Annotated in this window: 51 protein-coding genes, 3 tRNA genes and 3 pseudogenes (2 of these 57 only partly in view); 37 read left to right on the forward strand and 20 right to left on the reverse strand. The window is 67.5% G+C overall.

Annotation, left to right across the window (positions count from 1 at the left end; all coding sequences use genetic code 11):
• Both QF036_RS03690 and QF036_RS03695 read right to left on the reverse strand, forming a co-directional pair.
• Positions 1-593: the 5' portion of a YihY/virulence factor BrkB family protein gene (locus QF036_RS03690; RefSeq protein ID WP_307099347.1), read on the reverse strand. It extends 586 nt beyond the left edge of the window; the window shows 593 of its 1,179 coding nt (coding positions 1-593); it begins with the start codon at positions 591-593; its stop codon lies beyond the left edge, outside the window.
• Positions 594-728: 135 nt separating this feature from the next.
• Complete coding sequence (locus QF036_RS03695) at positions 729-944, reverse strand: hypothetical protein (RefSeq protein ID WP_307099349.1); 216 nt, start codon at positions 942-944, stop codon at positions 729-731.
• 204 nt (positions 945-1,148) lie between these two features.
• On the opposite strand from QF036_RS03695, the gene QF036_RS03700 reads away from it, so the two are divergent.
• Positions 1,149-1,709 carry a hypothetical protein gene (locus tag QF036_RS03700; RefSeq protein WP_307099351.1) on the forward strand — a complete coding sequence of 187 codons (561 nt, stop codon included), beginning with the start codon at positions 1,149-1,151 and terminating at the stop codon, positions 1,707-1,709.
• 44 nt (positions 1,710-1,753) lie between these two features.
• Here the strand turns inward: QF036_RS03700 and QF036_RS03705 are convergent, their stop codons facing one another.
• On the reverse strand, positions 1,754-2,818 hold the full coding sequence (locus QF036_RS03705; protein ID WP_307099353.1) for an NAD-dependent epimerase/dehydratase family protein: 1,065 nt from the start codon (positions 2,816-2,818) through the stop codon (positions 1,754-1,756).
• Between the two features lie 182 nt (positions 2,819-3,000).
• On the opposite strand from QF036_RS03705, the gene QF036_RS03710 reads away from it, so the two are divergent.
• Positions 3,001-3,945 carry a sigma-70 family RNA polymerase sigma factor gene (locus QF036_RS03710; RefSeq protein WP_307099355.1) on the forward strand — a complete coding sequence of 315 codons (945 nt, stop codon included), beginning with the start codon at positions 3,001-3,003 and terminating at the stop codon, positions 3,943-3,945.
• Here QF036_RS03710 and QF036_RS03715 read toward each other — a convergent pair.
• A complete protein-coding gene (locus QF036_RS03715) occupies positions 3,840-4,784 on the reverse strand; it encodes a glycosyltransferase family 9 protein (RefSeq protein WP_307099357.1) in 945 nt (314 codons plus the stop codon). The genes QF036_RS03710 and QF036_RS03715 overlap by 106 nt on opposite strands.
• A gap of 114 nt (positions 4,785-4,898) precedes the next feature.
• On the opposite strand from QF036_RS03715, the gene QF036_RS03720 reads away from it, so the two are divergent.
• From QF036_RS03720 to QF036_RS03750, 7 genes and pseudogenes are all read left to right on the forward strand, one after another.
• Positions 4,899-5,450, forward strand: coding sequence for a D-glycero-alpha-D-manno-heptose-1,7-bisphosphate 7-phosphatase (locus QF036_RS03720; protein WP_307099359.1), 552 nt, complete (start codon positions 4,899-4,901; stop codon positions 5,448-5,450).
• Positions 5,447-6,523, forward strand: a complete 1,077-nt coding sequence (locus tag QF036_RS03725) for a glycosyltransferase family 9 protein (protein ID WP_307099361.1) — start codon at positions 5,447-5,449, stop codon at positions 6,521-6,523. The genes QF036_RS03720 and QF036_RS03725 overlap by 4 nt, the downstream gene beginning before the upstream one ends.
• Complete coding sequence (locus QF036_RS03730) at positions 6,520-7,599, forward strand: glycosyltransferase family 4 protein (protein ID WP_307099363.1); 1,080 nt, start codon at positions 6,520-6,522, stop codon at positions 7,597-7,599. Before QF036_RS03725 ends, QF036_RS03730 begins: the two co-directional genes overlap by 4 nt.
• A complete protein-coding gene (locus tag QF036_RS03735; protein ID WP_307099364.1) occupies positions 7,596-8,849 on the forward strand; it encodes a glycosyltransferase in 1,254 nt (417 codons plus the stop codon). Before QF036_RS03730 ends, QF036_RS03735 begins: the two co-directional genes overlap by 4 nt.
• Positions 8,846-9,574, forward strand: a complete 729-nt coding sequence (locus tag QF036_RS03740) for a D-sedoheptulose-7-phosphate isomerase (protein WP_373460072.1) — start codon at positions 8,846-8,848, stop codon at positions 9,572-9,574. Before QF036_RS03735 ends, QF036_RS03740 begins: the two co-directional genes overlap by 4 nt.
• Positions 9,571-10,935 (forward strand): PfkB family carbohydrate kinase, encoded by a 1,365-nt coding sequence (locus QF036_RS03745; RefSeq protein WP_307099366.1) that lies wholly within the window; start codon positions 9,571-9,573, stop codon positions 10,933-10,935. Before QF036_RS03740 ends, QF036_RS03745 begins: the two co-directional genes overlap by 4 nt.
• A gap of 43 nt (positions 10,936-10,978) precedes the next feature.
• Positions 10,979-11,682, forward strand: a pseudogene (locus tag QF036_RS03750) (SDR family oxidoreductase).
• Here QF036_RS03750 and QF036_RS03755 read toward each other — a convergent pair.
• Complete coding sequence (locus QF036_RS03755; RefSeq protein ID WP_307099368.1) at positions 11,648-12,904, reverse strand: glycosyltransferase family 9 protein; 1,257 nt, start codon at positions 12,902-12,904, stop codon at positions 11,648-11,650. The pseudogene QF036_RS03750 and the gene QF036_RS03755 overlap by 35 nt on opposite strands.
• A gap of 277 nt (positions 12,905-13,181) precedes the next feature.
• Here QF036_RS03755 and QF036_RS03760 point away from each other — a divergent pair, with 277 nt between their 5' ends.
• The 3 genes from QF036_RS03760 (at position 13,182) to QF036_RS03770 (ending at position 17,301) form a co-directional block, all read left to right on the forward strand.
• Positions 13,182-14,600: an aldehyde dehydrogenase family protein gene (locus QF036_RS03760; RefSeq protein WP_307099370.1), complete on the forward strand. Its 1,419-nt coding sequence runs from the start codon at positions 13,182-13,184 to the stop codon at positions 14,598-14,600.
• Between the two features lie 80 nt (positions 14,601-14,680).
• Entirely contained in the window at positions 14,681-16,198 is a 1,518-nt protein-coding gene (rfaE2, locus tag QF036_RS03765; protein ID WP_307105751.1) for a D-glycero-beta-D-manno-heptose 1-phosphate adenylyltransferase, read from the forward strand.
• A 122-nt stretch (positions 16,199-16,320) separates the two neighbouring features.
• Positions 16,321-17,301 (forward strand): spermidine synthase, encoded by a 981-nt coding sequence (locus QF036_RS03770; RefSeq protein ID WP_373460073.1) that lies wholly within the window; start codon positions 16,321-16,323, stop codon positions 17,299-17,301.
• Here QF036_RS03770 and QF036_RS03775 read toward each other — a convergent pair.
• Entirely contained in the window at positions 17,280-18,224 is a 945-nt protein-coding gene (locus QF036_RS03775; protein WP_307105756.1) for a LysR family transcriptional regulator, read from the reverse strand. The two genes, QF036_RS03770 and QF036_RS03775, sit on opposite strands and share 22 nt — an antisense overlap.
• Before the next feature lie 152 nt (positions 18,225-18,376).
• Here QF036_RS03775 and QF036_RS03780 point away from each other — a divergent pair, with 152 nt between their 5' ends.
• Positions 18,377-19,126 carry a 3-hydroxybutyrate dehydrogenase gene (locus QF036_RS03780; RefSeq protein WP_307105758.1) on the forward strand — a complete coding sequence of 250 codons (750 nt, stop codon included), beginning with the start codon at positions 18,377-18,379 and terminating at the stop codon, positions 19,124-19,126.
• A gap of 58 nt (positions 19,127-19,184) precedes the next feature.
• Here the strand turns inward: QF036_RS03780 and QF036_RS03785 are convergent, their stop codons facing one another.
• The 4 genes and pseudogenes from QF036_RS03785 to QF036_RS03800 form a co-directional block, all read right to left on the reverse strand.
• A complete protein-coding gene (locus QF036_RS03785) occupies positions 19,185-19,820 on the reverse strand; it encodes a LysE family translocator (protein WP_307099372.1) in 636 nt (211 codons plus the stop codon).
• Positions 19,821-19,917: 97 nt separating this feature from the next.
• Positions 19,918-20,136 (reverse strand): helix-turn-helix domain-containing protein, encoded by a 219-nt coding sequence (locus tag QF036_RS03790; protein WP_307099374.1) that lies wholly within the window; start codon positions 20,134-20,136, stop codon positions 19,918-19,920.
• A 45-nt stretch (positions 20,137-20,181) separates the two neighbouring features.
• The gene (locus QF036_RS03795; protein WP_307099376.1) at positions 20,182-20,436 is read right to left on the reverse strand and encodes a hypothetical protein; all 255 of its coding nucleotides are present in this window, start codon (positions 20,434-20,436) and stop codon (positions 20,182-20,184) included.
• A gap of 257 nt (positions 20,437-20,693) precedes the next feature.
• Positions 20,694-22,203 (reverse strand): annotated as a pseudogene (locus QF036_RS03800) (amino acid permease).
• A gap of 198 nt (positions 22,204-22,401) precedes the next feature.
• On the opposite strand from QF036_RS03800, the gene QF036_RS03805 reads away from it, so the two are divergent.
• Positions 22,402-23,916: an HNH endonuclease signature motif containing protein gene (locus QF036_RS03805; RefSeq protein ID WP_307099378.1), complete on the forward strand. Its 1,515-nt coding sequence runs from the start codon at positions 22,402-22,404 to the stop codon at positions 23,914-23,916.
• 126 nt (positions 23,917-24,042) lie between these two features.
• On the opposite strand, the gene QF036_RS03810 is transcribed toward QF036_RS03805, so the two are convergent.
• Positions 24,043-24,960, reverse strand: a complete 918-nt coding sequence (locus QF036_RS03810; RefSeq protein ID WP_307099380.1) for an SDR family oxidoreductase — start codon at positions 24,958-24,960, stop codon at positions 24,043-24,045.
• A gap of 190 nt (positions 24,961-25,150) precedes the next feature.
• Between QF036_RS03810 and QF036_RS03815 the strand changes: the two genes are divergently transcribed.
• The 4 genes from QF036_RS03815 (at position 25,151) to QF036_RS03830 (ending at position 29,897) form a co-directional block, all read left to right on the forward strand.
• Positions 25,151-25,975, forward strand: coding sequence for an IclR family transcriptional regulator (locus QF036_RS03815; RefSeq protein WP_307099382.1), 825 nt, complete (start codon positions 25,151-25,153; stop codon positions 25,973-25,975).
• Between the two features lie 221 nt (positions 25,976-26,196).
• A complete protein-coding gene (locus tag QF036_RS03820) occupies positions 26,197-27,897 on the forward strand; it encodes a urocanate hydratase (protein ID WP_307099384.1) in 1,701 nt (566 codons plus the stop codon).
• 5 nt (positions 27,898-27,902) lie between these two features.
• Positions 27,903-29,495: a histidine ammonia-lyase gene (hutH, locus tag QF036_RS03825; protein ID WP_307099386.1), complete on the forward strand. Its 1,593-nt coding sequence runs from the start codon at positions 27,903-27,905 to the stop codon at positions 29,493-29,495.
• Between the two features lie 165 nt (positions 29,496-29,660).
• The gene (locus QF036_RS03830) at positions 29,661-29,897 is read left to right on the forward strand and encodes a hypothetical protein (RefSeq protein WP_307099389.1); all 237 of its coding nucleotides are present in this window, start codon (positions 29,661-29,663) and stop codon (positions 29,895-29,897) included.
• 111 nt (positions 29,898-30,008) lie between these two features.
• On the opposite strand, the gene QF036_RS03835 is transcribed toward QF036_RS03830, so the two are convergent.
• A complete protein-coding gene (locus tag QF036_RS03835) occupies positions 30,009-30,269 on the reverse strand; it encodes a hypothetical protein (protein ID WP_307099392.1) in 261 nt (86 codons plus the stop codon).
• A 222-nt stretch (positions 30,270-30,491) separates the two neighbouring features.
• Between QF036_RS03835 and QF036_RS03840 the strand changes: the two genes are divergently transcribed.
• Both QF036_RS03840 and QF036_RS03845 read left to right on the forward strand, forming a co-directional pair.
• Positions 30,492-31,796 carry a cation:proton antiporter gene (locus QF036_RS03840; RefSeq protein ID WP_307099394.1) on the forward strand — a complete coding sequence of 435 codons (1,305 nt, stop codon included), beginning with the start codon at positions 30,492-30,494 and terminating at the stop codon, positions 31,794-31,796.
• 64 nt (positions 31,797-31,860) lie between these two features.
• Positions 31,861-34,080, forward strand: coding sequence for a transglycosylase domain-containing protein (locus QF036_RS03845; protein WP_307099396.1), 2,220 nt, complete (start codon positions 31,861-31,863; stop codon positions 34,078-34,080).
• A gap of 31 nt (positions 34,081-34,111) precedes the next feature.
• Here QF036_RS03845 and hutG read toward each other — a convergent pair whose 3' ends face one another.
• Together hutG and QF036_RS03855 are read right to left on the reverse strand one after the other, a co-directional pair.
• Positions 34,112-35,068 carry a formimidoylglutamase gene (gene hutG / locus QF036_RS03850; RefSeq protein WP_307099398.1) on the reverse strand — a complete coding sequence of 319 codons (957 nt, stop codon included), beginning with the start codon at positions 35,066-35,068 and terminating at the stop codon, positions 34,112-34,114.
• 96 nt (positions 35,069-35,164) lie between these two features.
• Complete coding sequence (locus tag QF036_RS03855) at positions 35,165-36,604, reverse strand: NCS2 family permease (protein ID WP_307099400.1); 1,440 nt, start codon at positions 36,602-36,604, stop codon at positions 35,165-35,167.
• A 112-nt stretch (positions 36,605-36,716) separates the two neighbouring features.
• Between QF036_RS03855 and QF036_RS03860 the strand changes: the two genes are divergently transcribed.
• Positions 36,717-37,313, forward strand: coding sequence for a copper resistance CopC family protein (locus QF036_RS03860; protein ID WP_307099402.1), 597 nt, complete (start codon positions 36,717-36,719; stop codon positions 37,311-37,313).
• Between the two features lie 8 nt (positions 37,314-37,321).
• Here QF036_RS03860 and QF036_RS03865 read toward each other — a convergent pair whose 3' ends face one another.
• Entirely contained in the window at positions 37,322-37,951 is a 630-nt protein-coding gene (locus tag QF036_RS03865; RefSeq protein WP_307105760.1) for an FAD-dependent monooxygenase, read from the reverse strand.
• A gap of 432 nt (positions 37,952-38,383) precedes the next feature.
• Between QF036_RS03865 and QF036_RS03870 the strand changes: the two genes are divergently transcribed.
• Entirely contained in the window at positions 38,384-39,421 is a 1,038-nt protein-coding gene (locus QF036_RS03870) for a universal stress protein (protein ID WP_003799148.1), read from the forward strand.
• A gap of 3 nt (positions 39,422-39,424) precedes the next feature.
• A complete protein-coding gene (locus tag QF036_RS03875; protein WP_307099404.1) occupies positions 39,425-42,232 on the forward strand; it encodes a PEP/pyruvate-binding domain-containing protein in 2,808 nt (935 codons plus the stop codon).
• 58 nt (positions 42,233-42,290) lie between these two features.
• On the opposite strand, the gene QF036_RS03880 is transcribed toward QF036_RS03875, so the two are convergent.
• Positions 42,291-42,950 carry a DedA family protein gene (locus tag QF036_RS03880; RefSeq protein ID WP_307099406.1) on the reverse strand — a complete coding sequence of 220 codons (660 nt, stop codon included), beginning with the start codon at positions 42,948-42,950 and terminating at the stop codon, positions 42,291-42,293.
• Positions 42,951-43,103: 153 nt separating this feature from the next.
• Here QF036_RS03880 and QF036_RS03885 point away from each other — a divergent pair, with 153 nt between their 5' ends.
• The 3 genes and pseudogenes from QF036_RS03885 to QF036_RS03895 all read left to right on the forward strand — a co-directional run bounded on the left by QF036_RS03885 (position 43,104) and on the right by QF036_RS03895 (position 46,278).
• Entirely contained in the window at positions 43,104-44,291 is a 1,188-nt protein-coding gene (locus QF036_RS03885; RefSeq protein ID WP_307099408.1) for a LolA family protein, read from the forward strand.
• Positions 44,292-44,428: 137 nt separating this feature from the next.
• Complete coding sequence (locus tag QF036_RS03890; RefSeq protein ID WP_307099410.1) at positions 44,429-45,385, forward strand: ABC transporter ATP-binding protein; 957 nt, start codon at positions 44,429-44,431, stop codon at positions 45,383-45,385.
• A 25-nt stretch (positions 45,386-45,410) separates the two neighbouring features.
• A pseudogene (locus QF036_RS03895) lies at positions 45,411-46,278 on the forward strand (ABC transporter permease).
• A 51-nt stretch (positions 46,279-46,329) separates the two neighbouring features.
• On the opposite strand, the gene QF036_RS03900 reads toward QF036_RS03895, so the two are convergent.
• The 3 genes from QF036_RS03900 to QF036_RS03910 all read right to left on the reverse strand — a co-directional run bounded on the left by QF036_RS03900 (position 46,330) and on the right by QF036_RS03910 (position 49,466).
• Entirely contained in the window at positions 46,330-47,862 is a 1,533-nt protein-coding gene (locus QF036_RS03900; protein WP_307099412.1) for a C40 family peptidase, read from the reverse strand.
• Positions 47,863-48,059: 197 nt separating this feature from the next.
• Complete coding sequence (locus tag QF036_RS03905) at positions 48,060-48,488, reverse strand: metallopeptidase family protein (RefSeq protein ID WP_307099414.1); 429 nt, start codon at positions 48,486-48,488, stop codon at positions 48,060-48,062.
• Positions 48,489-48,497: 9 nt separating this feature from the next.
• The gene (locus tag QF036_RS03910; protein WP_307099416.1) at positions 48,498-49,466 is read right to left on the reverse strand and encodes a DMT family transporter; all 969 of its coding nucleotides are present in this window, start codon (positions 49,464-49,466) and stop codon (positions 48,498-48,500) included.
• Positions 49,467-49,707: 241 nt separating this feature from the next.
• Between QF036_RS03910 and QF036_RS03915 the strand changes: the two genes are divergently transcribed.
• The 11 genes from QF036_RS03915 (at position 49,708) to QF036_RS03965 (ending at position 55,525) form a co-directional block, all read left to right on the forward strand.
• A tRNA-Glu gene (locus QF036_RS03915) sits at positions 49,708-49,780 on the forward strand.
• Positions 49,781-49,873: 93 nt separating this feature from the next.
• A tRNA-Asp gene (locus QF036_RS03920) sits at positions 49,874-49,947 on the forward strand.
• 48 nt (positions 49,948-49,995) lie between these two features.
• Positions 49,996-50,071 (forward strand) — tRNA-Phe (locus tag QF036_RS03925).
• A 310-nt stretch (positions 50,072-50,381) separates the two neighbouring features.
• Positions 50,382-50,534, forward strand: coding sequence for a hypothetical protein (locus QF036_RS03930; protein ID WP_307099418.1), 153 nt, complete (start codon positions 50,382-50,384; stop codon positions 50,532-50,534).
• 266 nt (positions 50,535-50,800) lie between these two features.
• Entirely contained in the window at positions 50,801-52,396 is a 1,596-nt protein-coding gene (locus QF036_RS03935; RefSeq protein ID WP_307099420.1) for a glycoside hydrolase family 68 protein, read from the forward strand.
• A 231-nt stretch (positions 52,397-52,627) separates the two neighbouring features.
• Positions 52,628-53,095 (forward strand): hypothetical protein, encoded by a 468-nt coding sequence (locus QF036_RS03940; RefSeq protein WP_307099422.1) that lies wholly within the window; start codon positions 52,628-52,630, stop codon positions 53,093-53,095.
• Between the two features lie 115 nt (positions 53,096-53,210).
• A complete protein-coding gene (locus tag QF036_RS03945; protein WP_307099424.1) occupies positions 53,211-53,666 on the forward strand; it encodes an Asp23/Gls24 family envelope stress response protein in 456 nt (151 codons plus the stop codon).
• The gene (locus tag QF036_RS03950; RefSeq protein ID WP_003799126.1) at positions 53,663-53,854 is read left to right on the forward strand and encodes a DUF2273 domain-containing protein; all 192 of its coding nucleotides are present in this window, start codon (positions 53,663-53,665) and stop codon (positions 53,852-53,854) included. Before QF036_RS03945 ends, QF036_RS03950 begins: the two co-directional genes overlap by 4 nt.
• A gap of 14 nt (positions 53,855-53,868) precedes the next feature.
• Positions 53,869-54,270: a hypothetical protein gene (locus QF036_RS03955; protein WP_307105762.1), complete on the forward strand. Its 402-nt coding sequence runs from the start codon at positions 53,869-53,871 to the stop codon at positions 54,268-54,270.
• A complete protein-coding gene (locus QF036_RS03960) occupies positions 54,267-54,917 on the forward strand; it encodes a hypothetical protein (protein ID WP_373460074.1) in 651 nt (216 codons plus the stop codon). The genes QF036_RS03955 and QF036_RS03960 overlap by 4 nt, the downstream gene beginning before the upstream one ends.
• A complete protein-coding gene (locus QF036_RS03965; protein ID WP_307099426.1) occupies positions 54,914-55,525 on the forward strand; it encodes a hypothetical protein in 612 nt (203 codons plus the stop codon). Before QF036_RS03960 ends, QF036_RS03965 begins: the two co-directional genes overlap by 4 nt.
• A gap of 58 nt (positions 55,526-55,583) precedes the next feature.
• Here the strand turns inward: QF036_RS03965 and QF036_RS03970 are convergent, their stop codons facing one another.
• Positions 55,584-56,225, reverse strand: the end of a protein-coding gene (locus QF036_RS03970) for a glycoside hydrolase family 13 protein (protein WP_307099427.1). Its footprint extends 1,236 nt past the window's final position; only the last 642 of its 1,878 coding nucleotides appear in the window; its start codon lies off the right edge, out of view — the gene reads right to left on this strand; its stop codon occupies positions 55,584-55,586.

The following is a 56,225-nucleotide window of genomic DNA, read 5'->3' on the forward strand; positions in this document are numbered from 1 at the left end:
AGGACGTTGCCAATGGCTTCGGCCACGGGGCCGCTGATGACAAGCATTGCTGCGAGCAGCGCAACGATGATGAGCGAGACCACCGTGACGCCTAGCATGGTGCCGCGGAGCTTTATGAAGCCGCGGCCCTCATCAATTTCGTAAATCCGGTTCATCGCGCGGCCAAAGGCAGTCACATACCCGGATGCGGACCAGATCGCCGTCACGAGGCCAATGACAAGGGTGAAGCCGGCAGCAGGTGAGGTGGTCAGTTCCTGGATTGGGTCGCGGATCATTTCCACAGCCTGACCCGGTGCCACGCCCTGGACGATTTCCAGGAGTGCCGCCGTCGTCTTTTCCGCTTGCCCGAAGATGCCGAGCAGCGAAACAAGGGCGAGAAGTGCGGGGAACATCGAAAAGATCGCGTAGTAGGTAAGCCCGGCGGCGAGGTCCGGGCATTGGTCCGCGGTGAATTCACGGAGGGTCTTGCGGGCAATGTATTTCCAGGACGGCTTGTCCACATCAGTGGGACTGTCCGGCTTTCGCGCGTCATCCGGTGCAGGCGCACTGCCCGCTTTTGCGGTACTGGTTTCCGGGGCTTCTTTCGTAGCCATGAGGCATCCTTTCGTTCGCGGGCGGGACGTGTTCCGTTGTCGCGGATCGTTCCCTGCCCGCTATCAGGGGTTCGGGCTCGTGCGTCGTGCGTGAGGTCGCATCAGGGTCGTGAGGTCGCACCAGGGTCGGGTCGCTTAGAGTCCGGGCGCCCTGGGCGGATTGCGGCGGTCGAGCGTGAGCGGGTCGCTCCCCAGCGGATCGTCGGCAAGCTGCTTCTCACCCAGCGGATCATCCGCCATCCGGGTGTCCGACTGCGGAGTCTCGACCAGCTGGCCGGAAGCCAGCGGGTTGGGGTCCTGGGCGTTGGGCGCGGGAGCGCTGCCGCCCTTCGGCCGTTGGTTCTCCGTCATAATTGATCCCTCTCCGGCATGTCGGGTTGCCGAGTGCCACCGGCAACGTCTCGCCATAAAATAGTAAGCATGGTTACTATTAGATCGTAAGTACCCTGATCGCCGCTAGATCAATCGGCCGCCCCCGGCAGCGTCACGCCGGGGGGCAAGTGGCCGGATTCTGCCGGAAAATGACGTGCTGGAATAGAGAGAGGTGGATCCACAGTGGACCCAACTGCCTGGATTTGGATCGTCGTTGTAATCGTCGTCATCGCGCTCATCGCGGTGCTTCTGATGTCCAGCCGCAAGCGCCGGGAGGCGTTCCGGCAGAAGCGGGATGAGCAGAACCGCCAGCACGCCGCCGAGATCCGCAGGAAAGCGGAGAATGCCGACCTTGAGGCTCGCGAAAACGAAGCCCACGCCCTGCATGCCAAGGCCGACGCCGAGAAGGCGCAGGTTGAGGCGGCGCGGCTCCGCCAGGAGGCGGAGCAGCGGCAATCGGCCGCGCAGGAGTTCCGGACGGATGCCGAGAAGCACCAGTACAAAGCCAATGCTTTAGACCCGGATGTGGACGATGATGGCAATCGGCGCGACGAAACACGGGGGGATGTCGGCCGTGGCGATGTTCGGGCTGCGGACGCCCGTACGGGTGAACGGGACATGGCTGCGCGCGACGTGGGCTCGCGGGCAGATGACGCGCGGGCAGATGATGCCCGCGACGTTGATGCCCGCCGGGATGCCGACGCCACCACGGACGCTACCCGGCGGAACACTCCGCGCGAGTAGCCGTCGCCGGCCGTTGACGCCCGCACTAACGAGCGGCCGCGGGGCTACCGCCGGCGCATGAGTGGGAAAAGCCCGCGGCGCGGCCTGAGCGGGGGAGACGCCGGCACGCCGGCGCCTTTGCCCATGCCGTCGATCACTTCGCGGATGGCTTCCAATGACGGCGTTTGCGGCTCCCAGCCGAGCTCGCTCCGGATCCGCGTGGTGTCCATGACCGGCGCGCCTGCCGCCATCTCCACCCATCCGGAGTCTGTCTGCTGCAGCCGCAGCCGCCAGGTGGCACCGACGAAGGCGTGCAGCGCGCGGACCGGGACGGGGAGGATCCTTTTGGCGGAAAAGAGCCGGGCCAGGTTTTGCGGCGTGACCACCGGCTCGGCCGCCACATTGAAGGCGCCGCTGGCCCTGCGCTCAAGCACGCGCCAGTACGCGTCCGCGACGTCGTCGGCATGCACTGCCTGAAAGATCAGTTCCTCGGGAATCGGCAATATTGGCAACGCCGGCCGGCGCGGGACGAACCTCGGGTGGACCCACCCCAGGAAATACCTGCCGATTTCGCTTCCGGCCTGACCCTGGAAGATGAGCCCGGGGCGCAGCCTGGCCACGGCAACCGACGGATTATCCGCCGCGAACCTGTCCAGCAGCTTTTCCTGCTCAGCCTTGTCCCGGCTGTAATGTGAGCCCTCCATGCCGCCGGCAGGCCACGATTCATCCACCCTGCGGTCCTTGGGTGCCTTACTGTACGCGCCAACCGAGGAGGCGCACACCACCTGATTCACTCCGGCTTCCCGGGCAGCCGCCAGCATGTTCGCAGTGCCGGTGACATTGGTGCGGTGCAGTTGCGGGAGGTTCCGGTTCGGCTGGATCTGCCAGGCAAGGTGCACCACCGCATCGGCTCCGGCAAAAGCCTTGGCCAGGTCCTGTGCCGCGCCTTCCCCGCCCACGTCCACGGTGTGCCACTCGACGCCGGCGAAGGGCGGCCGTGAAGTGTCCGGCGCACGGCGGCTGATGCCCACCAGTTCCAGTCCACCCGGGTGTTCCTGCCTGGCCTCCTGAAGTCTGCGGAGTAGTGCTGTTCCCGCATTGCCGCTGGCACCAGTGATCGCGATACGCATGAAATGCCCTTCGTCCGTTGCCGTGGAACCCCAAAGTCAGGCAGTCTGGTGACGGTAGCTTGGCCTTGGTGCTTCTTCGAGCCTATCGTCTCGAGCCATTGTGTAATAAGCACGCTTATGATTTCCTTCTTCTAAGTCTTGCCGCAGGCTTTCTCGAGATCCCGATCGAAGGAACCCCGACAATGCCAGAAACTCCGCCCTCCTTGTCCATGACCGGCCCACCGCAGGCAGCCTCCCAGCCTTCGGCCCAAACGGGACGGCTGCACGATGCCTTCCAGAACCAGCTGGTACTCAATTACCTTGACCTGGCGGAGTCCCTTGCCTCGCGGTACGCCGCTCGAGGACGGGAACGTTCAGACCTGGTCCAAGTGGCCTATCTGGGACTCGTCAAGGCAGCGCGGGGCTTTGACGCAGAGAAGGGCGAAAGTTTTCCCGCCTACGCCGCACCCACCATCAGCGGCGAACTTAAGCGTTTTCTGCGTGACCGGTGCTGGACCGTCCGGCCGCCGCGGCGGGTCCAGGACGTCCGGACACAGCTCCTGCACACGGCCCCGGACCTGGCCCAGTCGCTGGGACGGACCCCGTCGGCGCAGGAACTTGCAAGCGAGCTGGGCGTCAGTACCGCGGACGTGCGGGAAGCGCAGGCGGCAGGCAGCAGCATGCATCCCGACTCGCTGGACAGTCCGGATCCGTGGGGCGGGCCGACAATGGGCGAGGGCCTGGTCTCGCCCGACCAGCCGATCGAGCACCTCGAGGAACTGGTATGCCTCAATGAAGCGATCCAGGAACTGGACCCCGACGACCGCGAGATGCTGTACCGGCGGTACTTCCGGGAGGAGACCCAGATGGAACTGGGCAAACGGTTCGGCATTTCCCAGATGCAGGTATCCCGGCGCCTGTCCCGAATTCTGGTGTGGCTTCAGCGCCGGCTGCTTGACGAGGAGGGCCGGACCGCAGGCAAGCTCGGCCGGGAGCCGGCCAGTCAGGATGGTGCGGCCGCGCCGGACAGTGCCCCCACAGCTCAGCGCAGCGAAAGCCTCCCGACAGCATCCAGGACATCTGCCACCGAAACCGCCAGCAGGGCCGGATCCGGCGTGGCCGCGAAGGTGTCACCGCGGCGCGCCTGAGCGTCTGTCAGCACAATATGCGGCCCCGGCGGCGGGCCCCAGACCTCGGCGGGGGCGGGACCGAAAAGCACCACCGAAGGCCGCGAATACGCAGAGGCCAGGTGTGCCGCGCCGGTGTCTGCGGAGACCACCAGCCGGGCCTCGGCGATGGCGGCCATGAATTCGGCCAGCCGCAGTTTTCCCGCCAGGACCTGTGCTTCCGGTAGCCCCGCGAGCCGTGCAACGTCCACGGCCCGGGGCCGTTCCCCTGAACTGCCGGTGAACACGACCTGGTGGCCATCCTCCGAGAGGGTGCGGGCTACTTCGGCAAAGCGGTCCTCCGGCCAGAGCCGGCTGCCATAGGCGGCCCCTACGTGCAGCACCGTGGCGCCGGGGCAGGGGCTGGGAAGGGCAGGCGGGAGAAGGCGGAAATCGTCCGGTTCGGCGTCAATGCCATGCCACTGCAGCAGCCTGGTCCACCGCTCACGCTCATGGATGTCCTGCATCCACTCCGGGCCGGGCCGTGCAGACGTGCGGTGGCCAACGATCGTCCTGGGGCGCACGGCGGCGAGCCGTGCCTCGCTTTCAGGTCCGCTGCCGTGCAGGTTCACGGCGATGTCCACCTTGCCTGCCTCGATGGGAATCGGAACATCCAGGCCGTGGGTCGGAAGCAGTTCGTAGCCCCCCACCAGCTCCAGGGCGTCCTCCAGCCAGCCCTGAGCCGCGTACAGCAGGCGGTGTTCCGGATAGGCGCGGCGCAGGGCGCGCAGCGCGGGGACGGCAACCAGCAGGTCGCCAAGCTTCAGGGCCCGCAGGACCAGCAGGACAGGTAGTTCGTGCTTGCCGTTCGGTGCTTCCACTGAGGCCTTCCTCGTCTTCAGGCGGCCCGGCTGGGCCGCCTGTCGAGGATTCTAGCCGAGAAGAAGTACGCGGCCTTTTGTTTAGGTCTCGGGTGGGCGGGGAACGAAGGGGATATGGCAACTGATGCTTCTACGCTCAAGGCCGTGCTGTTCGACCGGGACGGGACGCTGGTGTTTGACGTGCCTTACAACGGCAACGCGGAGCTGGTCAGGCCACTGCCCGGGGCACGGAAGGTCCTCGACGAGGTGCGCAGCCTGGGCCTGGCTACCGGCGTGCTGAGTAACCAGTCAGGCATTGCCCGCGGACTCCTGACCCAGGAGGAGGTGGACAGCGTGAACGCCCGGGTGGAGGACCTTCTGGGACCTTTTGACGTCTGGGAAGTCTGTCCGCACGAGGCCGCGGACGGCTGCCGGTGCCGCAAGCCCGCCCCTGGGATGATCCAGAGCGCGTGCCGCCGTCTTGGCATCGACCCGTCAGAGGCGGCATTCATCGGAGACATCGGCAGCGACGTCGAGGCGGCCGCGGCCGCGGGCGCACGCGGTGTCCTTGTCCCCACTCCCCAAACCCGGCCCGAGGAAATCACCGCAGCCCCCGAGGTTGCCGCGGACCTCGAACAGGCCGTTTCCCTGTTGCTGCAGGGAACGCTGCTTCGAGGACTCGCATGAGCCGGGTCCTGGTGGCCCGGCTGGACAGCGTCGGTGACGTTCTTCTGGCAGGCCCGGCGGTCAGGGCCGTGGCGAACGGACGGCGGGCCGACGGCGGCAGCCCCAACGACGTCGTCGTGCTTTGCGGGCCGCAGGGCCAGTCGGCCGCCTCGCTGCTGCCCAGCGTCGCGGACGTTTTTGCCTGGGATGCCCCGTGGATCAGCAATCCTGCACCGCCGGTGACGGGCCCGCACCTGGACTCGCTGGTGGGCTTTGTCCGGAATTCCCGCATCACCGAAGCCGTTATCCTCACCTCTTTCCACCAGTCGCCTCTTCCCCTGGCGCTCCTCCTTCGGCTGGCCGGTGTGGAGCGCATCACCGGGGCTTCCACCGACTACGCGGGCTCCCTCTTAGACGTCCGGCTGAAACCCGGCGAGGACTTTCCGGAGGACCAGCCGGAGTCCGTGCGGGCGCTGGGCATCGCCCGCGCGGCGGGATTCCGGCTAAAGACCGGAGACGACGGAAAGCTGATGGTTAAGGATCCTCCGGCGGTCCGGCACCTGGTGGGGGACGGGCCCTACGTGGTGGTCCATCCCGGAGCCACGGTGCCGGCCCGGGCCTGGCCCCCGCTGCACCATGCGGCGGCCGTGGAGCTGCTGGAGGGCGCTGGCCACAGGGTGGTCGTCACCGGGGGCCCGGGTGAAACAGCCCTTACTGCAACGGTGGCCGGCCCTTCAGCCATCGATCTCGGCGGGCGGACTGACCTTTCCACCTTGTCCGGTGTCCTTGCCAACGCTGACGTTGTGGTCACCGGAAACACCGGACCTGCACATCTGGCCGCCGCCGTCGGAACCCCGGTGGTGAGCCTGTTTTCGCCCGTTGTGCCCGCCGTCCGCTGGGCGCCGTACGGCGTTCCGCTGGAACTGCTGGGCGACCAGAATGCACCATGCAGGCTGAGCCGCGCACGCATCTGTCCGGTACCGGGACATCCCTGCCTTAGCTCGGTTTCGCCAGAACAGGTGGTGGAAGCGGTCGAACGACTGCTGAGCGGGGTCTCCTCGCTCAGCACACGGAGAAAGGTCCGGAAACGATGAGAATTTTGCTTTGGCACGTGCACGGGTCGTGGACGGACGCGTTTGTCCGCGGCCGGCACGAGTACCTGCTGCCGGTCCTGCCGGGGGGCGGTCCATGGGGGCTGGGGCGGGCGGGCCGGAACTGGCCAGCCTCCGTGCGGGAGGTCACGCTTGCCGAGCTGGACGCCAGCAGCATTGACGCCGTGGTGCTCCAGCGTCCGGAGGAAGCCGCGGAGGTCAGGCGCGTCCTGGGCCGCCGGCCCGGCACCGATCTTCCCGCTGTGTATGTGGAACACAACACCCCCAAGGGCGATGTTCCTTTCACCGTCCATCCGCTCGGGGAGCAACGCGAGATTCCGATCGTCCACGTGACCCATTTCAACGAGCTGTTCTGGGACAGCGGCCGCGCCCCGACCAAGGTCATCGAGCATGGCATCGCGGACCCCGGCTACCTCTATACAGGCGAGGCTCCGGAGCTGGGTGTGGTGGTCAATGAACCGGTCCGCCGCGGACGGGTGACAGGCACGGACTTGCTGTCCCGCTTCGCCACCACAGCCCCGCTCCAGGTCTTCGGCATGGGAGGTGACGGGCTGGCGGAGGCCACGGGCATTCCCGGGCCGCGGCTAACGGTCCGGGGCGACCTGAAAACCGACGAGCTCCACCGCGAACTCGCGCGCTGCCGGGCTTACCTGCACCCACTCCGTTGGACCTCCCTTGGGCTGGCGCTGCTGGAAGCGATGCACCTCGGCATGCCGGTCCTGGCGCTGGCCACCACCGAGGCGTCCCGGGCTGTCCCGCCTGAGGCGGGCTGCATCTCCACAGATGTTGAGGAGCTGCGCCAGTGTGCCCGGCTGCTGATCAACGACCCCGAGGAAGCCCGACGGCGGGGTAAGGCGGCACGGGAGGCCGCCCTCGAGCGCTACGGACTTGAGCGTTTCCTGGCGGACTGGGATGAGGTGCTGGCCGATCTGGCCCCGACACATCTGGGGGACGGTCCGCAGCGGGGGTCTGAGGAGGTGGCTGCATCCGCGGATGCAGCTTCAGAGGGGTCCGGGCCGGATGCCCTGTCCGCGGCGCGAGAAAGGAATACCCATTGAAGATCTCAATGATTTCGGAACACGCCAGTCCTTTGGCAGCGCTCGGCGGAGTGGACGCAGGCGGCCAGAACGTGCACGTGGCCGCGCTTTCATCAGCGCTGGCCCGGCGGGGCCATCGCGTGACCGTGTACACCCGGCGCGACGCGCCGGATCTGCCTGCGAGGGTGCGGGTGCATCCCCGGCTTGAGGTAGTACATGTGGAGGCCGGCCCGGCCGAACATGTGCCCAAGGACGAGCTCCTCCCTTACATGGGCGCCCTGGCGGATGGCGTGGTCCAGGACTGGGGTGACTCGCCGCCGCACGTGGTGCACGGTCACTTCTGGATGTCTGGCGTCGCCGCGCTGGACGCCGCACGGCGGGAGCCCGGCGGCTTCCGGGTTCCCGTGGTGCAGACCTTCCACGCGCTGGGCACCGTCAAGCGCCGCCACCAGGGTGCCGCCGACACCAGCCCGGCCGAGAGGCGGTTCCTCGAACCGTCCGTGGGCCGGTCGGCTGACCGGATTGTGGCCACGTGCTCGGACGAGGTCTTCGAACTGAGGGCCATGGGGATTGATACCCGCCGGGTTTCCATCGCTCCTTGCGGGGTGGACCTGGAGCTCTTCTCCAGCGGCGGCCCGGCCGACGTTCCGGCCCGTTCGCACCGCATCCTTTCTGTTGGCCGGCTGGTTCCGCGCAAGGGCGTGGACCTGGTGATCCGCGCGCTGCCTTATCTGCTGAAGGAGGGGTTCGACGACGTCGAGCTGCTCATCGTGGGCGGCGGCGCCGATGAGGGCGGGGAGAATCCGGAGGCGCGCCGGCTACTGGATCTGGCCCGGGACCTCGGCGTGGCGGCCCATGTGGAGCTCAGGGGCCAGGTGCCCAGGGAAGCCATGCCCGGAATCTTCCGAAGTGCGGACGCTGTGGTCTGCACTCCCTGGTACGAGCCCTTCGGCATCGTTCCCCTGGAGGCCATGGCGTGTGGCGTTCCGGTGGTCGCCGCGGCGGTGGGAGGCCTGACTGACAGCGTGGTGGACCGGGGAACCGGCCTGCACGTGCCGCCGAAGGACCCTGAAGCCATCGCAGAAGCCATCGGCACCCTGTTGGCCAGCCCGGACCTGCGCGAAAAACTCGGGCGGGCCGGCGAGCGGCGGGCAAGGGCCCGCTACTCCTGGAACAGGGTGGCAGCCGAAACCGAAAAGGCCTACCAGTTGGCCATCGCAGGCTCTGCGGACGCGGGCAGCCTGGAACCGATGGAAGGAGCGGCACTGTGACTGCGGAATCCCTGCGGGAGGCTGAGCTTCCTGCCATCCACCGGGTTGGCGCCACGCCCGGTTTCCCTTCCCCGGACGCGGTCTCCTCACAGGATGACGCCGAACAGGAGGCCTGTGCCGGTTCGCGGGAGGCAGTGCGGACCCATCTTGGGAACGTCCTGCCCGCCCTGCGGTCCCTGGAAAGCCAAGCCGACAGGCTGGCGGCCTGGGGCGTGGAGCTGGCCCAGCGCTTGCTTAGCGGGCAGAAGCTTCTCGCTGCCGGGAACGGCGGGTCCGCCGCCGAAGCGCAGCACCTGACAGCCGAACTCGTGGGTAGGTTCGACGGTGAGCGGATGCCCTTTTCCGCGATCTCCCTGCACGCGGAGAGTTCGGCCGTTACGGCCATCGCCAATGACTACGGCTACGCGGAGCTCTTCGCGCGGCAGGTCCGCGCCCACGGCAGGTCCGGGGACATCCTCGTGCTGCTGTCCACGAGCGGCCAGAGCCCCAACCTGCTCCGTGCAGCAGAGGCGGCGGCCAGGCTGAACGTGACCACGTGGGCCCTGACCGGGCCGGCACCCAACCCGCTGGCGTCCTGCTGTGACGACGCCGTGGCCGTCGATGCCGTCTCGGCCAATGCGCAGGAAGGGCACCTGATCGCCCTCCACGCCATCTGCCGGGCATTCGAGGCCGAGGTGGCCCGCAAGGGCAAGGGCGTTCCCGGGGCGGAGGCTGATCGCGGATGATGATCGCAGTGGTGGGTGACGTTTTGCTCGACGTCGACATGTCCGGTGAGGCAACGCGTTTGTGCCCCGACGCCCCCGTCCCGGTGGTGGACGTCTCCGACGTCCGCCGCAGGGCAGGCGGTGCCGGACTCGTGGCCCGGATGCTGGCGCAGGACGGCCACCGCGTCACCCTGGTGACCGTGCTTTCCGACGACGACGCCTCCCTCGAACTGGAGGGCGCGCTCGCCGGGGTGCGGGTGGTCTCCGGTCCCTCCGGCGCGAGGACGCCGGTTAAGACCCGCGTCCGGGCGGGCCGCCAGCCGGTGGTGCGGGTGGATGAAGGGTGCGAGCGGCCGGAGGTGCCGGCGGCAACCGCAGGTATGCTCAGGGCGCTGGAGCGCGCCGAAGCGATCGTCGTGGCCGACTATGGACGCGGTCTTGCCGCCAACCAAGAGGTCCGCGACGTGCTCGCCGCCCGGGCGGGCCACATCCCAATTGTGTGGGACCCGCATCCTGCCGGCGCAGTTCCGGTGGCCGGGGTGGCGGTGGTGACCCCGAACCTGTCCGAGGCTGCCAAGGCCGCGGGGACGGGGACCGGAACGCCAGCGTCGATTGCCGCCGTCGGCACTGCCCTGATGGACCGCTGGCAGAGCCAGGCGGTCCTCGTGACCATGGGCGAGCAGGGAGGCATCCTGCTGTCACAGCAGGACTCTTTACCCGTGAGCATCCCGGCTCCTCCCACGGAGGTCACCGACCCCTGCGGCGCCGGGGACAGGCTCGCGGCCAGCCTGGCCGTCCACTTGGCGGAGGGCCGCAGCCTGAGTGACGCCGCCGGACTGGCCATCAAGGAAGCCGCCGCCTTCCTCGGCGCCGGCGGGGTTGCTTCTCTGCCGGACCGCCACAGGCCGGTCTGGCACCACAGCCGTGAGGAAGACGCCCTCGGCCTTGCCCGGCGGGTGCGCGCCAACGGAGGAACCGTGGTGGCCACCGGAGGCTGCTTCGACCTGCTGCACGCCGGCCATGCCCGCACGCTTGCAGCTGCCAGGGATCTTGGCGACTGCCTGATCGTGTGCTTGAACTCTGACGAGTCGGTGCGCCGGATCAAGGGCGAGCAGCGGCCCATTGTGAGCCAGCAGGACCGGGCGGAACTCCTCCTGGCACTCGAGTGCGTGGACGCCGTCCTGGTCTTCGGGGAGGACACTCCGGAGGCCTGCCTGGAATTGCTCCGGCCGGACGTCTGGGTGAAGGGCGGCGATTATCGTGCGTCGGACCTGCCCGAGGCCGGGCTGGTCGAGAGCTGGGGAGGGCGCTGCGTTACGGTGCCGTTCCACCAAGCCCGGTCCACGTCCGTCCTCGCAGACGCCCTGGCGAAGGTCAGCTGAACTGCACCGCAATCCTGAATTAGTCCCAAGCGAAAGGAACACCATGACTGAATCGACTTTCCGGCCCGGCCGGGTCCTGGTAACCGGCGGTGCCTCCGGACTGGGGGCCGCCGTCGTCGATGCCGTGCTGAAAGCCGGGGGAACCCCGGTGGTGCTGGACCGGGACATCCGGAACGTCGCCGCGGCGAAGGCGTTTGAGGTGGACGTCGCCGACCGCGTCGCCGTGACCGAGGCTGTCCGGCAGGCAGCCGAGACGCTGGACGGGCTGGATGCCGTGGTCACCGCGGCGGGCATCGACCGGTGCGGCAAGCTGGAGGACGTGGCCGCGGAGGAATGGGAACGCGTCATCGGCGTCAACCTGATGGGCACGGTGTCGGTCGTGCGGGCGGCCCTTCCCTACCTCAAGGAGTCCCGCGGGGGCGGGTGGTCACCATCGCGTCCACGCTGGGCAAACGGGCACTGCCGGAGGCAACCGCCTACTGCGCGTCAAAATTCGGGGTGGTGGGCTTCAGCCATGCGCTGGCGGCCGAGACGGGCGGCGAGATTGGCGTGACCACCATGATTCCCGGCGGCATGAAGACGCGCTTCTTCGACGACCGGGCCGAGCAGTACAAACCGCAGGACGACTCACGCCTGAACGACCCCGGCAACGTGGCCCAGGCCATCCTGTTCGCGCTGTCCCAGCCCACCGGCTGCGAGGTCCGCGAAATGCTTATCTGCCATGAGGAAGAGGGCTCGTGGCCGTGAGCTGGAGAACATCCTCGTAAACCTCTGAGGGTTCGACGGCCTTCACGGTGGACTCGTCATGCGGGCACCGGGGGGCCGTCCACCCGACCTGGGTGACGTCCACGCCGCACACTTCGCAGCGCGTGGCCCAGCCGAGGTGGATTCTGTGCATGCTGCGTCCCAGCGGCGCGGCGTTGATGGCATTGCCCGCCCAGAAGATACCCACGGTGGGTGTGCCCAAGGCCTGGGCGAGGTGGCGTGGCCCGCTGTCGTTCGCCACCACGACGGCGCTGCCGGCCAGCAGCGCTGCGAGCTCGCCGAGGCTGAGTTTGCCTGCGAGTGACTCAACGGCCGGGCGGACGTCCTGAGACTGCCCTCTGCCGATCTGCCCTGTCCCGGATTGCCCAGTCCCGGACTGTGCTGTGCCGGACGGCTCGGCGGCGAGCTCCACCACAGTCTCGGCCAGTTCCTTTTCACTGCTGTCGCCGACCACATATACCCGGAAGCCGTCGTCGGCGGCCTTCCGGGCCACCGCGGCGAAGCGTTCCGCCGGCCAGCGCCGGCGCTCATCGGAGGCGCCCGGATGGATCACGAGCACCCGGTGGTTCCCGGGCGCGCCGTTGCCATGCCCCGGCCCGCCGTTTCCCAGCAGCTCCTGCTCAAGCTGCCGGCGAAACTCCGGGAGCGCCTGGAGCCTGGCCTCCAGCTCACCGGGAGGGGCACCGGCGAATCCCGCCACCTCGAGCGCCCGGAGCGGCTCATGCTGGTAATACAGGTAGGGCACAGTCCGCTCCAGCCGAGCGGCATCCGCAGTCCTGGTGCCCACGGTGTGGCGGGCGCCGAGGCGGAGCAGGAACGGATTGGAGTACCGGCCCCCGCCGTGCAGCTGGACGGCCAGGTCAAAGTTCCTGGCGCGCATCCCGGCAAAGAACCGCTCCAGTTCGTCGTCGTCTTCCGGCCCGGGGCGGACCCCTTCGGAAAACGGCAGAATCACCGTCTCATCCACCGGTCCCACGGTCTGGGACAGCAGTTCAGCATGGACCGGCGTGCCCAGCAGTGTGACGCTGGCGTCCGGATATGCGGCCTTCAACGCTGCCACCGCCGGTAGGGCAAACATCAGGTCACCCAGGCCGCCGCCACGGAGGACGGCGATGCGGGAGATACCGCTGAAGGCTTCCAAAACGGGGCCAATTCCCTGCCCGGTAATGTGTGCTCCGCCGAAGTCGGCGTTGAAGAGTTCCATGGTGTCAGCCCTCTCGGCTCCGGATCGTTCAGGTCGGGATGGGTTCAGTGGAGCCACCATACGGTGCATCGGCCCTGTATTGCCAGCTCAACGGGATCGGCCCGCCGGCTCTGAAAACTTGGCCCGCCTGCTCAGTGGGACCCTGCCCGCCGGCTCGAAAAACTCCTGCTGCCGACGCGTGTAAACGCTTCGGCGCCGGGGTACGGATCACCTCAGAGAGGGCGGGAACGGTCGCCCGAAACACAGAGCAGCATGCCCATCCCCAGTGAGGAGCCACATGCAATCGACCATCACCAGCGAGCTGGCCAATGCCGAAGACATGCTCACCATCCTGAACCCGCGAACCGGGGAAACCGTCGGCAGTCTTTCCGTTGCCGGAGCAGATGATGTGGCGGGAGCCGTGGCGGCTGCCCGCGCTGCCCAGCCCGGCTGGGCGGCCACGCCTGCGGGGGAGCGTGGCAAGCTGCTGCGCGAGGCAGCCCGGGCACTGGACGCGGCCGCCTCCGGGCTTGCGGAACTGAACGCGCAGGAGACCGGCCGTCCGCTGGATGAGGCCCTTGCCGGCATTGCCGCCGGCGTTTCCACGCTGGAGCAGTACGCGGAACTTGGGCCCGTACACCGGGGGCACAGCCTGCGCGGCAACGCGCTGGCAGCTGATTACACCGTCGCCGAGCCCCGCGGCGTGACAGTCCTCCTGACCCCGTGGAACGATCCCGTCGCCGTGGCCTGCGGACTCATCGGGGCCGCCCTTGTCACCGGGAACACTGCCATTCATAAACCGAGCGAGCGGTGCCCGCACTTGGGAAAGCTGCTGGGGGAGGTACTGGCGCCGGTATTTCCGCCCAACGTGCTGGTCACGCTTACCGGAGGGGCCGACGTCGGGATCCTCCTGACCCAGCAGCCTGACGTCGACATGTTCGCCCACGTCGGATCCAGCGCGACCGGTGACCGGATAGCGCGGGCGGCGGTGCTGACGGGTGCCTATGTCATCAGGGAAAACGGCGGAAACGACCCGCTGCTGGTGGACGCGGACGTGGACCCCGGCTGGGCCGCGGAGCAGGCGGCGATCGGGGCGTTCAGCAACAGCGGACAGATCTGCACCTCGGTGGAGCGGATCTACGTCCACCGGTCCATCGCCGAACCGTTTTGCCAGGCGCTCGCCGGGCAGGCCCGGGACCGCAACACGGAACATCCACTCGCGCCGCTCGTGGATACCCGGATGCGGGACACGGTCCACCGGCACGTTGCCGAGGCGCTGCAGCTGGGCGCGCGGGCCATCGAAGGCGGCACGGTCCCGGACGGGCCCGGAGCCTTCTACCCGGCCACGGTCCTGGTGGACTGCGCCGACACAATGGACGTCATGGCCGAGGAGACATTCGGCCCTGTTGCTCCCGTGCGCGTGGTGGACAGCTTCGAGGAAGGGCTGGCCCTCGCCGCGGCCTGCCGGTACGGACTTGCCGCCACCGTTCTGACCGGCACCATCGCCCACGCCCAGCAGGCCGTTGCCGTGCTGCCGGTGGGGACCGTCAAGGTCAACGAGGTGTTCGGTGGTGCACCAGGCGGGGCCGCCCAGCCGCGGGGCGCAAGCGGGCACGGGTTTGGCTACGGCCCCGAACTCCTGGACGAATTCACCCGGGTCAAGGTGGTGCACATCGCTGCGCCGCCTGCCCGTGAAACCGACGGGGCAGCGTCGTGACGGCCGCAGCACCCGGTGCCGGAGGACTCGCGGGGGACGACGGCGGGCGGCAGCGTTCCGAACCAGTGCGTTCCGAACCAATGCTTTCCGAACCAGTGCTTTCCGAACAGCGCGGCCTTGCCGCGTGGCTTCCCCGGAGGCTGGCCCAGGAGCAGCCGGCCATCACCGTGGTGGGCGACTTCATGCTCGACGGCTGGTGGACCGGCTCGATCGACAGGATGTGCCGCGAGGCCCCCGCTCCCGTGGTGGACATCGCCCGCCGTGACTTTGCTCCCGGCGGCGCGGCCAACACCGCCATGAACCTGGCTGCCCTCGGCGCCCGGGTCAGCGTGGCCGGCATCATCGGGGCGGACGACGCCGGCGCGGAACTTAGGCGCCAGCTGACCGCCGCCGGGGTGGACACCACGCTGCTCGCCGAGCACCCGGACATGGTCACCACCACCAAGGTCCGGATCAGCAGCGGCGGCCAGGTCCTGCTGCGCTTCGACGATTCGGCGAAGGCTGTCCCGGCCGAGGCCTTGGCGACGTTCGAAGCGGCGGTGCCCACCGCCGTCGGACGCCAGAACGCGGTGGTGATCTGCGACTACGGAACGGGAGTCCTCGCGGAACCGGTGCGTAGCCGGCTCATCGGGACCCTTGCCCGCCGTGGGCGGGACACACTTGTGGTGGTGGACGCGCACGATCCCCGTCCGTGGGCAGGACTTGAACCGGACCTGGTCACGCCCAACGCGCAGGAGGCGGCCAGGATGCTGGACCTTCGGCTGGGCAGCGGGCCCGAGCGTGCAGATGTAGTGACCGCGCACGGCGGCGAACTGCTGCAGGCGACGGGGGCACGCGCCGTCGTGGTCACGCTGGACCGGGACGGAACGGTCCTCATCCCGGCGGCCGGAAACCCGCACAGGACGTGGGCGAGGCCGGCTGCCGAGAAGCAGGCCTCCGGCGCGGGCGACACCTTCGTGGCGGCGCTGACTCTGGCGCGTGCCGCGTCGCTGCCGCTGACAGCCAGCCTCGACCTCGCACAGGCGGCGGCGGACGTGGTGGTCCACCATCCGGGGACGTCGGTCTGCGGCACGGACGAGCTGGGCCGTTACCTGGAAAGCTTCGCGGACACGGCCCTGGCGGCCGACGAACTGGAACGGCACATCCGTGCCCACCGCAGCGACGGCCAGCGGGTGGTGCTGACCAACGGCTGTTTCGACGTCCTGCACCGCGGGCATACGCGCTACCTGAACCAGGCCAAGCAGCTCGGCGACATCCTGGTGGTGGCGCTCAACAGCGACGACTCCGTCCGGAAGCTCAAGGGGCCGGACCGTCCCATTAACAGCGTGGCGGACCGGGCAGCCGTGATCGCCGCCCTGAGCTGCGTGGATTACGTCACCGTCTTCGACACCCCGACGCCGATTCCCCTGATCGAACAGCTGCGGCCGGAAATCTATGCCAAGGGCGGGGACTACACGCCGGAGATGCTGGCCGAAACCGAAGCCGTGGAGGCCTACGGCGGCACGGTGACCATCCTCGACTACGTGGCCGAGCGCTCCACGACGGCCATGGTCCAGCGCATCCGCAACGGCGGGGGAGCGCCCGTGCCGGAGGCGTAGAGCTCGCTGGGCTGGCCTGTCGCCCGCTGAACGAGCCTGTCGCCCGCTGATCGAGCCTGTCGAGATCTAGGGCAGCCCGCGGTCAACTAGGCTTGAAGCATGACGGAAGCGGCGGAGAACTGATGGCACGGCGCATTAAGTCAGGCGGCAAATCCGGACCCAAAACCGCCACCAAATCCGGCGGCAGAAGAGGCACGGCAACGGCCTCCAACGTGCTGGAAGATGCCAGTCAGCCGCGTCCCGGGGGAGTCCGTGCAGATGGCCCCGTTGAGGGCATCTACTACATCGACACCGGCGACTGCGAGCTCATTGCCGACCAGGACAACTCCACCGGCTGGCTCCTGCGCATCAACGGTGTGATGAGCTCCCACATCGACCTTGCCGATCCGCTGTTCCTCGACTTCGAGTACATGCGCTGGATGTCCGCCCTGATCGAATCCCGCTGGCCGACCGAGTCCAGGCCCAGGCTGCGGGGCCTGCACCTGGGCGGCGGGGCCTGCTCGCTGGCCCGCTACTTCCATGCTGCCTACCCGGACGCCCGGCAGGTGGTGGTGGAACTCGACGGGAAGCTTGCCGAGTACGTCCGCGGCTGGTTCGACCTGCCCAAGGCCCCGCTGCTGCGGCTGCGCGTCGGCGAGGCCCGCGCTGTGACGGAAACGCTCACCCCGGACACCCGCGACTTCATCATCAGGGACGTGTTCGCCGGCGCGGTTACCCCCTATCCGCTGACCACCGCTGAGTTCAACGCGCACGTGCGGCGGGTGCTGGCGCCCGGCGGTATTTACGTGGTGAATTCGGGCGACGGCCCGGACCTGAAAAACGCCCGTGAGGAGGCGGCCACCATCGCGGCGGCGTTCGGGCACACCATCATCATCGCCGACCCGGCCATGCTGAAGGGACGCCGGTACGGCAACATGGTGATGGCCGGCAGCGACCAGCCGTTCGAGGACGATCCGCAACTCGCGCGGCGGCTCCTGGGCGGGGCGGTACCCGCTCACATCTGGGACGATGCCAAGGTCCGGGCCTTCGCCGCCGGAGCCCAGGTGCGCCACGATCCCCGGCCTCCCGCCGAGCCTGCGCCTCAGCGTTTAGCCGGCGGCTGAGCCGCCGCGTCCCCGCCTTTGCCGCCGCGTCCCTGCCCGAGCAGCCACTCCCGGTGCGCCGTGGTCTGTTCGCGCAGGGCCGTCACCACTGCGGCGACGGCCGGCCGGCGCATCGAGTCGGGCCGCAGGACCATCCAGTAGGGCAGCCGTTCTGCGATGTTCCCGGGCAGCAGGCGCACCAGGTCCTCGTGCCGGTCGGCCATGAAACAGGGCAGGAATCCCACCCCGGCGCCAGCCCGGGTTGCCTCGACGTGCACGAACACGTTGGTGGAGCTCACGCCCTCGCGCATCGCCGGCACCAGCCGGCGCGGTGCGTCAAGATCGTCCACCTGCAGCATCGAATCCACGAAGTACACGAGCGGATGGGCGGTCAGGGCCTCCACCGAGTCCGGCATGCCGTTGGCCTCGATGTACGAGCGGGACGCGTACATCCCGAGCTCGTACTCGCCCAGCCGGAACGCCTCGGCCCGGTGCACCTGCGGCTCGCCGACCACCACCTCGATGTCCAGTCCCGAGCGTTGCTGCAGGGCCCGGCGCGTGACGGTGACGATCTCGACGCTGAGCCCCGGGTGATCCCTCCTTAGCCGGGCCACGGCCGGAGCGGCGATGTACGCGCTGAAACCGTCGGTCGCCGTCATGCGTACGACGCCGGTAATCGGGTCAGGCGCGTGGCCTGACGGTCCCAGCGCACGCACCGCCGTCTCCACCTGCTCAGCCACCAGCACGGCCTGGGCGCCGAGCTCAGTCAGCTCCCAACCTCCGGACGCCCGAGCCAGTACACGGCCGCCCAGGGCCTTTTCCAGTGCGGCAATCCGGCGCGAAACGGTGGTGTGGTTCAGGCCCAGGACCTGGGCCGCCGTCGTGAACTTCGCCGAGCGTGAGACGGCGAGCAGCACCAGCAGGTCGTCCGGGTTGGCATCCATATCTGCAATTTTGCACGAATCCAGTGCCTGATTAGTCATTGAACCGCGTTCCTTCTGCAGGAATACTCGGGTGAATCGGAAGTGCTGCACGTGGCGGCACGTGTCAACGTGGACACTTTGAGGAGCAGACTGTGGACGCACAAGGTCCGGACGTGGAAAAGAACCTGAACGGCCGCAAGGCCCTGGTGACCGGCGGTGCCAGCGGCATCGGCGCGGCGTGCGTACGGGAACTGGCCGCCAGGGGAGCCAAGGTGGTGGTGGCCGACGTCGACGAAGCCGGCGCTGCGCCCCTCGCCGATGAGGTGGGCGGCACGTCCTGGGCAGTCGATCTCCTGGACGTCGAGGCGCTGGCCGCGCTGAGCCTGGACTGCGACATCCTGGTGAACAACGCCGGCATCCAGCGCATCAGCCCCATCGAGGACTTCGACCCCGTGGCGTTCCGGCGGATCCTGGCGCTCATGCTCGAGGCGCCCTTCCTGCTGATCCGTGCCGCGCTGCCGCACATGTACGCCAACGGTTTCGGGCGCATCATTAACCTGTCGTCGGTCCATGGCCTCCGCGCCTCCCCGTTTAAGAGTGCCTACGTCTCGGCGAAGCACGGCCTTGAGGGGCTGAGCAAGGTGACGGCACTTGAAGGCGGCGAGCACGGGGTTACGTCCAACTGCATCAACCCCGGTTATGTGCGGACCCCGCTGGTGGAGAAGCAGATCGCGGACCAGGCACGTGTCCACGGGATTCCGGAGTCGGAGGTCCTGGCGAAGGTGATGCTCACCGAGTCCGCGGTGAAACGGCTCGTGGAACCCGAAGAGGTGGCCTCGCTGGTTGCGTGGCTGTCCTCCGACGCAGCCGGAATGGTCACCGGGGCCAGCTACACGATGGACGGGGGCTGGTCCGCCCGGTAACCCGGTGGTTGAGCTTGTCGAAACCGGCTAACCCGGTGGTTTAGCTTGTCGAAACCAGTCAGCTCTTTGAACCCGTCAGCGCGAGGGTGCCGCCGAGCCCGATCATCATCACCCCACCAGTGGTAGTGACAGCTGCCACCCGGCGGGGTGAGCGGGCGAACCATTGCCTCGCAGTCCCTGCGGCGAGTGCCCAGACGCTGTCCGAGACCAACGCGATGCCCAGGAACGTGGCACCAAGCAGGGCGAGTTGGACCGGAATAGCACCGGCGGAATGGTCCACGAACTGGGGGAGGACCGCTACGAAGAACACCACGGACTTCGGATTCGTGGCCCCCACAATGAAGCCTTCGCGCAGAATCCGCCGGGTGGTGGCCGGCCTCGACGTATCCGGGCCTGCAGGGCCGCCCCGGCGGTGGAGCACCGCCAGGATTCCCAGATAAATAAGGTAGGCCGCGCCGGCGAACTTCACCACCGTGAACAGCAGTACCGACTCAGCCAGCACTACGCCGAGGCCAAGGGCCACCCCTGCGATCTGCAGCAGTTCCCCGGCAGCATTGCCGAGAACGCTCAGCAGGCCGCCCCGCCGCCCCAGGGCCAGCGACCGTCCGATGACGAACAGGACGCTGGGGCCCGGGACGGCGATGAGCAGTGCGGAGACCAAGGCAAAGGCCAGGAGATTCTGCAGCGGGAGCATGCCTGATCGTAACGCCGGCGGATGTCTGCCAGCCAGCACCTGTGTGCTTCGGGCAAAGGGCCCAGGCAGTTTCCCGCCTCAGCCGCGTGCGCCCGCCTCAGCCGCGTGCGCCCTGTGGATCCTCCGTACCCGGGCTCCCGGAGGCCCGGATGTACTCCTCCACAGCGGACTCCGGCACACGGTAGGACTTGCCGAACCGGTCGGCTGCCAGCGTCCCGGCCCGGACCATCCGGTAGACGGTCATTTTGGAAAGGCGCAGGGCCGCGGCCACCTCGGCAATGGTGAGGTACGCGGTTGGCAGGTTGGTGATGGACATGGGATCGGCTCCTGTTGATCGTCGGCTGGACGGGCGGGGACCCGCCTAGTCCGGCCGCCTCAGTTGCCGGTAGTCGTAGAAATACACCCGATCCGAGGAGCGGATCCCGATCGACCGGTCGTTCTTGACCACAACAGTGCCTTCGCGCCTGCCGTTGAACGGATCGTCGCCCACCAGGACGTCGCCGAGCTTGTACGGAACAGCGGCCGTACGCGCCCGCTGCAGCGTCTGGGCCAGGAAACCGGGTGACCGCCCGGATTGAAGGTGTTTTGCCGGCGCCCCGGCCTGGATTTCCAACATGAGGACCACTCCTTCACAGTGTGACCGAGAGTCGAATCACTGGCGGCGCGGGTCCGGGTCATCATCCGGGGTCATTACCCCAGCCGGCTTGCACCGTGTAGTCCACTGTAGGAAGTAATCACATACGTCACACGAGTAACATCTACCTCATTTATCACAATAGGCACTCCCGTAACAGACTTTAAGTACGTGTCTTTGCCCATTTTGACTACTTGTTTTTGCCTTTTCCAGCCTGGCGCGCCATTTCCCCGGAAATCCTACTCAGTTTTGGCGACCACCGGCACCGTGAAGGTTTCATCCTCGAGGTGGGCACGCCGTCGTCCGCTGCCTTTGACCCAGAGCCGGTAGGCGACCACCAGCAGTCCCAGCCACACAGCCCCCACATAGAGCGCCACGCGCGTGTCCTCGAAGACGCCAAGCACCGCGATCACCAGCCCCATGAAGCCGATGGTGAGGACGGACGCCGCCGGCCACCAAGGCGAGGGGAACTCCGACGACGGCAAGCCATTCCGGGAGATCTCGCGTTTCATCGCCATGTGGGAGGCGAGAATCATGACCCACACCCAGACCGTGGCGAAGGTGGCGATGGAAGCAATGAGCAGGAAGACATCTTCCGGGATGACCGCGTTCAGGACCACTCCCACCAGCAGGATCCCGGCCATCATCACCACAGTCATCCACGGCACACCGTGCCGGGAAACCCGCCCGAAGCTCTGCGGTGCGTGCCCCTGCTTGGCCAAACCGAAGAGGATCCGCCCGGCGCCGAAGATGTCGCTGTTGATGGCGGACAGGGCGGCGGTGATCACCACAGCGTTGAGGATATGCGGTGCGGCGGGAATGCCCAGGCCGCTGAAGATCTGGACGAACGGGCTGCCGCCGCTGCCGACCTCGTTCCACGGAAAAAGGCTCATCAGCACCGCCGAGGGTCAGTACGTAGAACAGCAGGACCCGGACCGGCACTGTATTGACGGCCTTCGGGATCACCTTCTTGGGGTCGGCTGCCTCGCCGGCCGTGATGCCGATGGTTTCGATCCCGCCGAAGGCGAACATGACGACGGCGAACGAGGCCAGCAGCCCCTCGAAACCGTTCGGGAACAGTCCGCCGTGCTCCACCAGGTTACTCAAGCCCGGAGCGGCCGAGGCATCACCGTTCTGGAACCCGAACGCAAGGATGGCCGCGCCGCCCGCGATCATGGCGATAATGGCTGCAACCTTGACCAGCGTGAACCAGAATTCGAGTTCACCGAAGACCTTTACGCTCAGCAGATTCAGCGCCGCAAGGAGGAAGATAATGGCCAGGATCCAGACCCACCGCTCCACGGACGGGAACCAGAAGCCCATATAGATACTGAAGGCGGTGACATCGGCGATGGCCACGATCGCCATCTCGAAGACGTAGGTCCAGCCGGTCACGAAGCCTGCGAACGGGCCAAGATACCGGCTGGCGTACTGCCCGAAGGATCCGGAGACCGGGTGCCGCACGGCCATCTCGCCAAGTGCGCGCATCACCATGAACACGGCCGCGCCGCCGATCATGTAGGCGAGCAGCACGGCGGGGCCGGCTTTTTGGATGGCCGAGGCCGAACCGTAGAACAGGCCGGTGCCGATGGCGGAGCCCAGCGCCATAAAGCGGATGTGGCGGACGTTGAGGCCGCGGTTCAGAACGGTTTCGACGGCGGTTCCGACGGCGGTGCGCCCGGTTCCGACGGCGGAGGTGCTGGTCCCGTTTTCGGGCGCCAACTCATCAGTTGTTTGGGCTTGTTGCATGCGAATACCTTCTCGTCATTGGGAGGGGGATCGCTATCCAGCAGACCATGTTCGCGGGAGCTGTGATGAGACTCACGGGCTCTTGGTGTCTTTGATTTCAGACTGTGTGGGCACTGCATTCGGCGCGAACGGACAGCTGTGGCCCCGCTCCGCGGCTGCGCCGGTAAAAATGTCAGTGGCCGGTGAGATGCTTCGGGTATGGAAAGCAGAGTAGCTGTCGAGACGGTGGAGGCCATCGGCGCCTCCACTTCTGCGCTGGCTGTTTATGTTGACCTCGCGACGGGAAGCGTCCCCTCGGGCAGCCCTGTCCCTGCTGACGGCTCCGCGCCAGCCGCGGCTGATCCGCTGCGGGATCAGGCCGACGCGTACCTTGACGGTTTGGCTGAGCTCGCCAAAGTGGAGGCCCGGCTCGCGGCCCTGAAAGTGCAGCTCGTCGCCGGCTACGCCAACACTGAGAAAGCCATGACGCCACCGGCCGCCTCCCCGCAGGAGCGCACCGTCAGGGAGATGGCCGTGACTGCCGAGGTGGCCGGTGTCCTGACCATCAGCGAACGCGCCGCCAGTGCCCTCCGGTTCGAGGCCAGCACCCTGACCACGGGCCGACCGGTGACCTTGTCCGCGCTGCAGGCAGGGTCCATTTCCTGGCAGCACGCCCGGATCATGGTGGACGAGGCCGCGGACCTCGACGCGGCCGGGGCAGCAGCGTTGGAGGCGCATTTCCTGGACCCGGACGCGCCGAACCCCGCCCGCGGTGGCCCGGCCGGGGAGCTCGTCCCGTGCCGGTTCCGGGCGAAAGTCCTTACCTGGCGGGAGCGGCACCATCCGGTCAGCATCGAAAAACGCCACGCCCGCAGTGCCGCAGACCGGCGGGTGGAGTACGTCCCGGACAGCGACGGGATGGCCTGGTTCTCGGCGTACCTGCCCGCGGCCCAGGCCGCCGGTATCTGGGACCGCACCACCGCCGCCGCCCGGGCCATGCAAGGCCCCGGCGAGACCAGAACCCTCACCCAGCTCCGCGCCGACGTCGCCTCAACCTGGCTCCTCACGGCCGGCCACGAGCTGACGCCGGCCGGTGGTGTGCCCTCGCCCGCAGCCCAGGTTCTCGTCACCGTTCCGGTGTTTTCGCTGCTCGGCCTGACGGAGGAACCGGCCATGCTCGACGGGTACGGGCCGATCCCGCCCTCCGTGGCTCGTGCACTCGTCGCAGATGGTGGGACGTCGTTCCGGAGGGTCCTGACCGACCCCCGTGACGGCGCACCCCTGGAGATTGGACGAACCAGCTACCGCATCCCGAAGCCGATGCGCCAATGGCTGCGGCTTCGGGACGCCACATGCACGTTCCCGGCCTGCAATAACCACTCCTTGGACAACGACGCCGACCACCTCCTCGCCTGGGCAGACGGCGGGGGCACCGGGATCAGCAACCTTGGCCAACCATGTCCGAAACACCACCGCCTCAGACACGCGTCCGCCTGGACACCCGCCGCCGCCACCGCCAAGGACCCGCCCGGCTGGACCTCGCCAAGCGGCCGGCACTACACCAGCGAACAACCCGACTGGGAACCACCCCACTGGCCACCACTCATCCAGGCCATACTCCGGGAGCTCGCCGCACCCGGCGGACTCGACCCCCGCACGCCCGCGAACCCAGGCATGCACGAATGCCGCGTTTCTCCGGAGGATGTGCCAGAGACTGGCCGCGAAGCAGCCTAAACGCGTCATCTGAAGTGTTGATACCTTGCAACCCCGTGCCTGCTTTTTTGCCGGATCCGAGATGCATGGCAGGCCGAAGAGATGGATGGCGGCGGCCGAAGTCAGATCCCAGCAGCCACGTCCGCCTCAGCGGTAGCCGGTAGCGTCGGCCGGCAGTCCGGCGTCCTGGACCTCCTCCAGGTAGCGCCAGCAGTCCGGCCGGGAGCCGTCGACGTCGGTGAAGCCATACTCCAGCGCCAGCCCGCCGGAGGAGAACGAGCCGCCGGTTCGGCGGTATACGTCAGAATCGGCGGCGAGGGCGGCGACCGCCCGCCCCACAAAACGCGGGCTTTCCGAAATGGCGGCGAAGTGCGGATTCGTGGCCGCTGCCTCGCGCCAATTGGCTTCGGTCACGCCGTAGTGCTCGAGCATCATTTCCGAGCGCATCCACCCCGGCGTCAGTGCCACCGCCGTGCAACCGAACGGCTTCAGCTCCTCGGCCTGGCTGAAGGCGAGCCGCAGGACAGCGGACTTGGCGAGGTCGTAAAACACTGAGAGCCGGTAATGCGCGGTGTTGTACTCCCGCGTTCCGTCCGTCATTTCCACCACCAGTCCTCCCGGCCGCCGGATGAGCAGCGGCAGCGCGAAGTGGCTCGTGACCAGGTGCGTGTCGACGGCGCCGTGCAGCATCCGCAGTCCTCCGTCCAGGTGGTGTTCCCAGAGGGGTGTGTTCCACTGGATGAGGTTTTCGCCGCCCCAAATGTCATTCACCAGGATGTCCAGCTGGCCGTGCTCGTGGTCGATTCGACGGACCAGCGCTTCCACCTCCGGGGCGTTTAGATGGTCCGCCGCCACTGCGATGCCGGTCCCGCCGGCCGCGCTCACCATGGCTGCCGTTTCATCGATGGTTTCCGGGCGGCGATAGTCGGACGTCTGGCCCTTCGTGGTGCGTCCGGTGCAGTAGACCACCGCCCCGGCTTCACCGAGGGCCACGGCCGTTCCGCGGCCCGCCCCTCGCGTGGCCCCGGCGACCAGGGCTACCTTGCCCCTTAGCGGAAATTCCATGGACAAACGCTACCTCGGTGCACGGGAAAGCGGCCATGTCTGGTATTCCAGACGGTCCTGCCTCTGAAGGAGTTCTGGAGCGAGTGGACGGGGCACAAACTTAAGTACGGGATACCGGACACTTTTCGGCTAAACCCCCGAAAAGACAGAAATCCCGAACAGGCAGCCAGACGACAGGCGTGGAGGACACATGGCAGGCACGATAGCCGCAACGGCGGCAAAGCGGCCGGAATCAGCGGTCAAAGCGAAGGTTCCCGCCGCGGAAAACACCCTGCGGATCCTCAAACTGTTGGCTTCCAAGCGGGGGCCGATGGCGGCGTCGAACATTGCCACGGCACTGGGGCTGCCGCGCTCAAGCGTCTACCACCTCCTGGGCGTCATGGAGGCGAACGGCTTCGTCCTGCACCTGCACGAGGAGCAGCGCTACGGCCTTGGCATCAGCGCCTTTGAGCTCAGCTCCGCGTACTCGCGGCAGGAACCGCTGTCCAGGCTGGGGCGGCCCATGCTCGCGTCCCTCGTTGATGTCCTCGGCGAAAGCGCACACCTGGCGGTGCTGCACGGCCGGGATGTGCTCTACATTGTGGAGGAGCGGGCCAAGAACCGGCCATCCCTGGTGACCGACGTCGGTGTCAGGCTGCCCAGCCATCTCACCGCCAGCGGCCGGGCCATCCTTGCCGCGCTGCCCAAGTCCCAGGTCCGCGCGCTCTATCCGAATGCCGCCGCTTTCACTGCCCGGCACGAGGTGGAGGGCGCCATCATGAAGTACTCGGCCCTGTCATCGCACCTGGACCAGGTGCGGCAGCGTGGCTACGCCACAGAACACGGGGAAGTGACACCCGGCTTTGGCTCCATCGCCGCCGCTGTCACGGATCATCTTGGATGGCCGACGGCGGCAGTCGCCGTCACGTTCCTCGAGGACAAACTGCCCGAGGACCAGTGGCCGGTACTCGCCGCCCGCGTGCAAAAAGTCGCCGACGAGCTCTCGGTGCGCATCCACGGCCGCCCCGCGAAATAGCCAGCAGCCCAACTAGGTAGCAGCAGAGGGCGTTCCCAGCGGTGAGAACCCCTGTGCTGCTACCTAGTTGGGTCTGGGATACCGGACAGCACCAGCCGGAAACCCCTGTCTGGCCCGCTCGGAAGGGGCTTTAGTTGATACAGAAGCACTTCCGCTCAAACCAAGAATTCCGCACCCCGCAACAGTAATAAACCACATACCCGCAAGACGAAGGAGCCACCATGGCACCCGCCGATTTCACCACCGGTGCCCGCCCGGTCAAAGCAGCCCGCGGCACCGAGCTCACCGCCAAGTCCTGGCAGACCGAGGCACCCCTGCGCATGCTCATGAACAACCTTGATCCCGACGTCGCCGAACGCCCCGATGACCTGGTGGTCTATGGCGGAACCGGCCGGGCCGTCCGCAGCTGGGCAGCGTTCGATGCCATCACCCGCACCCTGGAAACCATGGACAAGGACGAGACCCTGCTGGTTCAGTCCGGCAAACCCGTCGGCGTCTTCCGAACCAACGAATGGGCGCCGCGCGTGCTGCTGGCCAACTCCAACCTCGTCGGTGACTGGGCCACGTGGCCGGAATTCCGCCGGCTCGAGGCTGAGGGCCTGATGATGTACGGCCAGATGACGGCCGGCTCCTGGATCTACATCGGCACCCAGGGCATCCTGCAGGGCACCTTCGAGACCTTCGCCGCGATCGCCCGCAAGCTGACCGGGGACGAGAACGGCACGCTCGCCGGGACCCTGACGCTGACCGGCGGCTGCGGCGGCATGGGCGGCGCGCAGCCCCTCGCCGTCACCCTGAACGAGGGCGCCTGCCTGATTGTCGACGTCGACGAGACCCGCCTGCGCCGACGGGCCGGCAAGCGTTACCTGGACGAGGTGGAGACCGATCTCGACGCCGCCATCGCCAAGGTCCTCAAAGCCAAGGAAGAACGCCGCGGCTGGTCCGTGGGCTATGTGGGCAACGCCGCCGAGGTCTTCCCCGAACTGCTGCGCCGCCACAAGGCCGGCGAGCTGACCATCGACATTGTCACGGACCAGACCTCCGCACACGACCCCCTGAGCTACCTGCCGGAGGGCATCTCCGTGGACGAGTGGCACCGCGAAGCCGAGGCTGATCCGGAGGGCTTCACCAAGAAGGCCCAGGCCTCGATGGCCAAGCACGTCCAGGCCATGGTCGAGTTCCAGGACGCCGGCGCCGAGGTGTTCGACTACGGCAACTCCATCCGCGACGAGGCCCGCAAGGGCGGCTACAGCCGGGCGTTCGAGTTCCCCGGCTTCGTCCCGGCCTACATCCGCCCGCTGTTCTGCGAGGGCCTGGGCCCGTTCCGCTGGGTGGCACTCTCCGGCGACCCCGAGGATATCGCCGTCACGGACCAGGCCATCAAGGAACTCTTCCCCGAGAACAAGCACCTGCACCGCTGGATCGACGCAGCCGGCGAGCGGGTCGAGTTCGAAGGCCTGCCGGCCCGTATTTGCTGGCTGGGCTACGGCGAACGCGCCAAGGCGGGCCTGCTGTTCAACCAGCTGGTCAAGGAAGGCAAGGTCAAGGCGCCCATCGTGATCGGCCGCGACCACCTGGACTCCGGCTCCGTCGCCTCGCCGTACCGGGAAACGGAAGCGATGGCCGACGGTTCGGACGCCATCGCCGACTGGCCGCTGCTCAACGCACTGCTCAACACCGCCTCCGGCGCCACCTGGGTTTCCATCCACCACGGCGGGGGAGTGGGCATCGGCCGCTCCATCCACGCAGGCCAGGTTTCCGTCGCCGACGGTACCGACCTCGCGGCGCAGAAGCTTGAGCGGCTCCTCACCAACGACCCCGGCATGGGCGTCATCCGCCATGTCGACGCCGGCTACGACCGCGCCCTCGACGTCGCCAAGGAACGCGGCGTCCGCATCCCCATGAACGAAAAGACAAAGTAGGAATCATGACCATCACCACCCACGAACCGCTTACCGTTACCCTCGGTGCCAGCGGTGTCACGCCCGAGGACGTGCTCGCCGTCGCACGCCACGACGCCAAGGTGACCGTCTCCCAGGACGCCCTGGACACGGTCGCCAAAGTCCGCGCGCACATCGACGAACTGGCCCACAGTGACGTGCCCGCATACGGTATCTCCACGGGCTTCGGCGCGCTGGCCAACCGGCACATCCCCGGCGAGCTGCGAACCCAGCTGCAGAAATCGCTCATCCGCAGCCACGCCGCCGGCATGGGTCCGGCGGTGGAGCGCGAGGTGGTCCGCGGCATCATGTTCCTGCGCGCCAAGACCCTGGCATCGGGCCGGACCGGGGTCCGGCCCGTGGTCCTGCAGACCATGGTGGATGTGCTGAACGCCGGCATCACCCCGGTGGTCCGCGAGTTCGGTTCGCTGGGCTGCTCCGGCGACCTCGCACCGCTGTCCCACTGCGCCCTGGTCCTTATGGGCGAAGGCGAGGCAGCCGGACCCGACGGCGAACTCTACGGGGGTGCCGGCCAGCCCACTGTTGCCGAGCTGCTCGCCGCCCACGGCATCGAGCCGGTGACCCTGGCCGAGAAGGAAGGGCTGGCGCTGGTCAACGGCACCGAGGGCATGCTGGGCATGCTCCTGATGGCCATTGCGGACCTGCGGCAACTGCTGACGACGGCGGACATCACCGCGGCGCTCAGCGTCGAGGCGCTGCTCGGCACCGACCAGGTGTTCCTGCCCGAGCTCCACGCCGCCCTGCGGCCGCACCCGGGCCAGGCGGCCAGTGCCGACAACATGCTCCGGGTCCTGTCCGACTCAGCGATCGTTGCCTCGCACCGCGTGGGTGATTCCCGCGTCCAGGACGCCTACTCGCTGCGCTGCGCACCGCAGGTCGCGGGCGCCGTCCGGGACACCGTCGACCACGCTGAACTGGTGGCCTCCCGTGAACTCGCGGCCGCCATCGACAACCCGGTGGTCCTGCCTGACGGCCGGGTCAGCTCCAACGGCAACTTCCACGGTGCCCCGGTGGCCTACGTGCTCGATTACCTGGCCATCGCCGTCGCGGACCTTAGCTCCATCGCCGAACGGCGCACGGACCGCATGCTGGACCCGGCCCGCTCGCACGGCCTGCCGGCGTTCCTGGCAGCGGATCCGGGCGTGGACTCGGGCCTCATGATCGCCCAGTACACGCAGGCCGGGCTGGTCTCGGACAACAAGCGGCTCGCGGTTCCCGCGTCCGTGGACTCCATCCCGAGCTCCGCCATGCAGGAAGACCATGTGTCCATGGGCTGGCACGCTGCCCGCAAGCTCCGGAAGGCCGTGGAGAACCTGCGCCGGGTGCTCGCGATCGAACTCGTGACCTCGGCACGGGCGATTGACATGCGCACCCAGCTTTCGGCCGGCCAGCTGACGCCGGGACCTGCCGGGGCGGCGGTCCTCGAAACGCTGCGGACCGTCGTCGGAGGTCCGGGCACGGACCGGTTCCTCTCACCCGAGCTTGAGGCGGCCGACCGGCTGGTCGCCTCCGGTGCGGTGCGGACGGCAGCCGAATCCGCCGTCGGAAACCTCGCCTAAAGGTGAACAATGTGCACCGCCGGCAAATATTTGCCGGCGGTGCCGAAATAGTCTGCAACGCGCCGCACAGGGCCCGGCGAGTGTAGTAGAACTAAAGGTGTAGTAAAAGTCACATCAAAGAAGCTGTGGCGTAAGAAGAACATCCACAAAGGGGTAGAAGTTCACATGAAAGCACGCGGGACAGTCCTGTCCAGACGCATCGCACACGCCGCTACGGTTTCCGACTGGGGATCGCTGCACGTGGGCGAGCGGGTCGAGATCATCAAGCAGGCGCACGTAATTGCGGCAGGCGAGGTGGAGGAAATCTCACGGAGCGGAAACGTGTTGTGGCTGGTCCGCGGCGGAGCAGCAGAGTCGCAGCTCTTTATGAAGTCCGACGGCGTGCAGGTGCGCCGGATGTAATCCGGCTGAAGCCGTGCGGTAGAACGCACACAAGAAATCAAGAAGCCCCCGACCTTGGATCATTCGGCCTTTCGGCCAGAATGAGCCCAGGATCGGGGGCTTTTTCGCGTGTTAGGCTGCGATGTCCTCGTGTGTTTCACCGAAGGGAACAGACTCGTCGAGGGCCACCGTGTAACGGCCTGGCTCCAGGCGCGTGACCTTGATGCCGCAGGTGCCTTCCTGGGCAGCCGTTTGGATCAGAGTCTCTACGGCGCTTTCCAGGCCGTGGTGGACCTGGTCGGCACTGGTGAATGCCAGGTCGATGGACCGGGCATCCGCGGAGCGGGACGCGCTCGTAGGAGCGGTTGGGCGCTCCATGGTTGCTGTGCTCATGTACTGACTTTCTATGGTTTTTGCCGGGGGGCAGTAGACCATTCTACCGGGAATCGGCATAAAGGTCAGATGACTGTCATTTGACAAGCTTGTTGACGATAGTTGTCTTATCAACCATTCTGCCCTTGCGCGGCATTTGGAAGCGATCCTGAGCCACGCTCCCTCGTGCCTTGCGCGCTAGTGTTGGTCAGGTCCGAGAGGCCGACGGCGCAGGAGGCGACCGTGTTTGAAGGTGCCAGCATCATGTTCGCCGCGGCGGGTGTAGCCGTCTTTGTTGCCGCGATCCTGCCCAAGGCCCTGCGCAATGCTCCAATCTCCATGCCGATGGTGTTCCTGGGCGCCGGTGCCGCCGCCTTCGGCCTGCTTCCCCATCTTCCCGACCCGAGCCCTGTCCAGCACCCTGAGCTGACGCTGCATCTGACCGAGGTGTGTGTGATCATCTCGCTGATGGGAGCCGGGCTGGCGCTGGACCGTCCGGTGGGGCGGCGGAACTGGGCCACCACCTGGCGGATGCTCGGTATCGCCATGCCCCTGTGCATGCTCGGCCTGACGCTCCTCGGACTCTGGCTGCTGGGCCTGGGACTCGCCGCCGCGCTACTCGTGGCCGCCGCCCTGGCCCCCACGGATCCGGTCCTGGCGTCCGAGGTGCAGGTGGGAGAGCCGGCCGACGCGGAAGAGGCGACCGACCAGGAGGACGAGGTCAGGTTCGCCCTGACCTCGGAGGCGGGACTGAACGACGGGCTGGCCTTTCCCTTTGTGTACCTGGCCATTGCCATGAGCCTCGTGGGGACCGCGCCATCGGCCTGGTTTCCGGAGTGGTTCGGCGTGGACGTCCTGTGGCGCATCGGAATGGGCGTGCTGCTGGGCTACGCTACGGGCAAGGTGCTGGCGCGGCTGTTCTTCTCCGCCCGGCACGACAGCATCCGGCTGTCCAACCACTCCGAGGGCTTCGTTGCGCTGGCCGCCACTTTCCTGGCGTACGGTGTCACCGAAATGATCGAGGGCTACGGCTTCATCGCGGTGTTCGTCTGTGCACTGACCATCAGGGCGGCGGAGCGCACCCACGGCTACCACCGCATTCTTCACTCCTATGTGGAACAGCTCGAGCGGCTCCTGACGGTGGTCATCCTGGTCCTCTTGGGCGGAGCGATCGCGCGGGGCCTGCTGGCCGACGTCGGGTGGGCCGAAGTTGGCGTGGCGCTGGCCTTCCTGGTCCTGGTCCGTCCGCTGTCCGGCTGGCTGGCGCTGACACGCGGCAAGACCGGTCCCCGGGAGCGGATCGCCATTTCCTTCTTCGGCATCCGGGGCATCGGCTCGCTGTATTACCTTGCTTACGCCTTGGGTCAGGGCGGTTTCGTGGACCAGGCGCAGCGCCTGTGGAGCATCATCGGACTCGTCGTGGCCATGTCCGTGGTGCTGCACGGGGCCACCACGGCGCCGGTCATGAAGCGCCTGGACCGGCTCCGCGAACACAGGGCGGCCGAGAAATTCGGGGACGAGGGAAAGGCGCCGCACACGCCGGTCTGACCCGGCGGATCACGAATCACGCGGGTATTCTGCGTTCCGGCCGATCGTGTGGTGAGCTTGGATCATGGCAGGCAGAAGGTTGGTATCCCGTTTGGCCCTTGCGCTGGCAAAGTTGCTGGGCTTCGTGATAGTCAGCAGCCTCTGCGGTGTCCTCGTGGCCAGCTTCCTGGTGCCCGGGGCTGCCCTCGCCGGCACCTCGGTCAGCAAATCGATTTCCTACTTCAACAGCCTGCCCACCGAACTCGCGGTGCCTGCGCCGTCGCAAACCACCCGCATGCTGACGGCGGACGGCAAGCTCATCGCTACTTTCTACTCAGAGAACCGGGTCCGCGTTCCGCTGAAGCAGATGTCCCCGTTTATCCGGAAGGCCGTCGTCGCCATCGAGGACAGCCGGTTCTATGAGCACAGCGGCGTGGACACGCAGGGCGTCCTCCGGGCGCTGACCAGCAACCTGACCCGCGGCGACCGGCAGGGCGCCTCCACCCTCACCCAGCAGTACGTCACCAACATTGTGAACGAGTCCCTGATTTCCGAAGGCCGCGAGGACCAGGTGGTGCTCAGCGGGCAGAAGACCATGGGGGACAAGCTGCGCGAGATGCGGCTCGCCATGGCCTTGGAGAAGAAATTCACCAAGGACCAGATCCTCGAGGGCTATCTCAACATCGTCTTCTTCAACCGCAGCGCCTATGGCATTGAGGCGGCGGCCCAGTACTTCTTCAGCGTTCCCGCCAGCAAGCTGACCCTGCCGCAGTCTGCGCTGCTGGCGGGCCTGGTTAACAGCCCCAGCTTCTACGATCCCGTGGCCAACCCCAAGAACTCGCTGAAACGCCGCAACCAGGTCCTCGGCGAAATGCTCAAGCAGCAGATGATCACCAAGAAGCAGCATGACGCCGCGGCGGCTTCAGGGGTCGGCCTGAAGATCCGGCCTTCGCGGCAGGGGTGCGCGGCCGCCACCATGGCCCCGTACTTCTGCGACTATGTGACCCGGCTGTTCCTCAACAACCCGGCCTACGGCTCTGACACAGAGGCCCGCGAAAAGCGGCTCTTCCGCGGCGGCCTGACCATCACCACCACGCTGGACAGCAGGCTGCAGGCCAAGGCCCAGGCGCAGGTGAACGCCACCGCCGGCGCCAATCCGGACAGGTGGGGCGCTTCGCTGGTCACCGTCCAGCCGGGCACCGGCCGGGTCCTGGCGATGGCGCAGAACACGGTGTACCTGCCCCAGCCCGGCAAGTTCGACACCCAGCTGAACTTCAACGTGGACGCCAAGGATGCCATCGGCAACGATCTCAACGGCGCCGGCGGGTTCCAGCCCGGATCCACCATGAAGCCCTTCACCTTCGCCGAGTGGCTGCACCAGGGCAAGACCATGACCACGGTCGTGGACGCCTCGAAGCGCGAGTACCCGCTGGGCTTCCGCTGGCGGTCCTCCTGCGGCAAGGTGGCCGGCGGCTACAGCACCAAGCAGCGCAGGGCAGGACTTGAAACGGCTGACGACCTGCAGAACGCCTCGGAGGGCTACTACCGCAAGATGCCGGCCGACTACGGGCTCTACAACTCCATCAACACGGCAACCTTTGCCGAGGCCGCGCAGCTGGACTTCTGCGGGATCCAGAACATGGTCAACGCGGTCGGGCTCCGCAGCGGGCTGGACGGGACGCCAATCAACATGCACCAGCTGGGCAACCTCCTGGGCGGCACCGGCGTTGCCCCGCTGACCATGGCCAACGCCTTTGCCACTTTCGCCGCTGACGGCCGGTACTGCGTGCCGGTGGCCCTGGCCGGGGTGGCGGACATGGCGGGCAAAAGGCTGCCGGCGGAGGTTCAGAAGTGCAGCGAAACCGTGGACAACAACGTAGTCCGCGGGGTGAACAAGGCATTGCAGGGCATGCTCAACAAGGGCTCCGGAATCTACATCAACCCCAAGGTGCAGAAGAGTGTGCCCGTGGCGGCAAAAACGGGCACCAACAACAGCAACGGTGCCACCTGGGTGCTGGGCTACACCACCGGCCTGGCCACGGCCTCGTTCTTCGGTGACGCCCTCGAAGGCCAGCAGCGCCCGGGCCGGAACATCACCATCAAGGGCACGCACTACGACCGCATTGACGGCTACATGATCGCGGGCCCGCAGTGGGCGAACTACATGCTCCAGGTGGCGCGGCTCTACCCCGCTGCCGCCTTCCCCAAGCCGCCGGCGTCGATCGTCAGCAAGCCCGCGGCGAAGCCAAAGGCACCCGCCCGTCCAACCCCGAAGCCCAAGCCGAAGCCCAAGCCCAAGGATTAGACGGGGCCCGGACAAGCACCGGGACGAACGCTCAGCCCAGCAGGATGCTGACCAGCCGCGCGGCCACGCGGGCGGTCCGGTTGTCAATGTCGAAGGCCGGGTTCAGTTCCGCCACGTCCGCGTGCAGCAGCTTGCCGCTGGCCACCACCTGACGGCAGACGGCACTGATCACCGGCAGCGGAACGCCGTACGCCGCCGGGGCGCTGACTCCCGGGGCCACCGCCGCCGGCAGCACATCCAGGTCGATGGTCAGGTACAGGACGTCGATCCCGCTGAGGAAATCCGCCACAAAGGCCTCGGCCGCGGCGGCGGTGCAGTCCTCGTCAAGGAGGTATTTCACCCCCAGCTCGTCGGCGGTGCTGAACAGTGCGCGCGTGTTGTTGGGTTCGGAAATTCCGACGACGGCGTACTTCAGTTCGCGCCCCGCGGCCGCTTCCGCGCGGGCCATCTGGAGGAACGGGGTCCCGGAGCTGGGGGCGGCCTCGTCCCGTAGGTCGAAGTGGGCATCAAGGTTGAGCACGCCCAGCCGCTGGCCATCGCGTACCGCCCGGGACCCTGCCACACCGAGGTAGCTGGCGTAGGCGGTTTCGTGGCCGCCGCCCAGCAGCACGGTGAGGCGGCCGCCGTCGAGCAGCGCCGCAACGGCGAGGCCGGCGCGGGCCTGGCCTGCCTCCAGTTCGCCGTCGCGGACCGCCACGTCGCCAGCGTCGGCGACTGGCCGCTCCGAGTGGTAGGCGAGCGGGCCCAGTGCACTGCGGATGGCCGCCGGTGCGGCCGCGGCTCCGGTCCTGCCCTTGTTCCGGCGCACGCCCTCGTCACTGCAGAAGCCGAGGATCACAGCGGGGCGCTGTGTGGAGGCGCCCAGCGAAGTCTTACCGGTGGCAGGCGTTACGGCCTGCCACCACCGGCGGTGGGCTTCGCCGTCGCCGTCGTAGCGGCCCGTCCAGGGGTGGGGTTGAACGTCAACGGAAAGCACGGGAAAGTCCATGCTTCAAGCTCACCGTACGGACACAGCGAAAGCCAGCAGCGCCGCCGTCGTGATGTCTGAAATACCGGAAACGACAGACCCGCGGGACGGTCGCTGCTACATGCCCAGCGCCTGCTCAATCGGGCCGATGGCGAAGAACAGGACGAAAGCGGCAGCTACGGCCCACATCAGCGGGTGCACTTCGCGGGCGCGGCCCTGGAAGGTGCGGATGAGGACGTAGGAGATGAAGCCGGCGCCCAGCCCATTGGCGATCGAGTAGGTGAACGGCATCAGCGTGAACGTGAGGAAGGCGGGCAGGGCGATGCCCCAGTCCTGCCAGTGAATCTTGCTGATTTGGGCCACCATCATGAAACCGACCACCACCAGGGCCGGGGCCACGGCCTCGAACGGCACGAGGTTGATGAGCGGGGTGAAGAACATGGCCACCAGGAACAGCAGGCCGGTCACGATCGAGGCCAGGCCGGTTCGCGCGCCTTCACCGATGCCCGCACCGGACTCGACGTAGATCTGGTTGGAGGAGACGGACGCGCCGCCGCCGACGATGGCGCCGAGGGCATCGACCTGCAGGACGCGGTCAACGTTGGGGATGTTGCCGTCCTTGTCCACGGTGCCGGCCTCGTTGGCCAGGCCCACCATGGTGCCCATCGCGTCGAAGAAGATGCTGAGCAGGATGACGAACGCGAGCAGGGCTGCGGCCACAACGCCCAGATGGCCGAAGGCGCCGATCGGGTTGGCCTTGCCGATCAGGGAGAGGTCGGGAGCGGCCCATTCGGTGAACGTGGGGGCAACCAGGGACCAGCCCTGCGGGTTGAAGTTTTTGCCGTCGAAGCTCGGGCCGATGTGGAGCGTGAACTCGAGGATGACCGCCAGGATGGTGGAGGCGACGATGCCGATCAGGATGGCGCCCTTGACGTTGCGCACCAGCAGGGCGATGGTCAGGATGAGGCCGAACACGAACACCAAGGTGGGCCAGCCCAGGAGCTTGCCGTCAAAGCCGAGACCCACCGGAACGGTGGTCCCTGCCGCGTCCGGAACGCGCCGGACGAAGCCGGCGTTGACCAGGCCGATGAGGGCGATGAACAGGCCGATGCCCACCACGATTGCGGTCTTGAGCCCGTCCGGGACGGCCCGGAACACGGCGGTCCGGAATCCGGTCAGGACCAGGATCATCATGGTGACGCCGGAGAGGACCACCAGGCCCATCATGTCCGGCCAGGTCAGGCCCGGGTTGGTAGCCACTGTCACGGCCACGAAGGCGTTGACTCCCAGGCCGGTGGCCATGGCGAAGGGGTGCTTGGCCCACGCGCCCATGAGGATGGTCAGGATGCCGGCAACAAAGGCGGTGACGGCAGCAACTGCCTGGAAACCGAGCGTGGCGCCGGAGGAGTCCGCAACGGACAGGATCAGGGGGTTCAGCACCACGATGTAGCTCATGGCAAAGAAGGTGGCAAAACCGCCGCGGATCTCGCGGGAGAGGTTGGACCCCCGTTCGGAAATCTTGAAGTACCGGTCCAGTGCAGAGCCCTGCTTGAGCATTAGTCCTCCGGTGAGAGAGTGTGGGGTTACTTGAATCCTAGTAGGTTGCCGGGTGCCTACCCGGTAAATTCGCCTAGTCTGTAAGGAAGTCAACACGAGGAGTAGTCCGCCCATGCGTTTCACCCGCCAGCTGCTGGCCGCCCTCCTTGGCGCGCTTGCGCTCGTCGCCCTGCTCCTCACGGCGGGACCCGCTTCCGCGCACGACGCCGCCGAGTCCAGCAGCCCGGCCGACGGCGCCACGGTGGCAACGGCTCCCGCCAAGGTCTCGATCACCTTCAACAACACCCCGCTCGGGCTCGGCGATGAGATCAAGGTGACCGATGCCGCCGGAACTGACTGGGCCGACGGCAAGGTGGAGATCGTGGACAACGTCGCGTCGCAGAAGCTGCGGGCAGGCGCACCTGCCGGGAAGTACACGGTGGTGTGGCGCGTGGTGAGCTCGGATTCCCATCCGATCGAGGGCACGTTCGCCTTTACCGCCACGGCCGCTGCGGCGGGGGCAACGTCGGCGCCCGTTCAGACCGTCGGTACGCCGCAGCCGGGAGCCACGCAGGCCACGGGAACAGCCCCGGATTCCTCGGAGCCGTTCCCGTGGAGCATCGTGGTGTTTGCGGCCGTGGCTCTCGGCCTGCTCATCATCCTCGGTGTGCTGGCACGCCGGAGGCTCGGCATCAGTGACGACGCCGACGACGGGGGAGCGGGGAAGTAGCGCCCGCTTCAGACAGCCGGGGCGGGCAGCGCCGGGAAGCTTCCGGTCAGCACCGACGGCACGCTGTCCGGATAGACCTTCGCCGAGATGGCCTGGCCCACCACCTTGGCCTGGCGCAGCACTTCCTTCGGCGTTGGCGTGATGAGCTCGCCCACACCGACCAGGTAAATGCCTATGGCGCGCATGGCTGCGACCAGGTTGGTGCCGATGGAGATGCCGAGGTCCGTGAGCATGCGCCGCAGTTGGCTGTGGGCGCAGCGCGTGAGCACAATGTGGTCGGCCAGGAGCACGCCGTCCGGGGTATGGACGGCCCAGCGGTGCAGTGAGGCTTCCGCGCCGGGCCCCATCTTGTCGAGCAACACGGCAGACGTGTCGCTGCGGATGTCCAGCTGGTGGCTTGACGCGTAGTTGCGCAGGTGCCGGAGGATTTCGTTCCGCTCCTGGATCGACGCCGCCTCGGCGTCGTCGCACCGCTGGTGCCCGGATTTCTGGAACGACCGGCCGTCGGGGGATTCCAGCCGGCTGACGATGATTGAATCAACTCCCCGGCGCCGGAGTTCCGTGGCGATTGCCAAACCGGGAAGTCCGGTGCCGATGACCACAGTGGTGGTCCGTTCTGCGCCGCTGAGACCAGGCATGCGTGACACTACAACTTCCTCCTCGAGAATTTCGAAGTGCAGGGCATCATCGCCGTGCACCGTCCACTGCCCCAGCAAGCAGACACAAGCCACCTCCGGCTGTGCGGTGGAGCACAATCCGGATCGATGGTGCCTCGACATTACAGAATTTTTTGGTCGCTGGATACCCTTCCGGAAACATTGGTTTGCAGGGCTTTGCACGGCGTCACCGGAGCGCCCTGAGCGGTGCCGGAGGAGCGCTCAGAAGGGGCGGAAAACAGACCTTCAGGGCCCCGTCGGGCGCGCTTGCTAAGAGGTCGCCGACCGAGAATAGTTGGTCTTAAGGCAGGCTGTGCATAACCGGGAACCGGACGGCCTGCCGGTGACGGCTAGACGGGCCGCTTCTGGCAGAATAGCCGCATCATCAGGCAGTATCGCGAGGAGGCGGACCGAATGGACGCACACGAATTGCATCCCGACCCGGCACGGGATGGCGGTGCCCGGCACGCGAGACCCGAAGGGATCGTCGTCGGCGTCGATGGTTCGGACCACGGCCAGTGCGCCCTCGTGTGGGCTGCCCGTGAAGCCGAACGCCGCCGTCGTCCCCTCCACATCGTCACCGCCTACTCGGTGCCCATCTTTGCCGCATCCGGACTCGACGGCGGCTACGCCACCGTGGACGATTCGGTGATCCGCGAGGGTGCCGAGGCCATCCTGCAGCATGCCGTGGACAAGGTGGCGGGCTACAACATCAACGTCAGTGCCTCGGTCGAGAACGGGGATGCGTCCGGCGTGCTGCTGGACCTGTCCGAATCCGCCGAGCTGCTGGTCTTCGGGACGCGGGGGCGGGGCGGCTTCGTAGGGCGGCTCCTCGGCTCCGTGAGCAGCGCGCTTCCGGCCCACGCCAAATGCCCCACGGTCACGGTTCCGCTGATCTGCTCCGACCGCCTGGGCGAGACCACCCAGGACAAACACATCCGGGCCGAGCAGGCCAAGGCCGGCCACGGCCCCGTGGAACAGGTCGTGGCGGTGGGGGTGGACGGGTCTGAGCAGGCCCGCGTCGCAGTCCTGGAAGCCGCGGAGCAGGCCGAACGCCTCGGAGCGCCGCTTCGCGTGATCTGCGCCGTGCCGCAGTACAGCGGATCCCTTGCCTGGGTTCCGGCACCGCTGGACCGGGAAGCGCTTTTCGCCGATATCCAGGTCCAGCTGAAGGCCGGGGTGGCCTGGCTGCAGAGCCACTTCCCGCGGCTGGCCATCGAGACCCGCCTGCTGGACGGCTCGCCCGTGGATGTGCTGGTGGAGGCCAGCCGGCACGTCGAGCTGATAGTCGTGGGAACCCGCGGCCGCGGCGGCTTTACCGGCATGCTCCTGGGGTCGACGTCGGACGGCGTCCTGCACCATGCCAAGAGCCCCGTGATGGTGGTCCCGGACCGCGAAGACCCCCGGCTCGCCGACCGCGCCAGCTTCGGACCGATGCTCGGCGCCTCGTAACGCATGAGCCGGCTGGTGCTCGGTCTCGGGGACCTCAGCGCCTCCATGCTGCCGCAGGCTGGCGGCAAGGCCGCCAACCTCGGCGAATTGCTCGCGGCTGGCCTCCCGGTGCCGGAGGGGTTCTGCCTGACCACTGAAGCCTACGCCCAGGCCGTGAGGCCGCTGGGGCTCGAAGAGGTGCACAGCGCTCTCCAGGACACCCCGGCCGATGACCTCGAAGCCCTCGCGGACCTGGCCGGCAGGGCTCGGAGCCTGATTGCGGGGCCAGAACTGCCGACGGCGATCGCCAGGGAAATACTCACGGCCTACCGGGCGCTGGACGGCGTTCCCGTCGCGGTGCGGTCCTCGGCCACGGCCGAGGACCTTCCCTTCGCCAGCTTTGCCGGCCAGCAGGACACCTACCTGAACGTCATCGACGCCGTCGCGCTGCTGGACGCCGTCCGGAAATGCTGGGCCTCGCTGTGGACTGACCGGGCAGTGGCATACCGCGCCAGCCGGAACATCGACCCCGCAACGGTGGCCCTCGCCGTCGTCGTCCAACGCATGGTGGACGCCGAGGCGGCGGGGGTGATGTTCACCGCCAACCCGGTCACCGGCCGGCGCCGGGAGGCTGTGATCGATGCCAGCTCCGGGCTCGGCGAAGCCGTCGTGTCGGGCGCCGTCAATCCGGACCACTTCGTCGTGGATACCGCATCCGGCGCCATCCTGCAGCGGCGCCTGGGCGACAAGCGGAGGGCTGTCCGGCCGCTGCCTGGGGGAGGCACCGAATACGTCGAGCAGGGCACAGCCCAGGGCGCGGGCACTGACCAGCCCTGCCTCACCGACGCGCAGATCCGGGAACTCGCAGCCCTGGGGAGCAAGGCCGAAGCCCACTATGGTGCCCCGCAGGACACGGAGTGGGCGCTCGACGGCGACGGTAAAGTCTGGCTGACGCAGTCCCGGCCCATCACCACGCTGTACCCGCTGCCGGAGAAGGCCCGTCCGGCAGAGAAGGACCCGCTGCCGGAGAAGGCCCGGGAACGGCGCAGCCCGGCGGAGGAGTTGCGGGTCTATCTGTGCTTCAGCCTCGCCCAGGGCCTCACCCGGCCGCTGACTCCGATGGGGCTTGCCGCCCTTAGGCGGATCGGCTCGTCGGTTGCTGCCGCCGCCGGCTTTGACGTACCGGACCCCCGCAGCGGGCCCCCGCCCTACTTCGAAGCCGGACAGCGCATCTTCGTCGACCTGACCGCCGCCGCGCGGAGCACCGTGGGCCGCCGGATCATCCCGAATGTCTTCGACGTCATGGAGGCGCGCTCCGCCAAGGTCCTCCGCAGCGTGTTCGACGACCCGCGACTCTCCATTACCCGCCGCACGCCCTGGGACCTCCTCAGGCACGTGGTCCCCCTCGCCGCCCGGGCCCGCGTCCCGGAAGCAGCGATCCGGGCGCTGGTCCGTCCCGAGGCGGCCCTCAAACGCCTGAACCGCTTCACCACGGAGTTCAACGCGACGCTGGAACTGCCCCAGGGGGCTTCCCCGCGCGCGCGGCTTGACCACGCCGAGGGGATACTCTCGCGGCTCTTCCCCAACCTTCCGGCCGTGCTCCCGCTGGCCGGCCTGGGCTTCGCCATGCTCGGGCTCGCCGGGAAGCTCCTTGGTGCCGGCAAACTTTTTGGTGCCGGCAAGGACAGCGCCGGGCAAGACAGTGCCGGCAAGGACAGTGCCGGGCCGGGCAGCGCCGGGCCGAACCGAAACATCGATCTCCAGCCCGTGCTCCGCGGTCTCCCCAACAACGTGACAACCGAGATGGATCTTGAGCTGTGGCGGATCGCCGTGGCGATCAGGTCCGACGCCGAATCGGTGGCCGCGCTCACCGGGCATCCCCCGACGGTGCTGGCGCAGCGCTTCGCCGCGGGCGATTTGCCGGCAGCAGCCCAAACCGGCCTGGCAGAATTCCTGGCCCGGTTCGGACACCGGGCTGTCGCCGAGATCGACGTCGGGATGCCCCGCTGGCGGGACGACCCCACCCATATTCTTGGTGTCCTGGCCAACTACCTCCGGCTGGAGGACCCGGAACGCGCCCCCGACCGGCAGTTCAGCAAGGCGGCGGCCGAAGCGGACGCACACATCGAGCGGCTCGTGGCCGAGGCCCGTTCGAGGGGACGCCTCCGCGCCATGGCCGTCCAGGCGGCGCTGCGGCGGGCGAGGCTCTTCGCCGGGCTGCGCGAACTTCCCAAGTTCCAGATCGTCCTGGCGCTGGCAGAGGTCCGGAAACAGTTGGCCGAAGTCGGCGCCGTGCTGGCGGAACAGAAACGGCTCGCCCGGGCAGATGACATCTTCTTCCTGGACTTTGCCGAAGCGAACCAGGCGCTGGACGGTGCAGACATGCAGGACCTCGTGGCGCAGCGGCAGGGGGCCTATTACCTGGAACTTGAGCGGCGCCACATTCCCCGGATGCTGCTCTCGGACGGAACGGAACCCGAAACGCTGCTTACCGCCGTCGGAACCGCCGACGCCGGGGCACTGTCCGGAAGCCCGGCGTCCGCGGGGACAGTGACAGCGCCCGCCCGCGTCATCCTCGACCCCGTGGGTGCCCACCTGGAACCGGGCGAGATCCTCGTGGCGCCGTCCACCGATCCGGGCTGGACCCCGCTGTTCCTCACGGCAGGCGGCCTGGTGATGGAGATGGGCGGCCCCAATTCCCATGGTGGCGTGGTCGCCCGGGAGTATGGCATCCCCGCCGTGGTGGGCGTCGCGGACGCCACCTCGCTGCTCAGGACGGGCCAGGAAGTGACGGTCGACGGCGGCGCTGGCACCGTGGTGCCCGGCGCCTAGGGGATCGGGACTGCTGAGGGGCTGGGCTACTGAAGTGCGTGGCGGCTGAGGCCGGCGGCTACTGGCGGTCCTGCGCCGGCTTTCCCCGCCGGATCTGCCGGACCACGAGCCAGGCCACGAAGATGGCCAGGGCGGCATACACGGCGAGGTTCAGGTAGCGGGAGTACTGCTCCACCATCGAGTACTGCCGGCCCAGCAGTACGCCGAGGCCGATCAGCGCTCCGTTCCAGATGGCGCTGCCGGCGATGGTGAAGAGGCTGAAGGTTCCCAGGTGCATCCTTTCGGCGCCCGCCGGCAACGAAATGAGGCTCCGCACGCCGGGAAGCAACCGGCCGAAGAAGATCGCCGACCTGCCGTGGCGGCGGAACCAGACGTCCGCGCGCTCGAAGTCCTCCCGGTCCATCAGCGGCAGCTTGGACAGCCAGCGGATCGAACGCTCCAGCCCCACCTTCGCGCCAAGGAAATACAGTGCAAGGGCGCCCACGTACGCCCCGAGTGTGCTGGTCACGAAGACCAGGGCCAGGTTGAGGGACCCCTGCCGGGTCAGGAACCCGGCCAACGGAAGAATCACTTCGCTGGGGATCGGCGGGAACACCGTCTCAAGGAGCGTAAAGAGGCCCACACCCCATTCCCCGAGCGACTCGATCGACTGGGCGGCAAAACCCACGAGGCCTGTCAGTTCGTCGGCGGGACTGGATGTGGCACCGGGAATGCGCATTGGCGAAGGCTCCTGGAAGCTGGAAAACGGCGTCCCACCCAGTCTGGCCCACCAGCCGGTATAGGCAAAGCCGACAGCCCGGCCGGGGGCTGCCACGAGGGAGGCCGAGGCGTACCCTGATGGTATGAGCTGCGACGTCGGAGCGGAGTTGACATGACTGCCATCTGGCTACGGTGGACGCCTGCCGTGGCCGTACCTGCTGTTATAGCTGCCGGAGTCCTGGCGGGGTCCCTGCCCGCGAGCGCCCGGGACCCGCTGCCAGAGAAGACACCGGCACAGGTGCTGGCGATGATCGGACAACACCAGACCAAGTCCTTCTCCGGCACGGTGGAACAGTCCTCCGAACTCGGCCTGCCCGATGTCCCCCAGGTAGGGCCCACCTCGGGTGCAGGCACGGGTTCCCTCGCCGAACTGCTGACCGGGCCACACACTGCCCGGGTCTACGTCGACGGACCAAGCAAGGCCAGGATCCAGGTGATGGACCGGATGGCCGAGCGCGACGCCGTCCGGCAAGGCAATGAACTGTGGCTATACAACTCCAAGGACAACACGGCCACCCACGTCACCCTTCCCGCGAATGCGTCGAAGGAATCCCGCAGCCACGACATGCCGGCAGGTGTGGCAACGCCGGAGGAACTGGCCACCAAGATGCTTGACAAGCTGGACGGCAGCACCGAGGTGTCGGTGGCCGAAACTACCGAGGTGGCAGGCAGGACGGCCTACAATCTGGTCCTCACGCCGCGGTCGGACGTGACGCTGGTGGGGTCCGTGGCTGTGGCCGTGGATGGTGAGAACGGCATGCCGCTGAGCGTGGAAGTGCGGGCGCGCGGGCAACAGGAGCCTGCATTCCGGACCGCGTTCTCCACCCTGACGCTCGGGGCCCCCGACGCGAGCCTGTTCAACTTCTCGCCGCCGCCGGGTGCCTCGGTGAAGGAACTTGCGGTGCCGGCGAAGCCCAGCGGCACGAAGGACCTGGCTGACAGGAATCGGACGCACAGGAATCACGCTGACAAGGATCTGGGCAGCAAGGATCCGGCCGACAAGCATTCAGCCCACAAGGACCTGCGCGGGCACGCCCCGACCGTAACCGGCTCAGGCTGGGAACGGATCATCGGCATCCCGGCCCCCTCCTCTTCCGCGCCGTCCGCGTCCCCTGAGTCTGGAAAGCAACCGGTCGACAGGCTGCTCAATGATCCCCTGCTTCGCCAGGCGACCGTGACTGTTGAGGGCGGCCGGGCCATCTCCACATCACTGGTCAATGTCCTGCTGGCCGACGACGGCCGGACGTTCGTTGGGTCCGTGCCCCTGGAGCGGCTCCAGGCCGCCGCTGCCGCGAGGTGACAGCCGCTGGCCGCGGCCCGGGTTCCGCAACTGACGCATGGGCACCCGCCGTACCGGAAACCAGCGCGCCCGCTTTCAGGGCAACGGGTAGCCCCGCCATAGAAACCAAGGGGCTGAGCAAGCGGTTTGGCCACCAGATGGCGGTCAACAGCATCGACCTGACTGTGCCCCGGGGCTCTGTCTTCGGTTTCCTCGGCCCCAACGGTTCCGGCAAGACCACCACCATCCGCATGATGCTCGGCCTCGCCGCCGCGACCGCGGGGGAGGTCAGGGTCCTGGGGCTGGATATGCCGCGGCAGTTGGATGAGGTCCTGCCCAGGGTGGGTGCGCTGGTGGAGGGTCCGGCTTTCTATCCGTTCCTCTCGGGCGCGGCAAATCTGCACCGCTTTGATGCAGCGGACCGCCATGCCGAGCCGTCCACCCGCCGCGCCCGGGTGGCCGAAGCGCTGGACCGCGTGGGGCTTTCCCATGCTGCCCGCAAGAAGGTGCGGGCCTACTCGCTCGGAATGAAGCAGCGGCTGGGAATCGCTAACGCGCTGCTGGCACGGCGCGAATTGCTGGTCCTGGACGAACCCACCAACGGGCTGGATCCGCAGGGCACGCGGGAGGTCCGGCACCTGGTGCGGTCCCTCGCCGCCGACGGCGCCACCGTGTTCGTGTCCAGCCACCTGCTCGCCGAAGTGGAGCAGATCTGCACGCACGCGGCGATCATGAGCGCTGGCCGGCTGGTGGCCCAGGGACCCCTGGCCGAACTCCGCCAGGCGGGCACCGCGCAGCTTCGCCTGCTGACGCCCGACGCCGGGACGGCCTCGGGCGTTTTGACGCGGTTCGGCTTATCCCCGGTCGTGGGACACCCCGACGGCGCCGACGCCGTCATCACGTCGAGCCTGCCTGTTGGCACCGGGTTCCGAGGTCCTGCGGATCACCCAGCGCCGGCAGGTGAACCATCCGCAAACGGAGGCGTGGCACCGGAAGCGATCGTGGCTGCCTTAGTGGCGGACGGGGTGCGTGTCCGCGGGTTCACGGTGGAGCGTGGCAGCCTGGAGGACCGCTTCGTGGCTTTGACGGGGGAGGGCTTCGATGTCGCACAGTGATGGGCCGCCAGTGCAGGAACCAACAGTGCAGCGGCTGATCGTGCAAAACAGCCAGGTGGCCGGTACCAGGCGCCGGCCGTCCAGCGGTTCACTGCTCGCCTCGGAGCTGAAGCAGCTGTTCCGCCGCCGCAGGACGCAGGCGATGCTTCTGGCGCTGGCTGCTATCCCGGTGGTGATCGCCGTCGTCGTCCGCGTTTCCTCAGCTGTTCCCCCGGGGAGGGGGCCCGCTTTCCTGGACCGGATCAGCCAGAACGGGCTGTTCGTTGCCGTCACGGCGATGCTGGTTTCCGTTCCGCTGTTCCTTCCGCTGACCATCGGCGTGGTCGCGGGGGACACCATTGCCGGGGAAGCCGGACTGGGCACGTTGCGGTACCTGCTTGTGGCACCTGCCGGAAGGGTGCGCCTGCTGCTGGTGAAGTATGCCGGGGCGGCTGTTTTTTGTCTTTCCGCGCCGTTGGCCGTGGCGCTCCGCCGGCGCGGGCATCGGGTGGGCGCTCTTCCCGGTGGGACCGGTGGCGCTGCTTTCGGGCGACCTGGTGGAACCGGACGAGGCGCTGGTCAGGATGCTGCTGATCGCCGCGTATCAGGCCGTATCCCTGCTGGGGTTGTCGGCCATCGGGCTGTTTCTGTCGACGCTGACCGACGTGCCCGTGGGCGCCATGGCTGCCACCATCGTCCTGTCCGTCGTATCCCAGGTGCTCGACCAGCTGCCCCAGCTGGAGTGGCTGCATCCGTGGCTGTTCACGCACTACTGGTTCGGCTTCGCAGACCTGCTTCGCCAGCCCATCGGCTGGGACTCGTTCGGTGACAACGCGCTGTTGCAGGCGGGCTACATCGCAGTGTTCGGCGCGCTCGCGTATGGCAGGTTCGTGAGCAAGGACGTGCTGTCCTAGGGATTGGTGGCCGGCTTCCGCCTAGGGGGTCTTGAAGAAGCGCGCGTTCCGCTAGTAGCGCGCGGCGACGGGGTGGAGCTGCATGCCGGCCATCATGCTCAGGTCAGTCACGGTGATGCCCGCGGACGGGTTCAGTGCCTGGACCACCTTGCCGCCGCCCAGGTAGATCGCCACATGGTAGAAACCCGGGGCCGATCCCCAGACGAGGAGATCGCCGGGCTGCGCCTGGGACAGGGGCACGTGGACGGGTGCCTGGGCGAACTGCTCCGCAGCCGTGCGCGGAAGCTGCTTTCCGATGGCTGCGAATGCGTTTTGGACCAGGCCGGAACAGTCGAAGCCGTACGCACCCGTCCCGCCGTACTGGTAGAAGTACGGTGATCCAACCTTGCCCATCGCCACCGAAATGGCCGCCTGGTTGGAACCGCCCGGAGAAGGGGCCGGCTGAACGGGCGCAGGGGCTGGCGCAGGTGCAGGAGCAGGCGCCGGGGCGGGGGCTGGTGCCGGCTGTACGGGTGCGGGAGCAGGGCGGACGGGTGCCGGGCGGGCCGGCGGCGCCGCAGGTGAAGGTGCTGAAGGAGACGCGGGAGAGGCCTGTGAAGGAGTGTTCTGGGAAGGAGCGGCCCGGGCCGGCGTCCGGCCCGGCGCGGCGGCGGATTCTTCCGCTGGGGCTGCACTCCCGTTGCCGGCCACCGCAGCATTCGCAGCCGCCGCCTTGTCTGCGGCCGCCTGGGTTGCGGCGGCCCGTTCGGCTGCCGCAGTCACGGCGGCGAGGCGGGCCTGCTGGCGCTGGCGCTCCAGCCCGTCCACGCGCGCGGATTCGAGCGCTGCCGTGGTGTTCCGCAGCGAGGCGAGCTGCCCCACGAGGACGGTCCGCTGCGCCTTGGCATCTGCCACTGCCTTCACCTGGGCTGCGTTGGCCTGGTCTGCCTCGGCCTTGAGCGACTCGGCGGTTTTCGCGGCGTCGTCTGCCGCGCGGCGGGCGTCGGCGGCAGCAGCGGTGAGTGATTCGGCGGCTGCGGCGGTGGTTTCGGCGGCGGCGAAGGCCCTGCTCCGGCCTGCGGTGAGGGCCTGCAGCGTTGCGGCCTTGGCGAGGACGTCGCCCGAGCCCGTGACCAGGCCGCTCAGCTCCGGATTAAGGCCGCCGTTCCGGTACAGGTCCCCGGCCAGCTGGCCCACGGCCTTACGGCTCTTGGACTGTTCCTTGTCCGCGGCAGCAGCCCTGGCCGTGGCCACGGCGGCCGCGGCCGACCTCGTGTCCAGCTCCACCAAGGCATTGCTGTAGGCGTTGTTGGCTTCGAGCGTCCGTGCGAACGTGACCTCCTGCGCCGCCGCGGCGTCGGCGAGGATGCCCTCAATGTCGGTGACCTTTGCCGCCGTCGCACTTTCACTGGACTTGGCGGCAGCGATGTCCTCCGGGGAGGGGATTTCCGCCGCCGGAACCGTCAGGGCCGTCGCCCCAAGGCCTGCAGTTGGCGGGGCAACCGCGAATGCCCGGTCAGCCCGGGCAGGTGCTGCAAGGGTTCCTAAGAGAACGACGGCGGTGCACAGGACAGCCGCTGTGCGGCCGGGGCCGGTCAAACTCATTCATAACCTCGCAAGTCAGGGCGGGGCGAACGAGTCGGGAGGCGGCACGGAAGTGCCCCTCGAAAGATGCCCAGCCCTCTGAGGTTAGGTGCCCATTTGCCACTTTGGCAACACTGGTCACATCAATAACATAAACAACACGAGTGTGATTTGGGTGCAGATGTGGCCAGCGTGTCGCGGAAACGTTGCTGAAAGGCCTAGTCCCACCCGAGTTCGTGAAGCCGCTGGTCGTCGATTCCGAAGTGATGGGCAATCTCGTGGATGACTGTTACCGCGACTTCCTCCACCACGTCCTCGCGTGAGGAACAGATGTCCAGGATGGGCTGGCGGTAGATGGTGATCCGGTCCGGCAGGGATCCCGCGTCCCACCAGGAGTCACGCTCGGTCAGGGGCACGCCTTCGTACAGTCCCAGGAGCACGGTGTCCGGGTCCTCGCCGGGCTGAGGGGCGTAATCGTCGTCGATGAACACCGCCACGTTGTCCATGGCCCGTGCCACCTCGGCCGGAAGCTGTTCGAGGGCGTCGCTGACGGCAGCCTCGAAGTCGGATTCGGACATTTCGAACCCCGACGGGTCGCCGGTTCCGTCCGGCACGATCGGGAGGCCGGGCGGCAGGTTTGCGGGCATATCCAAACTTTAGCGGGATCTCCGCCGGGTCAGCCCGACGCCGAGGAGGCAGGTGGCGCCGCCCACGAGTCCCCAGACAGTCGGGATCTCGCTGAGCACCAGCCAGGAGATCAGCACGGTGGTGCCGGGAACCAGATAGGTGGTGGCGGCCAGCTTCCCGGCGTCGATCAGGGACAGCGCGTAGGCCCAGGTGGTGAAGGCGATGGCGGTGGGGAAGATGCCCAGGTAGACCAGGCCAAGGGTCGCCGGCAGCGGTGCCGCCTGCAGCTCCGTCACAAGCTGGCCGCCGAAGGGCAGGCAGCAGAGCAGGCCCACCATGATTCCGAACCACGTGGCCTGCCCGGCCGGAAACTTTCGCAGCACGGGCTTCTGGATGATGACGCTGACTGCGGCGAGTGCAGCAGCGAGGAGGCAAAGCAGCACTCCGGCCACGTCCGCCGTCGAACGCGTCCCCGACCCCAACGCGATGACCGCGACGCCGCCGAACGCCACAAGGCTGCCAATGATCAGCCAGCGCGGAAATCCCTCCTTGAGGATGATGCCCGCCATCACGGCCACCAGGATGGGGTTCACGTTGATGAGCAGCGCGCTGGTTCCGGCGTCGAGGGAATGCTCCGCGGCGTTGAGCGCCACGTTGTATCCCGCGAACCACATGACGCCGTAGGCGAGGATCGGCCACCAGTCGCGGCCCCGCGGCAGCGCCCGCAGCTTTGGCAGTACCACCGCGCCGAGCACGACGGCGGCAATCGCCAGCCGCCCCAGCGTCAGGGCGCCGGGGGAGAAACTTGGGCCGACGGCGCGGATGCCCACGAAGGCGGAGGCCCAGAGCACCACGGTCACCACGACGGCGGCGACGCCCAGTGCGTTCACTGAAGAGGCAGGTTTTCCGGAAGAGGTTTCTTCTGGCGCCGATCCTCCAGTGGGGGGACCTTCGGGGGAATGGGGCTGGAGGGGGCTCGTGCCGGCGGTGGATGCCATGGTGCCAATCTAGCTCCGTTCCCCGCCCGATGGCTGGCGGAAATCGGCCATGTCTAGCCAAGAAACTGCCATTGTGGCAGGCCCCGATTTGTCTGCCGTTTGGGCGGTCTTCGGGCCGATTTTGGATATTCCGGTGAGAGGCTCTATAGTTTTACAGGTCCAGTTCGGAGGAACGCGAAAGGACAAGAACGAAAGGCTTCGGCCCTTTATTTTTGCCCTTGTTCAACCAAATTGAGTCCAGGCCCCCATCGTCTAGCGGCCTAGGACACCGCCCTTTCACGGCGGCGGCACGGGTTCGAATCCCGTTGGGGGTACGCAAGGAAGTGGTCAAAGCAGGCAAAAAAGTCTGGTAGGCTGGAGTCCTTGAAAAAACGCGGTAGCAATACTGCGGAAGCAAGAAATAGCAAGGCCCTGTAGCGCAGTTGGTTAGCGCGCCGCCCTGTCACGGCGGAGGTCGCGGGTTCAAGTCCCGTCAGGGTCGCTTTGATTGCCGGAAGAGATTCCGGCTGTCATGGTGACACGTCACCTAGGCTCTGTAGCTCAGTTGGTAGAGCGTTCGACTGAAAATCGAAAGGTCACCGGATCGACGCCGGTCGGAGCCACCAGCTAAAACCCCGCTGTTCCATTAGGAACAGCGGGGTTTTTTCGTTCCCCGAGTTTGCACTGATTTCTCAACTCTGGTTCTGCGGCCGGCTGGGCCCTCGTGGGGCACTTTGGGGGCGTCGGCGTCGTAATTCACGACGGCGTCCGGCGTGTCCCGTGTCAAAGTGCCTCGTTTTGGTCGGCGCCCTCTGAGATCGCCACGCTTAGGTCGGCACTCTGAGATCGCCACCACCCGGTCGTCCTGGGCGGCCGGCTGAGCCGTCGTGGGGCACTTTGGAGGCGTGGGCGTCGTAATTCACGACGGCGGCCGGCGTGTCCCGTGTCAAAGTGCCCCGTTTTGGTCGGCTGAAGCAGGCGGCTGAAGTCGTGGGCACGGGTGTGATCAACGCCATTGATGACGCGTTTATGAAGACAGGTTTGATTCCAGTCCAGAAGTGGGGCACGCGCGCGCAAAACGAGATGTAAGCGCTTGCACCTCGGTCGAACCCGCCGAGGGCACGCGACCAAAACCGTGTTGAACTCGGCTGACAACGTTGTCTAGCGTTGAGTGTGGGCCGCGAAATGTCTGACGTTTCCATCGCCCAGCGCGGGGTCCTACCCAAACCCCGTTTTCTCCCTCGACACAACGGCGTCCTCGATGACGCATGCCGTGTCAGCGGGGTCTCCGGAGCTCGGGGGACAAGGGCAGCTGCCCGTCTTCCACGAACATAACTCCGCGAGAAGAGCAAAAAATGCACAAGCACCCCAACACCCCCCGGATGCTGCGGTGGCGCCCCGCCGCCGCAGCTCTGGTGGCAACTGTCGCCGCCACGGCGTTCCTCGCCGTGCCGTCGGCGCAGGCGAATGAGCCATCGGATCCGCCGTCGAGCACCCAGATGCCGGCACCGGCTCCGGGCTTCCCGCTGCCGACGCCCCACACCCAGACGGCACACGACCCGGCGTCGGACTTCACCTCAAAGTGGACCCGCGCGGATGCCAAGCAGATCATGGCGCAGAGCGACTCCAAGGTTCAGCCGGGCCAGAACTCCATGAGCCCCGATGTCACCATGCCGGAGATCCCCGAGGACTTCCCCGCCATGAACGATGACGTGTGGGTTTGGGACACCTGGTCGCTGACCGACGAGAACGCGAACCAGATCAGCTACAAGGGTTACGACGTGATCTTCTCGCTGGTTGCTGACCGGCACGCAGGCTATGGCTTCGACCAGCGCCACTGGAACGCCCGCATCGGCTACTTCTTCCGCAAGACCAACGCCGACCCGGCGAAGGACAAGTGGAACTACGGCGGACACCTGTTCCTGGACAACACCTCCATCGGCAACACCGAATGGTCCGGCTCCACCCGCCTCATGAAAGGCAACCAGGTGAACGTGTTCTACACGGCCACCACGTTCTACGACGTCAAGGAGCGCAACGCCGGCGGCGGCGGCATTGCCCCGGACGCCGTCATCGCCAAGGCGCTCGGCAACATCCACGCCGACAAGAACGGCGTGACCTTCGACGGCTTCCAGCACACCAAGCTGCTCGAACCGGACGGAAAGCTGTACCAGAACAAGGCACAGAACCCGGGCTTCGCGTTCCGCGACCCGTACACCTTCGCTGACCCGGCTCACCCCGGCAAGACCTACATGGTGTTCGAAGGCAACACCGGCGGCAAGCGCGGCGACTACCGCTGCAAGAACGAGGACCTGGGCTACGCCAAGGGTGACCCCAACGCCGAGAACCTCGACGAGGTCAACAGCAAGGGTGCCTACTACCAGACCGCCAACGTTGGCCTGGCCGTGGCGGACAACAAGGACCTGACCAAGTGGCACTTCCTGCCGCCGATCCTCTCCGCCAACTGCGTCAACGACCAGACCGAGCGTCCGCAGATCTTCATCCAGAATGAAAACGGCAAGAACAAGTACTACCTGTTCACCATCAGCCACCAGTTCACCTACGCTGCAGGCATGCGCGGCCCCGACGGCGTCTACGGCTTTGTAGGCGACGGCGTCCGCTCCGACTACCAGCCGATGAACAACAGCGGCCTGGCCCTGGGCTCCCCGACGGACCTGAACCTGCCCTCCGAATCCCCGGAGGCCCCGACGCCGAACCAGAACGGCCGTCAGTTCCAGGCCTACTCGCACTACGTGCAGCCGGGCGGCCTGGTCCAGTCCTTCATCGACAACGTGAACGGCATCCGCGGCGGATCCCTGTCGCCCACCGTGAAGATCAACTTCCGGGATGGCGTCTCCAAGGTTGACCGCAGCTTCGGCCAGAACGGCCTCGGCCCGTTCGGTTACCTGCCCACCAACGTCCACGTTGGCGGCAACGGCCTCTACAAGTAAGCCGTCACTGTTGCAATAAACAGGAGGCGCCCGGACCTGGTCCGGGCGCCTCCTGCCGCGTCTGCAGCTCTGTATATACAGGGCAATCCAAGGACAGGACTGCAAAGTGCGCCCGGCCTGTCAACTTGGAAAGAGGCGCAGCAGCCGGGCTAGACTCGCACGCCGGGGGACGGAGCAGGCGTTCTGCGGCTGCCCAGCCAGGCCGCCCGAGGCGGCAAAACCACTTCAGGAATGGAAACCGTGAAACATCTTGCCCGCCCGTTGTACGCCGCCGCCCTCTTCGCCGTCGTGGCACTTAGCGCCTGCTCCGCGCCTGCCTCCGGCAGCGTGCCGTCGGCGTCTGGACCGTCCACGACGGCGGCCGGCACCGCCGCTCCCGCCGCATCCGCCAGCGCGGCGTCCGGTCCCTTTGGCGGCTATGCCTCGGCGGCTGAGGCCTGTGACGCCATCTCCACGCAGGCCACGGGGGCGTCCCTGCTGCCCCTCTCCGCCGCGCAGGGCAAGACGGCGGAACTGGAACAGAAAAAGGCGGAACTTGCCGAGACGGCCCAGCGGGTGCCGGAGGCGCTGAAGGCGGACTTCGCGCGGCTGAACGAGGTGGCCCTGGCCGGGCTCTCCGACCAGAGCGTGTACTCCAACGGCAAGTTCGAAGCCGCCATGGCCCCCGTGACAGGCTGGCTGTCCGCGAACTGCCACTGACCTGCCGGGGCCGCAGGGCTCCGCGGCGAACGTGCTGGTCCGGTCCCTGCTGGTGCGCCCCCTGACGTTGTCCGACCTAAGGGATAGGGTTGTGTTCAACAGAAGGGGAGTGCTGATGGAATACCAGAATCCACAAACCGCCGCCGTTCGAGCGGACCCTGCCCTGGCGCCGGCCGCAGCCGGGGGACGGACCGTGATCTCCGAGACCGCCGTGGCCAAAGTCGCCGGGATTGCGGCCCGGGCCGTGCCCGGTGTGTACTCCCTGGGGACCGGCTCCTCCCGGGCGCTCGGAGCCATCAGGGACGCGGTGGGCAGCTCCGATCACGCCGCGGGCGTGCACGCCGAGGTCGGCGAAACCCAGGTGGCAGTCGACATAACCCTGGTGGCGGTCTACGGCGCTCCGTTGCACGCCCTGGCCAACCAGGTGCGGGCCAGCGTTTATTCGGCCGTCGAGAAGCTGGTGGGCCTGCAGGTCATTGAGGTGAACGTCGAAATCAACGACGTCTACATTGCACCGCCGGTGAAGCCGACGGGCGCGCCCGCCGTCGCTGAGCGGGAGGCGGTCCTGTGAGCCCTACTGTCGTTGGAATCGCCGTCGGCGCCTTCGTGGCGTTCATGTCACTACAGTTCGGCCTCTGGGGCTTCCTGATCTCCCTGCTGTTCATGGGAATCGGTGCGCTCCTGGGCCGCGCCGCAGAAGGGAAACTGGACCTGCGCAGCGTCATTGATGCCATCAGCGGCCGGCGCTCATCCTCATGAACGGTACAGCCCACATGGACGGTGCAGCCGACACGAGCCAGGCAGCCGAAGCAGCGACGCCCAGCCGGCAGTACAGCGGCCACAACAGGATCAGCACCCAGGCGCTCACGAGCCTGGCCAAGGCTGCCGCTGCCGAGGCGCTGGGCATCCATGCCCATGACGTGCGCGCCGACTGGACGGACGACGGCGGACTGCTGGCTTTGTCACTTGTGGCCCCCATCCGGGTCCCCAGCCTGACTGCCGTACTCCGCGACCCGGGACGCGTCCAGTCTGTGGGCGGCTCCATCTGGGACAGGACCGTGCACGCCAAGACCGACATTCTGACCAAGGTCACCGAACTCAGCGGTGCGAGTTTGAGCAGGGTAGACATCCGCATCAGCGGCGCACACGTCACGGAAGGGGGCAGGGTGCGGTGAGTTCCGTCGTCGAACAGCAGCATGAGGCCGGCGGGGATCCGGCGCAAGGCGGCTCCGGCGCGGTGCACGCCGCCGCCATCGACATGCGCCGCGTCCTGCACCGCGAGACCCACTCCTCCCGTGCCGTGGTCGCGGTCATCGCCGGCGCCCTGGTCATAGTGCTCTGCCTTTACGCCCTTCTGGAATCCGCTGTGCGCGCCATTGGCCAGCCGCCCTGGCTTATCGATCCGCAGACGGCGGCCGAACGGATCGTGGCACTCCCGTCGGGCGTACCGCCGCTGCTGCTGGGTGCTGCCGGAGCCGTGATCGCCGCAGTAGGTCTTTTCTTTTTCCTGAGCGCGGTCCTGCCCGGGCGCCGGGCCAGGCACCTGCTTGCTGACCGACGGATCGCCGTGGTGGTTGATGATGAAGTCATCGCCGCGGCACTTGCCCGGAGGACGCGGCTGGCGGCCAATGTCACGCAGGAGCAGGTCATGGTGGTGGTTTCCCAGCGCCAGGTGATGGTCAATGTCCGCCCCACATCCGGTGTGCCGGTCAGCGAAAACGCCATCCGGCAGGCGGTGGAGGACGAACTGCAGGCGATGGATCCGTCTCCCATGCCCCAGGTGACCATCAATCTGTCGACCTCAGGGGTGGTGGGTGCATGAACAGCACACCCAGGCTTCTCAACCGGATCATTCTCGGCATTCTTGGCTTCAAGCTGCTGGTCATCGGCGTGCTGCTGGTACTGCTGGCCGCTGTCCCTGCGGTCGCGGCGTGGTGGCATTCCTGGTCCAGAAGCGTGTCGGACAACGTGTCCGCGGCTTTCGAGGGCACGCAGTTCCCCGGCCGGCAGGGGAGCTGGCTGTGGATCGTCCTGGCCCTCGCAGTGGTGCTGCTGATCGGCCTCATGGTTGCGTGGATCGCCCAGCAGGGCAAGGGCCGCACCGACCTCCTGCTGGCAGCAGAAGATTCAGGCGGCGTTCCCGGCGACATCCGGATCGGCGGGGGAGTGGCCGAGCAGGCACTGAAGAACGCCCTGGCCGACCGTCCCGACCTCGCCGGAGCCAGCGTCTCGATCTACGACGTCAAGGGCCAGCCCGCGCTGAAGCTTCGGCTGCACCCACGGCCGGGTGTGGCGCCGCAGGCCGTCGCGGCGGAAGCGGCGGACCTCGTTGATGCCCTGAGCGCGGTGGTGGGCCAGCGCACGCCTGTCCTGGTGCACGTCGCGGCCGGCGCGCGGACCCGCTTCAGCCGTGCTGAGCGGGTCCGCTAACTCCGCTATTTGGAACTTTGACGGCCGGAACCCGGTTGGTCAGAAGCCGCCGGACTGCTTATCCGGCCACCAGGTAGGCCGCGCTGTTGGGCCCAACCACGGCTTCATCAGCGCCCGATTCTTCAGCGCTGGACAGTGCCACCCGGTAGCCGTCGGGGACCGGCGTGGGCTCCGCCCCCGTGTTGGCGACCACCAGGACATCACGGTTGTGGAAGGCCAGGACGCCCAGTTCGGGGTCGTGGTTGTCCGCCCAGCAGAATGTTCCGGATCCCAGCCCATGGCTCCGGCGTGCGGCGAGCGCGGAGCGGTACAGCTCCAGTGTGGAGCCCTTGACGCCGTCCTGCCGGTCGGCGGCCAGATCTTCGAAGGATTCGGGCTGGGGCAGCCAGGGCGCGGCCGGGTCCTGAGCGGTGGATGCTTCTGCAAAACCATACCCGGGCGCTTCGGATTTCCAAGGCAGGGGCACCCGGCAGCCGTCGCGCCCGCGCTCGATGCCGTTGGTCCGGAAGAACGTGGGGTCCTGCCGGGCTTCGGCGGGCAGCGTGGTGTGCTCGGGGAGGCCCAGCTCCTCGCCCTGGTAAATGTAGGCGGAGCCCGGGAGGGCCAGGGACACCAGCGTGGCGGCCCGGGCGCGGGCCAGGCCCAGGGCGGCGTCGGGCTGCTCGTCCTCCGCGGCGATGCCCTTCGGGAAGGTGGTGGG

Origin of the sequence: Arthrobacter globiformis (genome assembly GCF_030817195.1) — a bacterium.
Lineage (GTDB): Bacteria > Actinomycetota > Actinomycetes > Actinomycetales > Micrococcaceae > Arthrobacter > Arthrobacter globiformis_D.

Excerpts from the sequence above, each read along its gene's own strand:
- QF036_RS03730 (WP_307099363.1), top strand. The coding sequence starts at position 6,520 with ATGAGAATTTTGCTTTGGCACGTGCACGGGTCGTGGACGGACGCGTTT.
- QF036_RS03845 (WP_307099396.1), top strand. The coding sequence starts at position 31,861 with ATGGCAGGCAGAAGGTTGGTATCCCGTTTGGCCCTTGCGCTGGCAAAG.
- QF036_RS03790 (WP_307099374.1), bottom strand. The coding sequence starts at position 20,136 with ATGTCCATCACCAACCTGCCAACCGCGTACCTCACCATTGCCGAGGTG.
- QF036_RS03830 (WP_307099389.1), top strand. The coding sequence starts at position 29,661 with ATGAAAGCACGCGGGACAGTCCTGTCCAGACGCATCGCACACGCCGCT.
- QF036_RS03760 (WP_307099370.1), top strand. The coding sequence starts at position 13,182 with ATGCAATCGACCATCACCAGCGAGCTGGCCAATGCCGAAGACATGCTC.
- QF036_RS03890 (WP_307099410.1), top strand. The coding sequence starts at position 44,429 with ATGGCGGTCAACAGCATCGACCTGACTGTGCCCCGGGGCTCTGTCTTC.
- QF036_RS03745 (WP_307099366.1), top strand. The coding sequence starts at position 9,571 with ATGATGATCGCAGTGGTGGGTGACGTTTTGCTCGACGTCGACATGTCC.
- QF036_RS03885 (WP_307099408.1), top strand. The coding sequence starts at position 43,104 with ATGACTGCCATCTGGCTACGGTGGACGCCTGCCGTGGCCGTACCTGCT.
- QF036_RS03725 (WP_307099361.1), top strand. The coding sequence starts at position 5,447 with ATGAGCCGGGTCCTGGTGGCCCGGCTGGACAGCGTCGGTGACGTTCTT.
- QF036_RS03835 (WP_307099392.1), bottom strand. The coding sequence starts at position 30,269 with ATGAGCACAGCAACCATGGAGCGCCCAACCGCTCCTACGAGCGCGTCC.
- QF036_RS03705 (WP_307099353.1), bottom strand. The coding sequence starts at position 2,818 with ATGCGTATCGCGATCACTGGTGCCAGCGGCAATGCGGGAACAGCACTA.
- QF036_RS03720 (WP_307099359.1), top strand. The coding sequence starts at position 4,899 with ATGGCAACTGATGCTTCTACGCTCAAGGCCGTGCTGTTCGACCGGGAC.
- QF036_RS03795 (WP_307099376.1), bottom strand. The coding sequence starts at position 20,436 with ATGTTGGAAATCCAGGCCGGGGCGCCGGCAAAACACCTTCAATCCGGG.
- QF036_RS03855 (WP_307099400.1), bottom strand. The coding sequence starts at position 36,604 with ATGCTCAAGCAGGGCTCTGCACTGGACCGGTACTTCAAGATTTCCGAA.
- QF036_RS03875 (WP_307099404.1), top strand. The coding sequence starts at position 39,425 with ATGAGCCGGCTGGTGCTCGGTCTCGGGGACCTCAGCGCCTCCATGCTG.
- rfaE2 (WP_307105751.1), top strand. The coding sequence starts at position 14,681 with ATGCTTTCCGAACCAGTGCTTTCCGAACAGCGCGGCCTTGCCGCGTGG.
- QF036_RS03905 (WP_307099414.1), bottom strand. The coding sequence starts at position 48,488 with ATGCCCGCAAACCTGCCGCCCGGCCTCCCGATCGTGCCGGACGGAACC.
- QF036_RS03755 (WP_307099368.1), bottom strand. The coding sequence starts at position 12,904 with ATGGAACTCTTCAACGCCGACTTCGGCGGAGCACACATTACCGGGCAG.
- QF036_RS03860 (WP_307099402.1), top strand. The coding sequence starts at position 36,717 with ATGCGTTTCACCCGCCAGCTGCTGGCCGCCCTCCTTGGCGCGCTTGCG.
- QF036_RS03910 (WP_307099416.1), bottom strand. The coding sequence starts at position 49,466 with ATGGCATCCACCGCCGGCACGAGCCCCCTCCAGCCCCATTCCCCCGAA.
- hutG (WP_307099398.1), bottom strand. The coding sequence starts at position 35,068 with ATGGACTTTCCCGTGCTTTCCGTTGACGTTCAACCCCACCCCTGGACG.
- QF036_RS03710 (WP_307099355.1), top strand. The coding sequence starts at position 3,001 with ATGCCAGAAACTCCGCCCTCCTTGTCCATGACCGGCCCACCGCAGGCA.
- QF036_RS03940 (WP_307099422.1), top strand. The coding sequence starts at position 52,628 with ATGGAAACCGTGAAACATCTTGCCCGCCCGTTGTACGCCGCCGCCCTC.
- QF036_RS03870 (WP_003799148.1), top strand. The coding sequence starts at position 38,384 with ATGGACGCACACGAATTGCATCCCGACCCGGCACGGGATGGCGGTGCC.
- QF036_RS03810 (WP_307099380.1), bottom strand. The coding sequence starts at position 24,960 with ATGGAATTTCCGCTAAGGGGCAAGGTAGCCCTGGTCGCCGGGGCCACG.
- QF036_RS03945 (WP_307099424.1), top strand. The coding sequence starts at position 53,211 with ATGGAATACCAGAATCCACAAACCGCCGCCGTTCGAGCGGACCCTGCC.
- hutH (WP_307099386.1), top strand. The coding sequence starts at position 27,903 with ATGACCATCACCACCCACGAACCGCTTACCGTTACCCTCGGTGCCAGC.
- QF036_RS03955 (WP_307105762.1), top strand. The coding sequence starts at position 53,869 with ATGGACGGTGCAGCCGACACGAGCCAGGCAGCCGAAGCAGCGACGCCC.
- QF036_RS03865 (WP_307105760.1), bottom strand. The coding sequence starts at position 37,951 with ATGCCTGGTCTCAGCGGCGCAGAACGGACCACCACTGTGGTCATCGGC.
- QF036_RS03820 (WP_307099384.1), top strand. The coding sequence starts at position 26,197 with ATGGCACCCGCCGATTTCACCACCGGTGCCCGCCCGGTCAAAGCAGCC.
- QF036_RS03935 (WP_307099420.1), top strand. The coding sequence starts at position 50,801 with ATGCACAAGCACCCCAACACCCCCCGGATGCTGCGGTGGCGCCCCGCC.
- QF036_RS03785 (WP_307099372.1), bottom strand. The coding sequence starts at position 19,820 with ATGCTCCCGCTGCAGAATCTCCTGGCCTTTGCCTTGGTCTCCGCACTG.
- QF036_RS03695 (WP_307099349.1), bottom strand. The coding sequence starts at position 944 with ATGACGGAGAACCAACGGCCGAAGGGCGGCAGCGCTCCCGCGCCCAAC.
- QF036_RS03805 (WP_307099378.1), top strand. The coding sequence starts at position 22,402 with ATGGAAAGCAGAGTAGCTGTCGAGACGGTGGAGGCCATCGGCGCCTCC.
- QF036_RS03880 (WP_307099406.1), bottom strand. The coding sequence starts at position 42,950 with ATGCGCATTCCCGGTGCCACATCCAGTCCCGCCGACGAACTGACAGGC.
- QF036_RS03900 (WP_307099412.1), bottom strand. The coding sequence starts at position 47,862 with ATGAGTTTGACCGGCCCCGGCCGCACAGCGGCTGTCCTGTGCACCGCC.
- QF036_RS03965 (WP_307099426.1), top strand. The coding sequence starts at position 54,914 with ATGAACAGCACACCCAGGCTTCTCAACCGGATCATTCTCGGCATTCTT.
- QF036_RS03770 (WP_373460073.1), top strand. The coding sequence starts at position 16,321 with ATGGCACGGCGCATTAAGTCAGGCGGCAAATCCGGACCCAAAACCGCC.
- QF036_RS03775 (WP_307105756.1), bottom strand. The coding sequence starts at position 18,224 with ATGGATGCCAACCCGGACGACCTGCTGGTGCTGCTCGCCGTCTCACGC.
- QF036_RS03815 (WP_307099382.1), top strand. The coding sequence starts at position 25,151 with ATGGCAGGCACGATAGCCGCAACGGCGGCAAAGCGGCCGGAATCAGCG.